The sequence below is a fragment of the Novosphingobium sp. 17-62-19 genome, from assembly GCF_002256775.1.
Taxonomy (GTDB): domain Bacteria; phylum Pseudomonadota; class Alphaproteobacteria; order Sphingomonadales; family Sphingomonadaceae; genus Novosphingobium.
Genome location: NZ_NCII01000007.1, coordinates 1 through 55,910 on the forward strand (window position 1 = coordinate 1; position 55,910 = coordinate 55,910).

The 55,910-nt window shown below is 61.5% G+C and carries 62 protein-coding genes, 1 tRNA gene and 1 pseudogene (1 of these 64 running past the window's edge); 19 read left to right on the top strand and 45 right to left on the bottom strand.

Annotated features, from left to right (window positions below; genetic code table 11):
• Window positions 1-24: 24 nt before the first annotated feature.
• From B7X90_RS01700 to B7X90_RS01710, 3 genes are all read left to right on the top strand, one after another.
• Window positions 25-99 (top strand) — tRNA-Asn (locus B7X90_RS01700).
• 151 nt (window positions 100-250) lie between these two features.
• A complete protein-coding gene (locus B7X90_RS01705) occupies window positions 251-1,510 on the top strand; it encodes an integrase arm-type DNA-binding domain-containing protein (protein ID WP_292621100.1) in 1,260 nt (419 codons plus the stop codon).
• Between the two features lie 19 nt (window positions 1,511-1,529).
• Window positions 1,530-2,351 (top strand): hypothetical protein, encoded by an 822-nt coding sequence (locus B7X90_RS01710; protein WP_292621103.1) that lies wholly within the window; start codon window positions 1,530-1,532, stop codon window positions 2,349-2,351.
• A 214-nt stretch (window positions 2,352-2,565) separates the two neighbouring features.
• Here the strand turns inward: B7X90_RS01710 and B7X90_RS01715 are convergent, their stop codons facing one another.
• The 39 genes from B7X90_RS01715 to B7X90_RS01905 all read right to left on the bottom strand — a co-directional run bounded on the left by B7X90_RS01715 (window position 2,566) and on the right by B7X90_RS01905 (window position 31,149).
• The gene (locus B7X90_RS01715) at window positions 2,566-3,732 is read right to left on the bottom strand and encodes an integrase arm-type DNA-binding domain-containing protein (protein WP_292621105.1); all 1,167 of its coding nucleotides are present in this window, start codon (window positions 3,730-3,732) and stop codon (window positions 2,566-2,568) included.
• A 160-nt stretch (window positions 3,733-3,892) separates the two neighbouring features.
• Window positions 3,893-4,495 carry a hypothetical protein gene (locus B7X90_RS01720; protein WP_292621107.1) on the bottom strand — a complete coding sequence of 201 codons (603 nt, stop codon included), beginning with the start codon at window positions 4,493-4,495 and terminating at the stop codon, window positions 3,893-3,895.
• On the bottom strand, window positions 4,495-5,148 hold the full coding sequence (locus tag B7X90_RS01725; RefSeq protein ID WP_292621109.1) for a glycoside hydrolase family protein: 654 nt from the start codon (window positions 5,146-5,148) through the stop codon (window positions 4,495-4,497). The genes B7X90_RS01720 and B7X90_RS01725 overlap by 1 nt, the downstream gene beginning before the upstream one ends.
• Window positions 5,145-5,339: a hypothetical protein gene (locus B7X90_RS01730; RefSeq protein WP_292621111.1), complete on the bottom strand. Its 195-nt coding sequence runs from the start codon at window positions 5,337-5,339 to the stop codon at window positions 5,145-5,147. The genes B7X90_RS01725 and B7X90_RS01730 overlap by 4 nt, the downstream gene beginning before the upstream one ends.
• A 22-nt stretch (window positions 5,340-5,361) precedes the next feature.
• Entirely contained in the window at window positions 5,362-8,073 is a 2,712-nt protein-coding gene (locus B7X90_RS01735; protein WP_292621112.1) for a hypothetical protein, read from the bottom strand.
• A 1-nt stretch (window position 8,074) separates the two neighbouring features.
• Entirely contained in the window at window positions 8,075-8,485 is a 411-nt protein-coding gene (locus tag B7X90_RS01740) for a hypothetical protein (protein WP_292621114.1), read from the bottom strand.
• Window positions 8,486-8,494: 9 nt separating this feature from the next.
• Window positions 8,495-10,441, bottom strand: coding sequence for a hypothetical protein (locus B7X90_RS01745; protein ID WP_292621115.1), 1,947 nt, complete (start codon window positions 10,439-10,441; stop codon window positions 8,495-8,497).
• A 92-nt stretch (window positions 10,442-10,533) separates the two neighbouring features.
• Entirely contained in the window at window positions 10,534-11,052 is a 519-nt protein-coding gene (locus tag B7X90_RS01750) for a hypothetical protein (protein WP_292621117.1), read from the bottom strand.
• 34 nt (window positions 11,053-11,086) lie between these two features.
• Window positions 11,087-11,692: a hypothetical protein gene (locus B7X90_RS01755; RefSeq protein ID WP_292621118.1), complete on the bottom strand. Its 606-nt coding sequence runs from the start codon at window positions 11,690-11,692 to the stop codon at window positions 11,087-11,089.
• Window positions 11,689-12,294, bottom strand: a complete 606-nt coding sequence (locus tag B7X90_RS01760) for a hypothetical protein (RefSeq protein WP_292621120.1) — start codon at window positions 12,292-12,294, stop codon at window positions 11,689-11,691. Before B7X90_RS01760 ends, B7X90_RS01755 begins: the two co-directional genes overlap by 4 nt.
• Window positions 12,295-12,415: 121 nt before the next feature.
• Window positions 12,416-15,928: a phage tail tape measure protein gene (locus tag B7X90_RS01765; protein ID WP_292621122.1), complete on the bottom strand. Its 3,513-nt coding sequence runs from the start codon at window positions 15,926-15,928 to the stop codon at window positions 12,416-12,418.
• Window positions 15,925-16,176, bottom strand: coding sequence for a hypothetical protein (locus tag B7X90_RS01770; protein ID WP_292621124.1), 252 nt, complete (start codon window positions 16,174-16,176; stop codon window positions 15,925-15,927). Before B7X90_RS01770 ends, B7X90_RS01765 begins: the two co-directional genes overlap by 4 nt.
• 20 nt (window positions 16,177-16,196) lie before the next feature.
• Window positions 16,197-16,616, bottom strand: coding sequence for a hypothetical protein (locus B7X90_RS01775; protein WP_292621125.1), 420 nt, complete (start codon window positions 16,614-16,616; stop codon window positions 16,197-16,199).
• Window position 16,617: 1 nt separating this feature from the next.
• Entirely contained in the window at window positions 16,618-17,046 is a 429-nt protein-coding gene (locus B7X90_RS01780) for a phage tail tube protein (protein ID WP_292621127.1), read from the bottom strand.
• 30 nt (window positions 17,047-17,076) lie between these two features.
• Window positions 17,077-17,301 (bottom strand): hypothetical protein, encoded by a 225-nt coding sequence (locus tag B7X90_RS01785; protein ID WP_292621128.1) that lies wholly within the window; start codon window positions 17,299-17,301, stop codon window positions 17,077-17,079.
• Between the two features lie 13 nt (window positions 17,302-17,314).
• Window positions 17,315-17,713 carry a DUF3168 domain-containing protein gene (locus B7X90_RS01790; protein ID WP_292621130.1) on the bottom strand — a complete coding sequence of 133 codons (399 nt, stop codon included), beginning with the start codon at window positions 17,711-17,713 and terminating at the stop codon, window positions 17,315-17,317.
• A gap of 12 nt (window positions 17,714-17,725) precedes the next feature.
• Complete coding sequence (locus B7X90_RS01795; protein ID WP_292621131.1) at window positions 17,726-18,157, bottom strand: HK97-gp10 family putative phage morphogenesis protein; 432 nt, start codon at window positions 18,155-18,157, stop codon at window positions 17,726-17,728.
• A complete protein-coding gene (locus B7X90_RS01800) occupies window positions 18,154-18,495 on the bottom strand; it encodes a head-tail adaptor protein (protein ID WP_292621132.1) in 342 nt (113 codons plus the stop codon). Before B7X90_RS01800 ends, B7X90_RS01795 begins: the two co-directional genes overlap by 4 nt.
• A complete protein-coding gene (locus B7X90_RS01805; protein WP_292621134.1) occupies window positions 18,492-19,022 on the bottom strand; it encodes a phage head-tail connector protein in 531 nt (176 codons plus the stop codon). The genes B7X90_RS01800 and B7X90_RS01805 overlap by 4 nt, the downstream gene beginning before the upstream one ends.
• Window positions 19,023-19,049: 27 nt before the next feature.
• Entirely contained in the window at window positions 19,050-19,247 is a 198-nt protein-coding gene (locus B7X90_RS01810; RefSeq protein WP_292621136.1) for a hypothetical protein, read from the bottom strand.
• A 97-nt stretch (window positions 19,248-19,344) separates the two neighbouring features.
• Window positions 19,345-20,718: a phage major capsid protein gene (locus tag B7X90_RS01815; protein WP_292621138.1), complete on the bottom strand. Its 1,374-nt coding sequence runs from the start codon at window positions 20,716-20,718 to the stop codon at window positions 19,345-19,347.
• 15 nt (window positions 20,719-20,733) lie between these two features.
• Window positions 20,734-21,663, bottom strand: coding sequence for a head maturation protease, ClpP-related (locus B7X90_RS01820; protein ID WP_292621140.1), 930 nt, complete (start codon window positions 21,661-21,663; stop codon window positions 20,734-20,736).
• Entirely contained in the window at window positions 21,656-22,972 is a 1,317-nt protein-coding gene (locus B7X90_RS01825; protein ID WP_292621143.1) for a phage portal protein, read from the bottom strand. Before B7X90_RS01825 ends, B7X90_RS01820 begins: the two co-directional genes overlap by 8 nt.
• 11 nt (window positions 22,973-22,983) lie before the next feature.
• Entirely contained in the window at window positions 22,984-23,589 is a 606-nt protein-coding gene (locus B7X90_RS01830) for a terminase TerL endonuclease subunit (protein ID WP_292621145.1), read from the bottom strand.
• A complete protein-coding gene (locus B7X90_RS01835) occupies window positions 23,586-23,861 on the bottom strand; it encodes a hypothetical protein (protein WP_292621147.1) in 276 nt (91 codons plus the stop codon). The genes B7X90_RS01830 and B7X90_RS01835 overlap by 4 nt, the downstream gene beginning before the upstream one ends.
• Window positions 23,858-24,085, bottom strand: coding sequence for a hypothetical protein (locus B7X90_RS01840; RefSeq protein ID WP_292621149.1), 228 nt, complete (start codon window positions 24,083-24,085; stop codon window positions 23,858-23,860). Before B7X90_RS01840 ends, B7X90_RS01835 begins: the two co-directional genes overlap by 4 nt.
• Window positions 24,082-24,258, bottom strand: a complete 177-nt coding sequence (locus B7X90_RS01845) for a hypothetical protein (RefSeq protein ID WP_292621151.1) — start codon at window positions 24,256-24,258, stop codon at window positions 24,082-24,084. Before B7X90_RS01845 ends, B7X90_RS01840 begins: the two co-directional genes overlap by 4 nt.
• A gap of 152 nt (window positions 24,259-24,410) precedes the next feature.
• The gene (locus B7X90_RS01850; RefSeq protein WP_292621152.1) at window positions 24,411-24,842 is read right to left on the bottom strand and encodes a hypothetical protein; all 432 of its coding nucleotides are present in this window, start codon (window positions 24,840-24,842) and stop codon (window positions 24,411-24,413) included.
• Window positions 24,842-25,459: a hypothetical protein gene (locus tag B7X90_RS01855; RefSeq protein ID WP_292621153.1), complete on the bottom strand. Its 618-nt coding sequence runs from the start codon at window positions 25,457-25,459 to the stop codon at window positions 24,842-24,844. Before B7X90_RS01855 ends, B7X90_RS01850 begins: the two co-directional genes overlap by 1 nt.
• A gap of 58 nt (window positions 25,460-25,517) precedes the next feature.
• Window positions 25,518-25,988, bottom strand: coding sequence for a hypothetical protein (locus B7X90_RS01860; protein ID WP_292621156.1), 471 nt, complete (start codon window positions 25,986-25,988; stop codon window positions 25,518-25,520).
• Between the two features lie 10 nt (window positions 25,989-25,998).
• On the bottom strand, window positions 25,999-26,292 hold the full coding sequence (locus tag B7X90_RS01865; protein ID WP_292621160.1) for a hypothetical protein: 294 nt from the start codon (window positions 26,290-26,292) through the stop codon (window positions 25,999-26,001).
• Window positions 26,293-26,306: 14 nt separating this feature from the next.
• On the bottom strand, window positions 26,307-26,564 hold the full coding sequence (locus B7X90_RS01870; protein ID WP_292621163.1) for a hypothetical protein: 258 nt from the start codon (window positions 26,562-26,564) through the stop codon (window positions 26,307-26,309).
• Window positions 26,565-26,907: 343 nt separating this feature from the next.
• Window positions 26,908-27,567: a hypothetical protein gene (locus tag B7X90_RS01875; RefSeq protein WP_292621165.1), complete on the bottom strand. Its 660-nt coding sequence runs from the start codon at window positions 27,565-27,567 to the stop codon at window positions 26,908-26,910.
• The gene (locus tag B7X90_RS01880) at window positions 27,452-27,955 is read right to left on the bottom strand and encodes a hypothetical protein (protein ID WP_292621167.1); all 504 of its coding nucleotides are present in this window, start codon (window positions 27,953-27,955) and stop codon (window positions 27,452-27,454) included. Before B7X90_RS01880 ends, B7X90_RS01875 begins: the two co-directional genes overlap by 116 nt.
• Before the next feature lie 88 nt (window positions 27,956-28,043).
• Complete coding sequence (locus B7X90_RS01885; protein ID WP_292621169.1) at window positions 28,044-28,364, bottom strand: hypothetical protein; 321 nt, start codon at window positions 28,362-28,364, stop codon at window positions 28,044-28,046.
• Entirely contained in the window at window positions 28,361-29,755 is a 1,395-nt protein-coding gene (locus B7X90_RS01890; protein ID WP_292621170.1) for an exonuclease domain-containing protein, read from the bottom strand. The genes B7X90_RS01885 and B7X90_RS01890 overlap by 4 nt, the downstream gene beginning before the upstream one ends.
• A gap of 167 nt (window positions 29,756-29,922) precedes the next feature.
• Window positions 29,923-30,411: a hypothetical protein gene (locus B7X90_RS01895; protein WP_292621171.1), complete on the bottom strand. Its 489-nt coding sequence runs from the start codon at window positions 30,409-30,411 to the stop codon at window positions 29,923-29,925.
• A 70-nt stretch (window positions 30,412-30,481) separates the two neighbouring features.
• Complete coding sequence (locus B7X90_RS01900) at window positions 30,482-30,733, bottom strand: hypothetical protein (protein ID WP_292621173.1); 252 nt, start codon at window positions 30,731-30,733, stop codon at window positions 30,482-30,484.
• Entirely contained in the window at window positions 30,733-31,149 is a 417-nt protein-coding gene (locus B7X90_RS01905; protein WP_366409651.1) for a helix-turn-helix domain-containing protein, read from the bottom strand. The genes B7X90_RS01900 and B7X90_RS01905 overlap by 1 nt, the downstream gene beginning before the upstream one ends.
• Before the next feature lie 85 nt (window positions 31,150-31,234).
• Between B7X90_RS01905 and B7X90_RS01910 the strand changes: the two genes are divergently transcribed.
• From B7X90_RS01910 to B7X90_RS01975, 15 genes and pseudogenes are all read left to right on the top strand, one after another.
• Entirely contained in the window at window positions 31,235-31,582 is a 348-nt protein-coding gene (locus B7X90_RS01910; protein WP_292621177.1) for a helix-turn-helix domain-containing protein, read from the top strand.
• Window positions 31,583-31,745: 163 nt separating this feature from the next.
• Entirely contained in the window at window positions 31,746-32,261 is a 516-nt protein-coding gene (locus B7X90_RS01915; RefSeq protein ID WP_292621178.1) for a hypothetical protein, read from the top strand.
• Between the two features lie 138 nt (window positions 32,262-32,399).
• Window positions 32,400-32,633 (top strand): hypothetical protein, encoded by a 234-nt coding sequence (locus B7X90_RS01920; protein ID WP_292621180.1) that lies wholly within the window; start codon window positions 32,400-32,402, stop codon window positions 32,631-32,633.
• Complete coding sequence (locus tag B7X90_RS01925) at window positions 32,626-32,874, top strand: DUF2312 domain-containing protein (RefSeq protein WP_292621183.1); 249 nt, start codon at window positions 32,626-32,628, stop codon at window positions 32,872-32,874. The genes B7X90_RS01920 and B7X90_RS01925 overlap by 8 nt, the downstream gene beginning before the upstream one ends.
• Window positions 32,874-33,356 carry a hypothetical protein gene (locus B7X90_RS01930; protein WP_292621185.1) on the top strand — a complete coding sequence of 161 codons (483 nt, stop codon included), beginning with the start codon at window positions 32,874-32,876 and terminating at the stop codon, window positions 33,354-33,356. Before B7X90_RS01925 ends, B7X90_RS01930 begins: the two co-directional genes overlap by 1 nt.
• The gene (locus B7X90_RS01935; RefSeq protein WP_292621187.1) at window positions 33,356-33,646 is read left to right on the top strand and encodes a hypothetical protein; all 291 of its coding nucleotides are present in this window, start codon (window positions 33,356-33,358) and stop codon (window positions 33,644-33,646) included. The genes B7X90_RS01930 and B7X90_RS01935 overlap by 1 nt, the downstream gene beginning before the upstream one ends.
• Window positions 33,643-33,783: a hypothetical protein gene (locus tag B7X90_RS01940; RefSeq protein ID WP_292621189.1), complete on the top strand. Its 141-nt coding sequence runs from the start codon at window positions 33,643-33,645 to the stop codon at window positions 33,781-33,783. Before B7X90_RS01935 ends, B7X90_RS01940 begins: the two co-directional genes overlap by 4 nt.
• A complete protein-coding gene (locus tag B7X90_RS01945) occupies window positions 33,780-34,181 on the top strand; it encodes a hypothetical protein (RefSeq protein ID WP_292621192.1) in 402 nt (133 codons plus the stop codon). Before B7X90_RS01940 ends, B7X90_RS01945 begins: the two co-directional genes overlap by 4 nt.
• Window positions 34,178-34,627: a hypothetical protein gene (locus tag B7X90_RS01950; RefSeq protein WP_292621194.1), complete on the top strand. Its 450-nt coding sequence runs from the start codon at window positions 34,178-34,180 to the stop codon at window positions 34,625-34,627. Before B7X90_RS01945 ends, B7X90_RS01950 begins: the two co-directional genes overlap by 4 nt.
• Window positions 34,620-34,850, top strand: a pseudogene (locus tag B7X90_RS18320) (DUF5131 family protein); the annotation flags it as partial. The gene B7X90_RS01950 and the pseudogene B7X90_RS18320, both read left to right, overlap by 8 nt.
• A 71-nt stretch (window positions 34,851-34,921) precedes the next feature.
• The gene (locus B7X90_RS01955) at window positions 34,922-35,179 is read left to right on the top strand and encodes a J domain-containing protein (protein ID WP_366409652.1); all 258 of its coding nucleotides are present in this window, start codon (window positions 34,922-34,924) and stop codon (window positions 35,177-35,179) included.
• Window positions 35,180-35,252: 73 nt separating this feature from the next.
• Complete coding sequence (locus B7X90_RS01960; protein ID WP_292621197.1) at window positions 35,253-36,164, top strand: hypothetical protein; 912 nt, start codon at window positions 35,253-35,255, stop codon at window positions 36,162-36,164.
• A complete protein-coding gene (locus tag B7X90_RS01965) occupies window positions 36,161-36,727 on the top strand; it encodes a hypothetical protein (RefSeq protein WP_292621199.1) in 567 nt (188 codons plus the stop codon). The genes B7X90_RS01960 and B7X90_RS01965 overlap by 4 nt, the downstream gene beginning before the upstream one ends.
• Window positions 36,724-37,593: a DUF6551 family protein gene (locus B7X90_RS01970; RefSeq protein ID WP_292621202.1), complete on the top strand. Its 870-nt coding sequence runs from the start codon at window positions 36,724-36,726 to the stop codon at window positions 37,591-37,593. The genes B7X90_RS01965 and B7X90_RS01970 overlap by 4 nt, the downstream gene beginning before the upstream one ends.
• The gene (locus tag B7X90_RS01975) at window positions 37,590-37,817 is read left to right on the top strand and encodes an AlpA family phage regulatory protein (protein ID WP_292621204.1); all 228 of its coding nucleotides are present in this window, start codon (window positions 37,590-37,592) and stop codon (window positions 37,815-37,817) included. Before B7X90_RS01970 ends, B7X90_RS01975 begins: the two co-directional genes overlap by 4 nt.
• A 240-nt stretch (window positions 37,818-38,057) precedes the next feature.
• Here B7X90_RS01975 and B7X90_RS01980 read toward each other — a convergent pair whose 3' ends face one another.
• From B7X90_RS01980 to B7X90_RS02005, 6 genes are all read right to left on the bottom strand, one after another.
• Window positions 38,058-38,381 carry a PilZ domain-containing protein gene (locus tag B7X90_RS01980; RefSeq protein ID WP_292621205.1) on the bottom strand — a complete coding sequence of 108 codons (324 nt, stop codon included), beginning with the start codon at window positions 38,379-38,381 and terminating at the stop codon, window positions 38,058-38,060.
• Window positions 38,382-38,515: 134 nt separating this feature from the next.
• Entirely contained in the window at window positions 38,516-41,617 is a 3,102-nt protein-coding gene (locus B7X90_RS01985) for a CHAT domain-containing protein (RefSeq protein ID WP_292621206.1), read from the bottom strand.
• Window positions 41,614-50,067 carry a hypothetical protein gene (locus B7X90_RS01990; RefSeq protein WP_292621208.1) on the bottom strand — a complete coding sequence of 2,818 codons (8,454 nt, stop codon included), beginning with the start codon at window positions 50,065-50,067 and terminating at the stop codon, window positions 41,614-41,616. The genes B7X90_RS01985 and B7X90_RS01990 overlap by 4 nt, the downstream gene beginning before the upstream one ends.
• Window positions 50,067-51,770 (bottom strand): ShlB/FhaC/HecB family hemolysin secretion/activation protein, encoded by a 1,704-nt coding sequence (locus tag B7X90_RS01995; RefSeq protein ID WP_292621209.1) that lies wholly within the window; start codon window positions 51,768-51,770, stop codon window positions 50,067-50,069. Before B7X90_RS01995 ends, B7X90_RS01990 begins: the two co-directional genes overlap by 1 nt.
• Window positions 51,771-52,092: 322 nt before the next feature.
• Window positions 52,093-54,840 carry a preprotein translocase subunit SecA gene (secA, locus tag B7X90_RS02000; protein WP_292621212.1) on the bottom strand — a complete coding sequence of 916 codons (2,748 nt, stop codon included), beginning with the start codon at window positions 54,838-54,840 and terminating at the stop codon, window positions 52,093-52,095.
• A gap of 105 nt (window positions 54,841-54,945) precedes the next feature.
• Entirely contained in the window at window positions 54,946-55,212 is a 267-nt protein-coding gene (locus tag B7X90_RS02005; protein ID WP_292621216.1) for a hypothetical protein, read from the bottom strand.
• A 108-nt stretch (window positions 55,213-55,320) separates the two neighbouring features.
• On the opposite strand from B7X90_RS02005, the gene argJ reads away from it, so the two are divergent.
• A protein-coding gene (argJ, locus tag B7X90_RS02010) for a bifunctional glutamate N-acetyltransferase/amino-acid acetyltransferase ArgJ (protein ID WP_292621217.1) crosses the window boundary here: on the top strand, window positions 55,321-55,910 show its 5' end (the start). 637 nt of this gene lie beyond the right edge of the window; 590 of the gene's 1,227 nt are visible here — the first part of the coding sequence; the start codon lies at window positions 55,321-55,323; its stop codon lies beyond the right edge, outside the window.

Sequence of the window (55,910 nt, forward strand, 5' to 3'; positions counted from 1 at the left end):
CCTGCCCCGGGCAACCGAGGCTGCTCCCTGATAGCTCAGCGGTAGAGTAGGTGACTGTTAATCACTTGGTCGTAGGTTCGAATCCTACTCAGGGAGCCACTTCATTGTCGCATCAAGGCGCATGAAGACTTAAAACCCTTGAAGTACTGCGGGTTTGACGCGAAACCACATGCATGGTGTCGCATCGAGTCGCATTCAAAAGCCCCGCCATATGGGGCCTTTTCCGGGGCCGCGCCTTCGGAACTTTCTCGTGCTGACCGACACAGCTTGCCGCAAGGCCTTACCCGCCGAGAAAGAGCGAAAGCTCTTCGACGAGCGTGGGCTGTATCTGCGGATCACGCCGGCAGGTTCGAAGTCTTGGTGCATGAAGTATCGGTTCGGCGCCAAGGAGAAGAAGTTGACGCTCGGCAGCTATCCCGAGATCACCTTGGCACGTGCCCGGGAACTGCGGGATCAGGCACGCCGGGAAATTGCGATGGACAAGGATCCATCAATCGAGCGAAAAAAGCGCAAGGCGGTGGCAGCGGTCGAAGCGCTGGATACGTTCGAGAAGGTTGCCAATGCTTGGCACGAGCAGCGTGCGAAGACGCTAAACCAGCGCTATGCATCGCAGATCATCGATCGACTTCGAGAGAATGTCTTCCGTTTGATCGGCTCCATACCGATCCGGCAGATCACCGCGCCAATGGTTCTAAAGGTTATACGCGGCGTGGAAGCACGCGGTGCGCACGAGATGGCACATCGCGTCCGCCTTCATATTTCGGACGTGTTTGTCTGGGCAATATCGTCCGGGATTGCCGAGACCGATCCGGCCGCGCTGATCCGCAAGGCTGTCCAGCCGACAGATCCGAAGTTGCGCCCCGCACTGCTGAAGCCAGCCGAAGTGCGCACAATCCTGCCGGCAACCGAATCGACGGGCGAGCCTTATTGGGCGACGCTGTTGTCATCCCGGCTTCTGGCGTTGACAGCGGCGCGGCCCGGGGTTGTCAGATTGGCCGAGAGAGCGGAGTTCGAGGATCTGGACGGCGACGCACCGATCTGGCGTATACCAGCCGTCAAGATGAAGCTTACGCGCAAGAAAAAGCGCGATTCGACCTACGAATTTCTCGTGCCGCTGTCGCCCGAGGCGGTGGAAGCCGCAAAGGCCGCGATGCAGGCCAGCCCCAGCCCTACCCTATTGTTCCCGGGCGTGGGCGACAGGCGAAAACCGATCAGCGATTCAACGCTGAGCAAGCATTACCGCGAAGCGAATTTACGGGGGCGCCATGTGCCACATGGCTGGCGCGCGTCCTTCAGCACGATCATGAACGAACGTGCCGCAATCGCCGGACGGACTGGCGATCGCGAGATCATCGATCTGATGCTGGCGCATATGCAGGAAGGAGTGGAGCCGATCTACAATCGCGCGGCATACATGCCGCGGCGTCGAGAGATCGCGCAGGAATGGGCGGCGTTCCTTATGGAAGGCTTGCCGCCAGCCTCCAGTCTGGCGCCCAAGATCGGCGACTGACCGCCACGGGAGGCCGCGCATGACGGCCCGCACTGGCACAACCCGGCGCATTGGCGAAATCGCGCTTCCGGGCATCGGCGGTGGCCACCTGCCACCCCCGGTCAAGCCGGAGAAGATTTTCCGCAGCGGCCAGCCGGTCTGGCGAAACAGCTACTACGAAGGTCAGCTTGAGGACCGGTTGTGGAAACCTATTGGCGTAGGCGCAAAGCGGGGCACCAAACGCAACGCTGCCCGCTATCTCGCGAGCGCGCTGCAGATGGCCAAACGGGTCGAGCTGCGCACGCGGCGCGCGCTTCAGGGTGCGAAGAAAGGCGTCCGCAATGGCGCAATCGGCGCAATCGGAATCGCCGTCCTCGAAGTGCTGTATGAGATGGTCGACTATGCGACCGGAAGGCTAGAGCCTTCCATCGGCACTATCGCCGAAAAGGTCGGCCACAGCTACTCAGCTGTGCATGAAGCGCTGGTGCGATTGCGACGGCAAGGCTTCCTCCACTGGATCAGGCGCAGTCGGCCGACCGAGAACAAGGGCGAAGCTGGGCCACAGGTCGAGCAGATCCCCAACGCCTATGTCCTCACCTTGCCCGAGGAACTGGAGACCATCGCCCGCCGCCTCATCGATGACGGACCTGTGCCAGATGACGAAGCATGGCGACGCAAGCAGGACAAAGCCGACTGGAAGGCGATGGTCGACAAGCTGAGCGCAACCGACCTTATTGCCGAGCATTGGGCCGGAGACCGGCTGCAGGGCGAAACCTTCGCGAGAATCGCGGCGCTCATCGATGCGCGCGATGGGCAGAAGCGCGAATCCGGCAGGACGAGAGAAACCGGGGGATCATTCTGATCCTTACAATGAATGGCGACATATCCATGTCGCCATGCGTAGTTTGATCCCCCACGCGCCACCTGTCAGGTCCAGTCAGAACGCAAACGAACCGCCGGAGGCACCGGCGAACGGAGCCGCATACGCGTCTCCGGGGCTTCCCAGAGGTAAGGGCAAAACCCGTGCCACTTTGCCGCGCCGTGGCCGGTGCCAAACAGGGCAGCGCTTTGAGCGCTTATCCGCAGAGCAAAGCACCCCACTCCTCCAGCAGCGCATGACGCTGATCGAGCATTTCGGCCCGGTTATACGCCGCCTCCACTTTGTCCTTCGGCGTATGCGCCAGGGCGAGATCGATCGCGGACCGGTCCCCCGGACGTCGTTCATTCATGATGGTAGAGAATGAGGCCCGCCAGCCGTGGGGCACGTGCCGGCCGCGAAACCCGGCTTCGGCATAAAGATCGAGGATAGCCCGCTCGCCGATGGGCGAGTTTTGCGCCCTGCCCCGAAAAACCAGTCCATTACGAGAGCCGGACAATTCGGCCGCGCGGCCCAGCACTGCCACGGCCGCTTGCGAAAGCGGCACCAGGTGCGCGAACCGCGCCTCTTCCTTCTTCGCCTTGGCCAGCTTCATCCGCGCGGGCGGCACCCGCCACACCGTTACGCCCGCGTGCTGCTCGATCTCATCCCAAACCATCCCGCGCACCGCATCCAGCCGCACAGCGGTGAGCGCGAGGAATCGCGATGCCAGCCGCACCATTTCGCTGGCACCGGCAAAAAGGTCGCACGCCATCAGCAGCGCGCGGCAATCCTCGATCGATGTCAGCGCCGGGTGTGGCCTGGACAGGCGTGGCGGCAGCAAAGCCTGACCGATATCGCGTGCCGGGTTGTCGTCCTTGCGGAGCCCTTCTGCAATCGCATAGCCAAACACCGCAGCGCAGCGCTGGCGCAACCGGCGGGCGGTCTGGCCATTGCCCCGCGCCTCCACCGCGCGAATTGCCGATAACACGTCGGGCGCGCCGATCTCTGCCACCGGCTCGCCGCCGATCGCCGGGAACACATCGCGCTCCAGACTGGCCAGCACGTCGGCCGCGTGAACGGTCGACCAGTGCGGCGCATGAAGCGCGTGCCAGTCCCGCGCACATTGCTCAAATGTTTTGCTGGTCAATGCGTCACTGAACGGCAGGCCGACCCGCGCCAGATCTGCACGGCGCCTCGCCTCCTCGATGCCGACGTCAGGATAGGTCCCGATTGTGACCAGGCGTTCGCGGCCACCGGCGCGTGACCGTAGCAACCAGGTGCGCCGCCCGTTTGGCACGATCAGCAGATGAAGCCCCTGCCCGTCCCACAACTTGTAGGGACGCGCGCGCAGGCGTGCCCGCCGCAGATCGGCGTCACTCAACATGGAAATCTCCAACTTGCGCAAAATCGCAAACTGACCCGAAATGCATGTCTTGGCGCAGTCAAGAAGACGCCATGACGTCATTCGCGGCGGATACACCATCCGCCGCGCTGGAATTTCAGGCCCGGTTTCCGGGGCTTTCAGGGGCGCTGCGCGCCCTGCGTTATCCCCCTGTTATCCCCCCAAGCTCTTCGCTGGGTGGCCCCGGCACCGCCACGCCGCGTCGGATCAATTCCTGCCCCGCGCGGGCACACATTGCGGCTTGTCCGGCGGCAGCAATGATTTTGGTCCAGTCGCTTCGCCTGACCAGAACGCTGTCGGCATCGGAAACCAGTCCGGCAGGTCCGGCATCTTCCACATCGCTTGCGGTAGCACGATCGGTTCCGGGCAGATCGGCAACGCTGCCCGCACATTGAGCGGCGCTTCGGCCCGGTCGCACCCGGTCAGCAGCAGCGCGCTGTACAGCATCATAATAAGCAGGGGCAGTCGCATCGGAGATCTCCGCAATGTTTGCGCTGGTCAGCGCCGGTTGCTGGTTGACAGCGGCCTGCGCGGCAGTGGCAGACGCCTGCGCCGCGCGAATGTTCGCCTTGGTTGTGCGATGGCTGCTCGCCTCGGCCTCGCGGAGCTGGGTCACGCGATCCAGATTGGAAAGCAGCCCACCCCCGATGATCGGCGCACCGAAGATCCACAGCGCCAGCGCGGCAGCAGCGGCCAGCGCAGCGGTGGCCACCGCGCGCCACAGGTTTGCTCTGATCCAGTTCATCACGCGTCCTTCAGGCATTGTGCGCGCTCGCGCTGGCGGCGCGCGGTCAGGCCGGTGATGGGGCACAGCCATTTGCCATCGCGCTTGCGGGTGCAGGCCTTGCCGGGCTGCGGGCGGGCGAAGGTGCCCTTGTTCCACGGCAAAAAGGCATCGCAGGCGGCGCGCACGCGGCCTGCGTTCATGTGTCGCGCCGCGGTTGATCCACACCACCGCGGCGGACCGATATTGTACGCCAATGAAATCGACATTCCCCGCGCATTGTCCCGGCCGGGAATCGAGAGCGACAGGCCCGGTGTGCATTTCATCACTTCCACCGCATGGCGCACCAGCTCGGCCTCCAGCATCGCGGCGCACTGCGCTTCGGTGAAGCGGTCCTTCATCGTCACGCGCCGCCCATTCACGCTGGTCAGCCCGTCGCAGGCGGTCGCCACCCCTACCGCGTCCAGATAGGCCCGCAGGTATTGCTTGCCGGATACGTGCCGCACCTTGGCGGTGCCATCCGGCGCGATCTGCACGTCCACCTTCCGCCCGCTCTCCTCCAGCGGCACCTCGCGCAGCAGCAGCAGCGCAGTGGCCAGGCCAACCACGCTCGCCAGCGTGCCCTTCACCAGCACCGAAACCGGCTCAAGGCGTTCAGACGCCTGCGTATTCATGGCGCTTCCCCTGCCTGACCGGCTTTGAACCGGTCCCACAGCCTGATGGTCCACCATAGCAACGTCAGCAGCCCCACCAGCACCGCGATGATCGGCGTCAGGATCTCCGACCAGTGTGATATGATGACGAGCGTCGACGCCGCCGACGCAGAAACATCGCCACCCGTCTTGAGGGTTTCGTGATGATTCATGATCATGTCCTTGCTTTTACAGTCATGCCGAGGCCTGAACCCAAGCCACCCCTGCCGCGCGCGCCGCAGTCAGTGACGAAGTGCTTTCATCAATCACCGCCCCACGCCGGATAGACCCTTGATGCGATCCGGTGATGCGACCGAAGAACAGCGCTGGATATGCTGATACGTTCTGCCCGGTGGCGACGATTGTGTGCTCAAGTCCGTCATTCAGAGCCTCGTACAATCCATCGCGGGTGGTCACCGCCACTCCATCCACCGTCACAGTGCCGGGCAGCGCGTTGGTGCCGGTATCCGTGTACTGCAACATCACATTCGTTGCGCTCGCGGTGCCATCCGAAAGCATCCGCTTGTTGTTTGCGGCAATATCCTTCTTCGCGGTCATGATCACCGAAACCGTCGTCGGTGCAGCGGTCTGCCACGTGTATCCAGCGCATTGGTCCACACCGTCCATGACCGCACCGAGAGTAGAACTGGTGGTCGGGTGGTATGTCGTCGCGGTCTGAATGGCAGGGTTGTTGTTGCCGCTATAATCCTCGCATCGATACACAGTGCCGGTCACCGAACCGGTGGTGAAATCGAAGATCGCGTTGTTTTCCACACCCTCCAGCGCGGCGATCAATGCAGCCAGTTCAGCCGATGGAGTACCGATCGGGCCGAACGGTTCGGAGTAGCCGATCACCACCCCATCACCATCGGTGCCGGTGTTTTCGAACAGGAACTTCTTGCCCAAGTCAGCGCTGGTCAGGTCATAACTGCCACCCAAAGTCGCCACTTGCACGCCATCCCGCAGCAACCGGCTATCAGTGATCGTCCCGCCTGAAAGCGTGCCATTGTTCACAGTGATCGTGCCACCCACAAACAGACTGCCCGAAATGCTTGGCGCAGTCAGGAACTCCGGTCCGGGTTCAGGCACAGCAGGCGGCGAAACATGCGCTGCGTCGGTGGTGTATTTGCGCAGGGTCAGCCACTTGATCTTGACTGCCAGCGCGCCGGTCGTCGCAGTATCCATCGCGTCCGAGAAGAAAATCGGGCAGCGCACCGACATAGCGATTGTCCCAGTCGCACTGGCTGCAATAGCCGGGGTGATTTCGAACGGAACGCCATGCGAGATAATCGCGTCGCCGTCCTTCGGGAAGTAGTTCGGGTTCTGCGATCCGAACGCACCATATTCGCCCGAAGAAATATCCTGTCCGTAATCGTCAACCAACCCCGGCTCGTTGAAAAAAAGATGCGGGAAAACGCCGAACACGTCTTGCGTGGTTCGCCCTGGAATTTCGAATGCTGCATCGACCACGTAAACATCACCCACGACAGGCGTGATCGCAATATCCGGCCCACGCAGTTCGACTTTGCGAACCGTGGTGGCGGATGATCCACCCGTGCGCGTGATCGTGACGATCTGTTCGCCGCCATCGAACGAAGCGACAACACCGATTGACCCGGTGGTGACGTTATGACCCAGAGCCCAACCCTCCGCCACAACGCCGGTCGGGACGGGAGAGGACGAACTGATATAGCCCAGCGTGCCGCTGCCATCGCCAACAGACACAGTGGGATTATCATTCACAAATGACGCGTCATTTGTGCCATCCGGTACGAGAACGCGCGATGGCATGTCGCCGAAGATCGCGACTGTATCAGGGTGGACCGAGAGAAGTTCACCCATGAACCGCCCACCGGGTGGCCCTTGGTGCAGGAACCCGGCCTTGTCCTCACTGTCACGCAGCGGCCCGACAACCGCTTCAATATCCGTGCGAACCACTTCGTCCGCGACAGGCCCGTCCAGCATCGCCGGGTCTGCCAGCATCGCCGGGTAAACAGAGGCAGGTTGCAGGTTTGAGTAGGTGGCAAGTTCGACATGCTTTTTAAACCACAGATAGACCGCACGGTTGGTTGATCTTCGCCCTGAGTTTTCGGTCGGAAATTCACACAGGCACACGACCACAGGCCAGCCGAGTCCGTTCGCTACTGGGTCGCCCATCAGCCTGATAAACTTGTCCAGATTGCCGAAAGTGGTGCCTTGCGCCGCCAACCCGTCGCCAGACGGTGCGCGGTCGCCCACGCGGGCAAGGGTAGCCGGGTCTGCATCTGGATCACCGAGCGGGATCGGCAGCAACCCGCCAACTCTCGTGAAGTCGACGGCGTCGTTCGTTGAAACCACCAAATTGATATAATGAGGTCGCCGCGCAAGCATGACCGCCATCGCATGATCATTGCAGGTTTCAGATGTCTTTGACCCGCCGAGCGTCCACTGACCAATCACGTCCATCGGCCAATTCAAACCATGAAGCATCCACATTGGGATGCTGGACAGGCGCAGGGCCATCGGCACACCTGTAGTCATACCCGCTGTAGCGCCGACGGTTTGAGGCGCGACCCCCCCCGCCTGACGGCTGTCCCCAGCAAGCAACGCGCGCGGGCCTGCCGGAACAGGCAGCGGGATCAGCCCCAGCCACTTCTTGAACACCTGCAATGTGGTGCGGTATCCAACCCCGCCCGACACCACGATCAGCTCCATCTGCGATGAAAGCTCGGTGATGAATGGCAGGCTCGACGTGGTGCCAAGCAGGCCGGGCAGGGTGATGCCTGCCACCAGGCCATCCACTTCATCGCGCACGTCCTCGATACCGCTCAGCGCGGCCTGTGCCGCCGCCGCCGCGCGCCGGGCCGCGCCGGTATTTTCGCCCACCTGCAAAGTGATCGGCCTGTTGCCGAACGTCAGCGCAACCATGTCAGACCTTTCCAGTCAGGGGAAATGCCGCGCCGAACAGCAGCTCTTGCGAAGCTGGGGCGAGCGTCATGTAAAAAGCGATAGGCAGGTACTCCACGCCATCACCGTCAGTGTCAGATGGCAGAATGCCCGTGCTGTTGCTGCCGCTGCCGCTGGCAAGGCTCACGTCAAACGTGGTCACATCATCGCCCGCTTCATAGCTGCCGCTGCCCACCGTCACCACGGCCAGCACGCTGGCTGCATCGGGCGCAGCGCGGATCGATCCTTCAATCGTGGCGTCGGACCAGTCGCCCGAAATCTCGATCACGTCTTCCCACGCCAGACCGCGCGTGGCGATTTTCAGTGCAACAGACGCACCACCTTTGCCCCCGGCCTGCAAAGTTTGCAGCCAGGTGTCGAATGTCGTCGCCATCGATGTCCCCTATGGTACCTGATAATTCCAGTCGCCGCCGCCCCAGCCCGGAGGCCCGCCGCCGCCGCCGCTGCTGCCGGTCCCACCGGTCACATCGGTGGTCACCGTGCCCAGATAATGCCGGGCAGGGTTGTCGTTGCTGTTCACCGCCACCGCATCCACCAGTGTCGCCTTGAACGCGGGCGTGGTGTCGGTCAGCGTGTCGTCGTCGTAATAGATGTGGTACTTGGTCGAAGGCGTCAGCGCGGTGGTGCCGTCGTCCTCGGTGGTCAGCACCGCGCCGGTCACCACCGTCACCCTGATGCCGGTGTAGGTTCGGCTGAAATTGTTGATCGTGATTTCATCGTCTGTGGCCTGCAACAGCGGCACCATCGGATCGGCCAGCGTGTAGTAACTGTTGGCAATCGCCTGCTGCACATAGGCAGGCGGCAGGATCGCCGCCGCTGCCATCTCGTCGCGCTCCTGCGGCGTCAGCCCGATGCTGGGCGTTGGCGGAGCCACACCCGTTTGCCCAAGGCAGAAGGGATGCTTTGCCGCCGTTTCGGTTTCCAGCGCCAGCTTGGTGCCGAACGTGGACGGATCGATCGTGCGGTTCCACACGATGCAGTCCTGCTCTTCCAGCCCCATGTCGGGCAGATCGAAAGTCCAGCATTCGCCGGGCCGGATAAATTCATATCCCGGAAGCAGCGGCAGTTCAGGGACTGACAATTCGCGCGCGGCATAGATCCGGTACATCGCCAGTTGTGACGCCTGGTTCACGTCCTTCACCAGATTGAACGGGAATTCCTCGGTCTTCTTTTCGCCGTCTTCGACCACCAGCGTGGTGGCGATCACTTCCTCGGCCGCCACCTGCTCAAAATTGCTGCCCGGATCGGTAAACTTGGGCACGATGGCGTTGATGCGCGCGGCATTGCCCTTCATCGCCGTGATGCGTCGCGTGCCTTCGGCCAGCGCCTTTTCCGTGATCGTGCCTAGGCTGATGCGCGGCGCCCAGTAATGGAACGAAAGCTGCGCGCCCGGAATGGGCTGACCACCACCGGCAATGCAAATGTCCACCAGGTTGGCCCACCGCTGGTTGGCATCGCCGGGTTCGAACACCCTGCCAAAGATCGTCCAGCCATTGTCTTCGCAAACGTTGGCCCAATCGGCCACCGCCACCCAGTCAACCGCTTCATCGGCCAGCGCCATACCCATCACTGGCTCGTCGTTCTGGTAGTACCCGTAAGCGTATGTTCCCGCGAAGAGCGCGGGGTTATCAGTCCATTCCCATGTATCGGGATCGTTCACCCGGTGCGCGCCACTGCCCCCGCTACGCGTGCTGTCCAGCCTTGGGTCATAGGCGGGCGCCCATTTGCCATAGGCCCCGAAGATCGGAAGCCCATTGGCAAAGCGCTTTGCATCCTTGTCGAACTTGGCGTTCCACCCGATGGCGGCAAAGCCCGATAGCTTGGAACTGCTGCCCCACGATGGCGCGCCGGACCAATGCGGCGTCAGCGCCGCGCTTTCCGGGGAGGCCCCCAGTTGCGTGTCGGTATAGAGAAAGTCGGTGTAATACGAAGATACCGGCGCAAATTCGATATATGGCGTGATCGATTCATTCGGCCCGCAGCCGTTATAAACATGCACCTGCCACAGATACGGATTCGGCACTTTCGAAACCGTCCCGCCATAGGCCGCATCATAGCGCACGACGCCGCCCACATACCCCTCACCCATAACCAGCGGCCGCGGCGGATCGACCGCCACCACCACCTGCGAAACCGAACCCCGCGCCGGTGGAGCCTTCTGCAGCACGCCCGCGCCCAGAAATGAGACGCTGGCCGCCAACCCGGCAAACGCCGCCACACTGGTCGCCGTCGCCGCCGAAAGCCCCAACGCTCCAAACGGCTGCAATCCAGGCACAGCTAGGGCGACAACGGAAGCAATCGTCCCGATGACCTTCAGCGCCTTGGACACAACCCTGCACACCCTTATCGTCAGCCCGGACTTGATCCGGGCCTAGGCTTCTCTACTTCCGCTCATCCTGAGCCTGTCGAAGGATCGAAGGACTAGACCTTCCAGCAACCCGTCAGCACATCGCGGTCAAAATCGATCACAACCGCCTGCTCGGCATCCTCATGCCATCCCAGCAGCTTGAAAGGCGGCACGCACACGAACACCGCCCCGATGCCATCTAGCCCCGGCCCCGCCGCCAGATCGCCCAGGCGCATCTGCAACGGCGCAATCCGCGGCAACATGCTGTCCAGCATGTCCTCCACCCCCGCCCAGCCATTGCGCGAAAGCGCCCGCTTCGCCCCGATCGCAGACCGAAACCCCGGCATCACCGGCGGCCTGTGCCCCATCGCCAACAAATGAAACCGCGCCATGTGAACGCAGGTATGCCCAGCCTTCCACGCAAACGCCCGCCCGATATAAGCATCCCGCGTCTTCGCCGTAGCCATCTGCCGCCGCACCTGATCAGGCACCGGCTTCGCTGGATCAAACCAGCGGTCCCCTTCCTGATACCGACTTTCTCTTTCGTCAGACCGGACATGATCCGGGCCAAGGCTTCCTTCTTCCCCGCTCATTTCGAAATCCGCTCATCCTGAGCTTGTCGAAGGATCACCGCTCCACCCCAACAAACCCGCCGCGCCCAAACATCCCAACCGCACCGTTATAAACAGACCCCGTCGCCGCCGGCGCTTCCACACCCCATGCGCGCGGGATCGTCAGCCCGGTGGCTTCATCATGCCCCGTCTCGCCCGCCCACACGCTCTTGTGAAAGGTAGGCGAACACCCATTCCCCCGCCGCGCGGCAAACAACCGCTCGGCGCTGGAAACGATGCTGCTTTCCAGCTCCCGCGTGGTGCCGCTGAACTGCAGCTCCACCTGATCCAGTTGCCCATCGAACATCAGTTGCGGCGTGCCCGCCACCGCGCAGGTCGCAGGCGTCCAGTCCGCAATCCAGAACCGCAGCCGCGCCGTCTGGAACCCCGGCTGATTCAGGTCAGACGGCGCCGCGCTGGCCTCCGGGCTGAACGTGATCGAAAAGGCCGGCACTTCATTGCCCACTCCCTCGGTTAATGCCTCGGCCCCGGTCACACACCCGAACACCGCATCGCGGCCCCTGAAGGTTTCCGATCCCCAGACTATCACCCCGCCATCGCACAGCCGCACCGTCCGCGTCGGCAGCTCCAGCTTGATCAGGTTGCACTTGTGCCAGATCACGGGGCACCCACCGCTTCCATTTCCTCGATGCGGAAGCCCAGCCCCGTCACGTACTTCTCCGGCGGGATCTGCCAGTTGACCTCGGTGGTGATCAGCCCCTCGATCAAAGGCCGCGCAAGCAGCACCACGTCGTTATCGGCCAGCAGCGTGCGCAACGGAAAGTTGACCGCAAGATTCGCCTTCCCGTCAGCCCCAACCCGAACGGGCGCAGCTATCTTGTGCAGACAATGGTTTCCCTCGGCATCGATGACGGTTGCCCAATACCCTTGCCGGATCATCGCCCCTGGGGTCAGGCCCTTCACCGGCAGCGTTGTGCCTGCCGCCCCGCTGCCATCCACCGCGCCTGCGCCCCCGGCCTGCAAGTTGCCGCCCAGCGGCATGGCCATGCGCAATCCTTCGCTCTTGGCCGAAACCAGCAGCGATTGCAGCTCCATCGCGCTTTCATATTCCATCGTCGGAAATTCAATCGTGATGGCAAAGCGTCCGCCCGGCGTCACTACCCGCCCGGCCAGATTGCCCCGCGCAGTGCGAACATCAAAACCGCTGGCCAGCGCCTCAAAACCCACCAGGCGCGGCGAATATCTGTCGGGCAGAATGATCACTGCACTGCCCCCCGCTCATCCTGAGGCTGTCGAAGGACGTCAGCCCGGACTTGATCCGGGGCGTCACACACCCCGTCGCCCCGGGCTTGACCCGGGGTTAGGCTTCCTTCTTCGAAAAGCATCACCCGAACCCGATCCGTCGCGCGTTGCTCTTTCCGATCCGTCCGATGGCCGTCTGCGCCCCGCCCTCAACAATCGACGGAGCCGCCGCAGCAACCCCCTGCATCACATGCACGTCGAAGTATTTCGATGGCAGAACTTTCACCTGCATGGCGTCGCCGCCTCCACGCGCCCCGCCGTCTGCCCCCGGCCTTGTGATGTCCACCATCTCACCCGCAGTTGCGCGGAATGAAATCAGGTTCCGATCAATCCCGGATCGACCGGCCACCTTGAATGAACCGCCGGTCGCAAATCCCGGCACCATACCGGTTCTATCCGTGGCAAGGCTGGCGTTTGTGCTGGCCATGATGCTGCTGGCACTACCGAAGCCGGGCTTGCCAAAAACCCCGCCAAGAATTGAAGAAATCGCCCCGCCGATCCCACCACCACCGCCGCCAGAACTGCCAGCTTTGGAAAACAGTCCTGCGATAAGATCGGCCAGACTGTTCAGGGCTTCTTCCATCCCCTTGGCCACGCGGTCTCTCCACCAGTTCTTGAACCAGCCCTTGAGGTCGCCATCCAGCGCGGCGCGCATGCCGTCCTTGAACGTATCGCGGAACACCCCGGTCTGGCGCGCCTTGTCCATCTCGTCCCACTCAAGCGTCGCCTGCTCTTGCGCCGCAACCGGGTCCATATCGCGTTCAAGTTCACGCTGTCGGTTGCGGATCTCGATTTCGCGCTGCAACTGCCTGATGCGCTCTTCGCTATCGCCGCGTGCCTGTGCCAGGCGCAACTGACGGTCCTGCTCATCCTCCGCCAGCAGCTGCCTGCGCAATGCCGCGCGGGCCTGATCGGTTTCAAGTTGCTGACGCAGCGCACGCCCGGTGGCTTCTTCCAAAGACAATCCGTCGCGCTGAAACGCCGCGATGCGGTCCTTCAGCTCCTGCTGGCGCTGAAGCGTCTCTTCCAGCGTGCGGTTGCCCGCAATCCGCGCAAGATCGATCTTGTGCGCGGCCTCATCGCGTTCCAGATCTTTGGAAAGCCCATCACGGCGCGCAGCCTCCAGCAGAACCATGTCCTGCTTTGCCGCAGTCGTGGCCGATTCCAGCGAAAGGCCAGTGCGCTGATAGGCTTCGATCTGCTTGGCAAGGTCCAGCCGGTTACGGATCGCCCGTTCGGCCTCGATGTCACCACGCAGACGCGCCGCTTCCAGTTCAAGGTCATCCTTGATCTGCTGGCGGTTTTCCCGCTGGTCATCGGCGGATGCGCCGCCGCCACGCCCCTTGCTGCCACCTCCACCGGATGCCTTCGGCTCACCGGCAAAGTCCACCGGACGCTTGGGTTTTGGCGTCGATGGCGCATCTTCCTGCTTCGGCTTCTCAGGCGCACCCGGCGTCGTGTCGCCGCCACTCTCGCCAAGGCCAAGCCGCTTCTTCAAAGCCGCATATTTGTCGCCGATCCATTTGGCAATTTTGCCAATCCACGTCATCAGCCCGCCGAATTTGTCGACCAGCCACCCCTTCACGCCGGTGTAAACGGATTTGGCAGCGGCCACCACATTCGGGAAAGCATCCGCCACGTAGTTGACGCCGGACTGAACGATCCCGGAAAACCAGCCCATTATGGCTTGGAACTTGTCGACCAGCCATTCTTTGGCCAGCCAATATACCAGCGAAAGTTCAGCGCGGATTTCTGGCACAAAGGCGGCAATTATGCCGACCAGCGTGTCGAATACATCGCCAACAATGCCTGCCGCTGCTTCCCAGGCACCTGCAAAATCACCGCGCAAAAGCGCGCTGATCACGTCCACTACGCCAATAACGACATCGACTACGCCGGAGATGACCGTGACAATTGCCGCAAGCGTCCGCTCGATCACTTCGCCCGCCAGCATGATCGCACCGACCAGCACGGTCCCGATCACATCTTTTACCGACCAGAACAGATCTATCAGGCTCTGGATGCCAGACCCGATTGGACCGCCAGACAGCTTTTCAAAGAGCGTGCCCAGCTTGGTGAAAATCGCCTGAAGCGGTGGTCCCAGCGTCTCGACCAGACCGTTCCAAACCGCAGTCAGTGCAAAGATGATCTCATCCTTGAACAGCAGGAATGCGCTGATCGCCCAGCCTACCGGTCCCATCAGGCCAAGCAGCCGCGATCCCACCATCGTCAGCACGCGCGCCAAGCCAACTTCTCCCAGCATCGTGATAAGCGTCGAAACCGGTGCAATTATCAGCCCCAGCGCGCGTCCGATCAGTCCGAATTTCGATGCGGCAAAGTTTGCCAGCAGGATCGCCCCAAGTTGACCAACAACAAGCAAAAGCGGCCCGATGGCCGCAGCCAGGGCCGAAAACACCGCACCCACCTTCAAGACCGCAGGCGGTGCCTTGGCGATGGCTTCGAGCATCCCGGCAAAGCCGTTTTTGATCGAGGTAACAATGTCGAGAAGACCGGTATCGATCCCCAGCGCAGTTTTCACGCTTTCCCACGCGACATCGATCCGCTTTCCCGCAGCTTCAGAACCTTCCATCCGCTTCTGGATTTTCGCCGCAACATCGCCCCCGGCAATGGCGGCTTGCAGCTTTTCAAATCCCTCGCGCCCCTGTTCCATCAAGCCAATGGCAGTGCGCGAGGCGTCCGATCCGAAGATTGTTTTCAGGGCTTCAGTTTTCGATTCATCCGTCAGCCCGCCCAGCGCTTCGCGCAGGATCTGCGATTGCTCTGCCAGCGGCTTCATCTCGCCAGTGCGCACATCGAAAAACGAAATGCCAAGCTGCTCCATCGCCCGCTTGGCTTCCTTACTGTTGCCGACGAGGCTCTGGATATAGGTCTTGAATGATGTGCCCGCGTCCGAACCGCTGGAAAATTGTCCGCTGGTGGCAGAGATCGCCGTGGCAAAATCGGTGAAGTTCACGCCGGCCGACGCGGCCACTGCGCCGCCTTGCCCCACTGCCAAACGGAAATCGTCAAAACCGAACTTCGAACTGTCCAGCGCGCCCACAACGTTGCTAACGACGCCGGGAAGGCCCGCCGCAGCCACATTGAACTGCGACATCACATCGGTGACAAGCGCTGAAGATGCGCTGGCGTCCACCATGCCCGCTGCGGACAGATCGAGCGAGGCCTTGAGCGCACCGCCGAGAATATCGGCAGTTGAAACACCCGCCAGCCCCAGTGACTCGATTGCGCCGGCAGCTTCGGTTGCGCCTTTGCCAACCTGCGGTCCCAAGGTCCGCGCCTGATCGGACAACTGTTTCAGCTCTTCGCCGGTCACATTGCCCAGCGCGGCCTCTACACGCTTCATCTGCCCTTCAAACGATCCGGCAGTCTTGTCTACCGCACGGACCATTGCAGCAAAAGGCACCGTGATTCCGAGCGTTACGCCTGCCCCAATGCCTTTGATGCGATTTTCAAACTGGTGAAACTTGTCGATCAGCTGGCCAAGGACGCCTTCAACGCCCTTGGCCGCAGAATCGAATTCCGAAGTATCGGCACCAAAGACGACGCGCGCCGCTCCGACGACTGCCATGTTCATGCAGCGTCTCCTTCAGTTCGGATTTCACCAAATGCCGCAGCCCACGAAGCCGCCGATGCATACATGGCCTGCCAGCTGACCGGCTTTGATCGCTTCGGCTGCGCCGACAGCATATCTTTGAGGCGTGGCATCTTCTTGATCCGGCCCAGTGCAGCAGCGGTCCATGCGGCCTGCATCACCAGATCCTGACGGTTGCGTGCCGCCTGCGCCTTGCCTTCAAACACGCGGGCGATCTCACGCGGTGTCAAGGTCCAGTACTGGACCGGGTCTAGGCCAGCTTCGCACCAGCTCGTCTGGAGCGCGGCCCAGTCCCAGGGACGCCCTTCGTCTTGGGCGTCCCCAGCATGGGGTCCGCAGTGCCGTTATTGGCGGCCTCCGGGAAAGCCTGTTCCACCGCGCGCATGATCAGTTCCAGCGATGGTTCCAAGCCGCCCACTGCTTCCATGATGGCCCCGGCCTCGTGGTCGGTCATCTCAGGTTGGCAATCGGTAAGGCCGATGCGGAACAGCTTGCGGATCGTGCGCAGCGAAGGCGATTTGCTCAGCACTGTCTCCAGCTCGCTGATGTCCTTCAGATCGAATTCTTCCTCCACAGCGCACAGCGCGTTCGTGGTGAAGGCAAAAATCCAGCGATCATTGCCGATTTCGAAGCCCAGCTGCCCGCGCTGGAGATTGGCGCCAGCGGTCATATCAGGCCGCCGGCGTCAGCACGGGCTTGCCCGAAACCTTGAAGGTCGCAGAACCCGTCATCTTGTCTTCCATCGGCGTGGCGTGGGCGTGAGCCGTGGCAAAGCCCTTGAAATCCAGCTTCGCACCGTTGGGAAAGACGATGCGCCATTCATCGACTGTTTTCGTCGCCAGATGCGCGGCTATCACCGCATCGTCCAGCAGGCCCGGCACAAGATTGTACGAAAGAGTCGCTTCGCCGCCATCGGAAAGGCCCGGCTTGAATTCACGATAGCCGTCAGGGCTGCCGTGGTGCGTGAAATCCACGCTGTCGCGCGAAAGTTCGGGTGGCGAAAGCTCGGTGACTTCGGCAAACTCGGTATAGACGCTGGCGACGACTTTACCGAAAGTGGTGGCGAAACCGATGTCGGTCGCCGCATTGGTAGCTGCCATGTTTTCCTCCTCGATGGCGATTTCGCCGAGTTACTTTTTGCTGGTGGTGCTGCCGGTGGTGCTGCCGGTGGTGCTGCCGGTGGTGCTGGTGGCGGCGGTGGCGGGTTCGGCCTGCACCGCTTCGGCCAGTCCGAGTGCGATCAGTTCCGCGCCGCGTTCGTCGGACACGGTCATTTCCGTCCCGGCCTTTACCTGCGCGGCAGCATCATCCTTCGCCTGCTTGTCGATAAATGCAGTGGTGTTCACGATCTTCATGATGGCCTCCCCTTCAGCCGTTGGCGTGCCAGACCATCACGTCGAGCGCGGTCCGGTGAAGAACACCGACACTGTCGGTCTCCTGATCGGCGCGACGGCCGACAATGAAAGTACGAAGCTGAATCCCGCCCGATGTCGTTCGCAACCCACTGAGCACACCGTCATCACCGCCGATCAGATCAGCGATATCGCGCGCAACCTTGTAGGTCCGGCCCCAGCATTCCACGTAGATGCGTGATCGCGTCCAGCCCGATGGCCCGGAAAGCTTCATGCCGGTCACGCTGGAAGTGCGCGAAAGCACGATGGCAGGCAGTGCATCGCCCTGCGGACGAACACCCCAATCGATCCTACTCCCCACAAGCGCGGCAATGCCTGACGCCTCCAGCAACAGGCTGCGGATAGGTTCTTCCACGCTCAGCCCTCTTTACGCGCGTTTCGTCAGGCGCGTGAATTCGGCACGGATATGGTCAATGGCCACTTCCCCTGCCTCCTCACCCATCGTGTCGAACGCCGGGGCCATGAACGGCTGCGCGCCAAATCGAAATGTGCCGCGCTCGATCATGTGGCCGTAAAATCCATCATGCGGTTCACCACCACCCGTTCGCGGCCCGATGAACACATTGAAGTGACCTTTTCCGGACTGCCCGCCAGCGCTATTCTGCTCGTTAATGCTCACGCCAATGCTGTCGCGCAGATTGCCGGAAACCACCTTAACCAGTCGCTTTGCCTCTTCCGCGATCACCTCGCCACCGGCAGTCAGCGCCTCAATCACCACGTCCTTGCGCGTCAGCTTCGCCAGATTGCGCAAATTCTGTTCAAGATCGGGTGAAACCGAAAACCTGACAGAAGGCCTCATTGCGCCACGTCCGGCTGCGAACCGCAGGTGATCTCGATGGCATCACGACGCCGCGCACCCAGCCTCTTCGTGCCGATCACATAGTAAGATGCGCCTTCGCACTTCAGCAGATCCTTGCCGGTAATCGTCCGCGTCAGGCTGTCACTCAACACGGTAAAGCGCGTGGCCAGCTCCTGCCCATGCTGCTCGGCGCGCAATCGTTCGCCATCGCTGATGTCCACCATCTTGGCCCAGCGCTTGCCGATCTCCACCGGCGCACCTTCCACACTGGCAGTGCCATCGTCGATCAACGGCTTGCGCCAGACCGAAATCCGGCGATTGAGTTCACCTTTGGTCACAGCGTGTGACGCTTGTAGCGCTGGCACAACCGGCGTGCTGCTTCTTCTGCCTTGGCCAGAATGTCACCGCCTTCGCGGTCGGCATCATAGGCCCCGATCAACACCAGCATCGCCCGGCACAACCCGCGCGGCACATCGTCCGGGGCTTCGTATCCCGCACGGATCGTCACGGTGAAGGCCTGCTGGCTATCAATGAACGGCCAGAACACACCGCTAGCCGGCAGGACGCGCGCAGGGCGCGTGGTCATGTCCAGCACCGCGTCCAGCGTAGTCGGCACACCACCGCCGGGTGTGTAATCAACCACCGGTTCTGACGTGTCGAGAATCGGCCACGCCCGCAGCGCAACCGGGCTAAATCCACGGAAGTGCTCAACAACGTCACGCGCTTCAAGGATATGACCGGTGTATCGCTCAACCCAGTCGGCAGCGTCGCGGATGAAGTCCACGATTTCCGCGTCCTGGTTGGTCTCGTCCAGCTCGATCTTCAACTGGCGCTTGGCCTCTTCGATCGAAACGGGGAGCGCCATGATCAAACCCTCGCCTGCAACAGCAGCTTAAGTGCGCTGCTCGGCAAGGTTCTGCGCAACTGCATCCTGCCCGCTCATGGTCGGATCGTTGAAATCGATCCGGTTCTGTTTGGAAGTCGTGCCGGCGCGCAGATCATTGTCCACTGCGGGGTGAGCCTGCTCGCCATCCGTCTCGACTGGCGCTTTGGCAGCCGTGGCGGCTTTGGAATTTTGCGGGGTGGCCATCTGGCTTCTCCATCTTAAAAATGAAATCAACGGGGCTTGGCAAAATCCGGGCTGGCGTGAACCAGCCCGGTCTCTGCTCGATCAACCGATTGTCGGATCAGACCGAGATCTTGATCGCCTTCATCGAGTCGGGGTTCTGCACGCCGCCGCCAGTGCGCTTGGTCACGTAGAAGCAGATGTACGGCTTGTTGGTATAGGGATCGCGCAGGATGCGCACGCCGATGCGGTCAACGATCAGATACGTCTCGCGCATGTCGCCAAACAGCGCAGCGATGTTGCCTGCGCCGACATTTGGCATGTCGGGAACGTCCACAACCGGTCGGCCGATCAGCGTCGAGGGTTGACCCGCGACATAGGTGGGCTGCCAGATGTAGTTGCCCTGCCCATCCTTCAGCTTCCGAATCGCACCCAGCGAAGAGCGATTGAGGAAGAACTTGGCGTTCGGCTCGTACATCGCTGGCAGTTCATAGACCGCAGTGACCAGACCGTCGGTGGTGAACAGGGTCGCATGACCGCTGTTGGTCACCTTGATGTCACCCCAAGGGTGGCGCGCGGCCTGTGCGGCATCGGTTACATAGGTCAGGATACCAAACGGCTTGTTCGTCCCATCGCCGGAAAGGTGGGCGATGCCCTCCTGGCGGGCGAATTCGGTCTCGATCTCGCCGGTCAGCCAGCTGTCGATGTTGATTTCGCTGTCGTCGAGAAGCTGCTGCGAAGCGGCGGCATTGGCATAGATTTCGCCAAGGCCGAACGCCAGCGAGGTGAACTGCGGCGTGGACGTTGCCGGGCGCGCAGCCGTTTCACCCAGCCAGCCCGAGCCGACCGCACGATCCGTGAACAGCTTGGTGAACCCCGCAGTGCTGATCGACTGCACCGTGGCTTCCTGCCGGATCGGCGAGATCAGCTTGAGCCGACCGGTGATGGTGCGATCCCATTCGATCGGCGTGGTATAGCCGCCATCAGTATTGCTGCCCTCGCTCATCGCAGCGCGCGGAGTGCCAGGGCGATGCGCCGCCTTCAGCTTTTCTTCCTCATTGCGCCCGCCTTCGCGAACGAACGATGCAAAGGTGGTAGAGTATTCCGGGTCCGCAAGAGCAGGAGCCGCGCCATTGCCGCCAAGATTGGCAGCCGCCAGCTTCGCCGTGTGTTCATTGAGCGACGCTTCAATCGTGCTCAACGTGTCGTTGATCTTGCCCAGCTTGTCGTTGACGACAGTGTCGTCCGCCTTTGCGCCAAGATTGGCCTCCATCGTGGCCTTGAATTCGTTGTGCGCGCTCTGCAGCTGCGCGATCATCGCCTTCGGGTCGCCGGTCACGTCTGCACGCACGGTCGCACCAACAATCGCGCGGGGCATCGCCGGAATGGTTGGGGCCTTGAACACGTCCAGCTTGCTGGAATCGTCCATTGCACGGGTCGGAACGGCGCACAGCGCGGCCACCGCCGAAAGGGCGGCTCGGAAAATCTGCTTCATGATTACCTCTTGGGTTTAGCTGCGAAAGTCGTCGAGCAATGCCTGCATGGCACTGATCAGTTCGGGGTCGCCGCCAGCGCCAGGCGTGTTGGCAGGGTCGAGGGTAGCGCCCGGCGTACCCTTGATTTTGTTGATCCGTGCGCGGGCTTCGCTGCGCGTTGCGCCACCGGCCACGAGTGCCAGCTCCATTGCACGGACTTCGTTGACCGATGCGTCGGCAGCCTTGGCCTTTTCATCGACCTTGGTCTGATCGGCTGCCAGCAGTGCATCAGCAAAGCCGCGCTCAATCGCAATGGACCCGGACATATAGGTCTCGTCGTCCATCCACTTTGCGCATTCGGCAGATGTCTTGCCGCTACGCTGGGCGTAAACGTCGGCCATTGCCTGATCGAACGGAGCAAGGAATTCGGAAACTTCCGCCATGTCGTGGCGGTTACCCACCGCAACGACCCAGCAGTTGTGAATCATCACGAACGATGCCGCGCCGATCTGAACGGTATCGCCCGCCATCGCGATCACCGAGGCTGCAGAAGCCGCCATGCCCATGACCTTGACGGTGATATCCTGGGGATGTTCGCGCAGAACGTTGTAGATCGCCAGCCCTTCGAACATATCACCGCCCGGGCTGTTGATCTGAACCTCAACCGGACGGTCACCGATGGCGCGAAGTTGGGCAGCAATCTTCTTGGCGGTCACCCCGCCGCCGGTCCACCAGTCTTCGCCGATAATGTCGAACATGGTGATCACGTTGTCGCCCGGTTCCAGCGCAGCCGGTCGAACGCCCGCAGCATCTGCGTTCCACCGGTCTAGCACCGGCGCGGGCGTAAAAGCTGAAACGCCGCGACCCGCAGGCACCGGCAACGCGCCCGGTCGCTGGCGCGCATTCACGCCCACGACGCCATGCGGCAGGCGGCGGCAAATGTCCTGGCACAAACGATCACTCATCGACGGTTTCCTTGGTTTTTGCAGCCGCTTTCGATGGCTGCGGCAGCTTGTCGCCACCTTCGATAGCGTTGAGATCAAACGCGCTGCGCACCTCGTCCGGCGTGCGATATGCGCTGTTGGGGCCAAGCGCCTTGGCAAAGAAGTCAGCCTGATCTTTCAGCGATCCGCGCAGCAAAGCGCCCTCGTTGAATTTGACGTAAAGCTCGTCTGCATCCTGCTCAGCTGCGCTCAGGCAACTGCGCTCGATGGCTTGCTCCCACGAAATGAACCACGGCATCAGGCAGTACGTGACAAAATATAGGCCAAGCTGTTCAATACCGCTGCCCCAACTCGTCTCGTCAAACATCAGCAGCGGTCGCGGCACGCCAGTAAAGCGTGATACTTCTTCAGCCTGCCGCCTGCGCATTTCATCATACTGCGCGTCTTTGGCTGTGGTGAAGGGTTTGGCCTTCAGGCCTTCCTCAAGGATCAGCCATTCCCCAGCCGCTTCTCCGTCCGCCTGCCGTTCGCGCATACTCTGGCGCAGGTTCTTAATGGCCTCTTCGCCCAGCTCCTTCTCGCTCTCCAGCGCGCCACCGGCCATTACGCCGCCCTTCAGCACCTTGCCTGCGGCCTTTTCGGCCTGCGCTGCGATGCCAATGGCATTGACCGCCATGTCGACAAGATCGACGCCGCGAAGCCCGTCTTTCGAGATCGGATGGCGGAAATGGAACACGTCTGCCGCTGGCAGTATCACAGTGCCACCGCTGGGGCGGCGATATTCAAAGGTCAGCTGCCAATCGTCTGACAGCTTCGGCGTCACCGATTTGCGCTTCAGCGGCACGATCTGGGCGATCTGGTTGGGCTTGCCGCGCACGATCCCGCGAATGATCAACCCGTATGCATTGCCGTCCAGCAGCGCGAGCAGCTGCATGTAGGACTTGAACTCAAACGCCGTCTGGTAACTGTTCGGGCGCTTCAGCAGCACACGGTAAAGCGGATGATCCTTGGCCTTGCCGATCGTCTGCTTGCCATCTGCTGCGATCGTGCGCCGCATCAGGTGCGTGGGCAGCATTCCCATTGACGATGCGATCAGGTTGGCCGCACGAAAGAACGTGCTGTTCCGCAACGCCATCGTCTCGTTGACCGGCAATCCTGCTGCCGAAATGCGCCCATCGCGCAGGAACTCGGCAAGAACGGGACTGTCAAAATCCATCGCGGTCAAAGCATTGACCGGCCCACTGCGTGCGACGGTTCGTGATTCTTCGCGCTCCGGCTCTGCACTGGCCACACGGTCAACTCGCCCAAGAAGGCGATCGATGAAGTTCATGCGATCTCCCTCTAAACCCGGATCACGCCACGGCGCGCATAGACAGACTTCTTCGGCGGCTGTTCGTTCATCGCCGCCGCCCCCACCGCCATCGCAATCGTCACCAGCCCATCGATCCGCCCGCGTGACCGCTTCTTGTCGAACGCACGGTTGGCCTGCCCGTCTTCGATCAGGGCGGCGTTGGCCGCGCAGCTGTAGGTCACCGGTGACGCATCAATGATGATCGTCTCCGAAAGGATCGCATCCTCAAGCTTGGTGATCGATTTCGGCATACACAGCTGCTTGTCTTCGAACATCACCCGCGTGCCCTGCGCGTGCGCAACCAGCTTCAAACCCTTGCCTTCAGGCTTACCCGGGCCTTCATAGCGCCAGACCGGAAACCCGATTTCTTCGCACGCCTCTTCGAATGACAGCATGAAGGCCACGTCGAACGCGAGAAAGGCCACGTCGTGCTCGGCGCAAATGTCGCGCACCTGGACAGCCACAAACGTCATGTCGATCACGGCGCCGGGAAGCACGGTCAGATAGCCCTCGCTCACCCATTCGCTATACGGCGCGTTGTCCTGCTTCTCGCGGTCGTCCAGCCCTTCCTTGGTCGTCCAGTACCAGGTCTTCACCTGGTGTCGCACGGGTTGGTCTGCCGCCAGCGTGATCCAGTCACCGTGGCCTCAACCACCAGCGCACCACGCACCGGCATCACCTCAAGGTCGGCCGAGCTAAGCCGTGCCACCTGCTCTTCAGTCGAGAGCTTCAGGCAGATCGCATGACGCTCACCGCTGAACGTGATCGATCGCCAGGGCGAAACGCTATGCTGCCAGATCTCCGCACCGTCGCCTGCCAACCTGATCAACCACCGCCGCATGGCAGTATCGGCAGCAATACCCGTCATTTCGTCATGCCGAGCGAACCCGGCGTTGCACGATAATCGAGCAATTCAGGATCGATGCCGCCCGCCCGCAACTGAGCCATAGCCCAGCGCCCGCGCTCGATCTCCAATACCGCCTGCCGCAGCCAGCGCCGCCGCACCCTGCACTTATCATCACCATCGCCGCGCTCGGCCATTGCCCGCGCCTGGTCGAGGTCGATGCCCTCCACATCAAAGCCTATGCTCACTGCACGCCACCCCGCAGCACACCGCTGCCGCGCATCGCCTGAAGCAATGTCTGCCGTATCCGCTGCACCCGCTGCTCCAGCGCGTTGAACTGCTGCGCATCGCGAATGCCCAGCGCTACAATCGCATTCACTTCGTCCAGCTCGTCCGATGCACTGCGCAAAAGCGTGCTCATCTCCGGCTTCACCCGAAGACGCATCGTCTCGCGCATCGCACCCTCCAGACGAAAGAAAGCCCGCTCGCCCCATCAAGGGCGGCGGGCAAAACTGTGGCGGGGTCGATTTAGACCGAAACGTGGCCACTTCGGCAGGGTCTATTTTGTGACGCTCAGGCAAACCCCTCAAGCGCATCAGCCGCGCGTTCCATCCACATCGCGATGTTGTCGGGTCTGCGGTCGATCCACTGGAACGCACAAAGCACGCTGTCACCCACCTGATAATCGCCTTCGCTCTGGTGCTCGAACGCCTGCCAGGCATCCTCTGTCAACACCAGACACAGGAATCGAGGTGACATGGTGTGGACCAGATACTCACCACCATCCGATCCATCGCCGCAGATCCATTCTGCGGGCACCCGCACCGGCACCCCATCGCCCAGCAGACCCAGCAGCGCGGCAGCCACATTGTCGGTCGGCCCATCCTTCACCGCGCGGCGGATGGTCCGCTGATCCACGTCAAGCGCCCGCGATAGGGTCGACTGCCAACCAATGACAGAACCATGCCATGCCACCGCGTTCGAGATGAATTCTTCGCGGGTCATTACAAATCAACCTTCTTGAAAAGCCCTGAAACATCCAGCGCCGCGCGCACTATTCGGGATACAGAAACGCCAGCATCCTGTGCCGCAGCACTAAGCGCTGCGGCTTCATCTTCAGTAATAGTGGCCGAAATCGTTTTATGCGGGGCAGTAGTGTCTAATTTCAGCTTCTGCGCCTGAAGCACAATTTTGTCTGCCACCTTTCGGGGCGAACGCTGCGTGATGCTAAGCGCCCTGCGTTTCTGTTCGGCGGGCGGCAATATCCGTTCGTTGATAACCTGCAGGGCCTCGGTCGATCGCAGATCGCGCAGGGCCTTGCGGTGCTCAACCCACGCGCCGTTCACATGCTCGATCACAGTCACCACGTCGTCCACCAGAAGGTTCTCCTGCTCGGCCAGCGGCAAGGTGGCCAGGCGGCGCAGAAGAGTGGTGTAACCAGCATATTTTACCACCAGTTCAGCTTTCAGATCGCCTCGTGCAATCAGCGGCATGAAGGACCAAAGGCCGGATTTAAGATCTGACAGATCTTCGCCGCGGCGCTCAAGCTCGCGCCAGATCGCCGCAAGATGCTGCATGTGGGCTGCTGTGATCGAAAGCGATTTGGCCAGTTCGGCCCGCAATTCTTCAATTGTCATGTTGCCCAGCGCAACGCTGCCGGGGCGCGCCGCCGGAGACAGGTCATTTGTCATCATCATCTCCGTTGATCACACTGGCCTCTGCGCCAAACCGGCGCAGGGCAAGGTTCCTGCGATATTCAATATTGGTGCGGCGGATCATGTCGGCCTTGGCCGGATCACGCTGACGCGCAGCCATATAGGCCGCCATGTACTGCCGCCGCGAATGAAGATTTTCCGGAATGGCCAACCATTCAGCCAGCTTTTTTTTGTTGTATTCGGCGCGCCGCTTCTTTCGCGCGCGCTGGGCGCTCGGATCAACGTCAACTGGATCAATCATGCGCCCGCCACGTGGCCGGGTCTCCACTTCTGCCGCTTCCAGAACTTTACGCACCATGCGGATTGAAACGTCAAAATCCAATGCACATTCGGCCAAGGTCCCACCATCTGAATAGCGTTGCACAATGCAGATGTTGCGCGCGGCGATCGCCGGGTCGGGCTTACGACCCGCACCCGGCTTCCTCTTGCGCTTCATGGCGAGATGATCAGACATACCGCGCCAGACGCGCCTGTGCGTCGGCAGCCTTCAGGTTGAAAATCTCTACACTGCGTCCGGCTGCGGTCAGCACCATCACGTCATATCCGTCAAAGCCAAGAAGCAGCTGCCGCACTGGTGCGCTGCGGCGTTCAGTATCGCGGGCAGACCATGCAATGTTGGTCACGCCGCGCTGCGCCAGCCATGCGGCCCGCGGACAACCTTCGGGCCGCTGCGCCATAGCGCGATGATACTCTTGCATCTTGTCTTGCTGGGCGGCGATCAGTGTCTGAATATCGAACATGGTAATCACCCCTCTCACAGACCGGCGCGGCGAGCCGCAACCTTAAGCGCTTCAATAGCGTTCGAAGCGCCGATCTTGGTCAGCTGGCCGGCAGCGATCTGTGCCAGCTTTTCAGCAGCCTGCGCCTGTGCATCGCGGGCATTGACCTGCGGGTTATATTTGAACCCAACGGCAGCTTTGGCTTTAGTGGGCAGCTTGGACACATCAACCGCAAGGATGCGGGCTGCCAGGCTGTTGATGAATGCGATCTGCGGTTCGGTTGCTACGTTCATGATAACCGGGCCTCCTTGCCCTTGTTCTGGCCGGGATCAATTCCCTTGCCTGATGAATGTCCTATATAGGACATTGCGATTCGCCGCAAGCACAAAAATGCACCCAACCAATCACCGCCCAACAAATCGTCGTAGGCGCGGACCTGATCGTGACACGCAAAAATCGTCAGCCCTGACTTGATCCGGGCCGGGGCTGCCTTCTTTCTCCACTCACCCCGTTCCGCTCATCCTGAGCCTGTCGAAGGATCGAAGGATCGAACGCTTACAGCAACCCCGGCCCCAAATGCCTGAGAGGCAAGCGGGAACGCTTACAGCAACCCCGCCCCACTGGAAGCGGGAACGCTTACAGCAACCCAGATTGCGCCGCCATCAACGTCGCCTCATCCACCTCCCGCACCGCATCCCACAGGTGCGCAGGCCACGCATCCAGCGCATCGGACAGGATCTTGCGCACCCGCCGCACATGCATCCGATGCGCCCGCGTCACCACGGTCACGCCCACGTCCTCCACGATCAGCTGCAGCACCGCCGCCACCGGCGCACCCGCCAATAGGTCAGGCAAAGCCGCCCGCCACCGGCCATAGGCCACCTCGCGCCGCACCTGCCCCAGCGCCTCGAAAAAGCCGCCATCGCCGCACATGGACTGGTCCACCCGCGTCTCCAGGCTCACCGTGCGCACCGTCACGTCACTGCCGATCCGCTCGACGACTGCGGCAATTTCCAATGCCGCGCCCAGCTGCTCGATGCTGATGGCGCCTGATGCGTAAAGCCGCGCCAATGCCCCTTGGCGCTTGCCGCGCACATGCTCGCGGGTTTCGGGCGTTGCGGCACAGGTGGCGGGATAGCGTCCGATCAGATCGCGCCGCTCAATCCGCAGCGCGCGTTCTTCAGCCGCTCGGGCTGGATGGCGCCGTGCCCATGCCCTGTGCTGCGCCAGCTCGACGGGCGATTTCGCCTCCGCCTCGCCCTTTACCCGCTTCTTCGCCCCGGCCTGCTTCTTCACCACGCAAAGGTTCCTTCTGTTGCAAAGGAACATAGTCCAGCACCGGCTCGTCGATCAGGGCCAAATCTGTGACGCTTTCGGCGCGCGGCGGATTGACCTGAAACCCATGCGCCGCCAGCAGCTTGACCGCACCTTGCAGTTCATCCGGCAGCGCCAACCCACGCGGCCCGGCACATCGCAAAAGCAACCCGTCATTGGCCAAACTGCGCACCGCCTTGCGCACCCGCGTGCGATTGGTGTTCAGCCCCGCCGCAATCTCGCCATAACTGGGCGATGCCCCCCAGGTGCGCAGGTAATCCCGCACAAAGCGCAGCACCAGCAGGCGCAGGCTGGCCATGCTCGGCGTCAGCCGCAGGTCCGGCGCATCAATGTCGTTCAGATTACTCACGCCCTGCATGAACGGAACATAGTAGGAATCGAATGTTGTGCCATCAATTTGTCTCGCAACAGACGCCCACTGCGTGACTCACATCGAGTCAGAGCAACGGAACTTGCTTAGGCGGCGAAAGATGCTCGATCACCTCCAAGATGAGATATTCTGTTCGCAGACCACTTGGTATCAGCCACTGATCCATTCGAACACGGCAGACAAGGTAATCCTCCTTGGCAAAGGATAGATCGGAGGCATCAACCGCTGCCCAAAATTCAGCATCGACGATCTCTGCCTGTATAGTTTGGGCACCGTTTGAAAGCCGCCATTTCCGACCGCGCTCAAAGAACAGCCGCGATAACAGCAATGCCGCCAGCAGGATGACCAGCGCAACGATAACACCGATGATGCCGGACCAGTTGCTCACTGCGTCGCCGCCATCGCCATAAAATCGTCAACATCCACAATTCGGATGGAATGGCCCTGATCGAACATCTTTTCGGCTTTCAGGTGCTTGTTGCTCTTGGCCTGCCATCCCGGCAGCGCGTTGCGGGTGCCGACAACAACCATCGTGGTGCGCTTGTTAACGCCGTCCTCAACATCGGCACCTGCAGCTGCTGCCATCGCCGCCACGGCCTCTTTGCCCGCTGCAAAGTCGTTGGTGAAAACCACCGTTTCGCCCAGCAGAGCGCCCGCGCCGGATCCTGCCCGGCGCAGCTTCCCCGGCCAACGCCCGGATTTACTCGCTTCTGCGCCGCCCCCCGCACCAACTGCCACCGCCGCTATCGGCGTGCCTGCAATGGAATGCAGGAACAGCAGCCCACAGGCCCGCGCATCTTCCAGCGCATCGTGCGCGGCATAGGTAATGTTCAGCGCCTTCGCCAGATTGGGCAGGGTATAGCTTTTCAGGCCCGGCCATGCGCCGCGCGCCATGTCGCGGCTGTCGATCCACTGGCAGTCCGGTTCGGCCACGCCATGCACGCCACAGGCCATTGCTATGGCCGAAGGGTCAAAGCCGGAATGGCTCACCACGATCTCGCCCTTGGTCCACCGGCACAGCCATTCGTGGTGCTCGGCAAAGCATGGCGCGTCGGCCACGTGATCGGGCCGGATGCTGTGAACGCGCATCTGCCACTCGCCAAATTCCTCGCGTGGGTTCACCAGCACCTTTTCCGCTGCCACTTCCCGCCCGTTTTCAAACAGCACCACGCCGATCTGACAGATGCTGTGGTAACGCGGGTTGGCGGTTTCCACGTCCAGCGCCACAAACCGGGGCGGCGCATCGATGCCAGAGAAATCAGGCACAATCGCCGGGCCATCTGCGCCCGCCTTGGCCTTGGCAGGGGCTTTCCTCGGGCGTTTGGGCGTCTCGGCCTGCGCCGCTGGCACAATCGCGGCAGGCTCTTCCACCGCCACTGGCTCCACCACCGGCCCCACCACCGGCCCCACCACCGGAACGACTACCTCAGGCTCCGGTGCTGGCTCAATCGCCTCAACAATCGGCGCTGGCTTGGCTCGTTTCGTGTATTTTCGGGGTGTTTTGGCCGGTTCAGGCTCCGATATGGCATCTTCTGCCAGTATGGCAGCCGGGGCGACAACCAGCGGTTCACTGGCAATTTCGGCCACTTTGGGCACTGGCGGCGCGGCTTTGGCCTTCCTTTGGGCCTTTGGGACGGCGGCGGGTTCCGCAGCGGCCACTTCCACAACGGGTGATGCCGCAGGCGCTGGTTCAGAAGAGCGCGGTTCTGAAGGGGGCAGTTCCTTGAACTCCCACCCCGTCAGCCAGGTAATAGCGCCCTTCACAAAGCCTTCGATCATCGCTGCCCCCAGCTCTGCAAATCCTTGATTCTGAGGCTATCTTGCTCCGGTCAAATCAGTCGGTGCGCAGGATCACATTCCCGGCGCCCATTTCAATTTGGCTTTGCCCGCTACGATATCAGCAATGGCTGAACTATATCGTTCAATTGCGGGAAATCTGGCCGCTTCTATGGGATGAAACGGGCAGTAATACCCACAATTACTGCCACAAAACCCACAAACGCTGTGAGCAGCGTGAAGGTTTCCCAGCGCGTCGGCAGATGTTTGCTGCGCTCCTCGATGGCCAACAGCGTGCCTTTGATCTCACCAAAAGATTGGGCATTCTCAAGCCGCATCTCGGCAAACGACGTTGCCGTCTCAGACCGCATCTCGGCAAACGACTTTGCCGTCTCAGACCGCATCTCGGCAAACGACGTTGCTGTCTCAGACCGCATCTCGGCAAACGACTTTGCCGTCTCAAACCGCATATCGCCAAGCGACTTTGCCGTCTCAAACCGCATATCGCCAAGTGACTTTGCCGTCTCATAGCGTATGTCGCCAAGCGACTTTGTAGTCTCAAGCCGGAAAGCATTTAGATTGTCTTCGATCTTCGTTATCCGCGTTTCCAAAGCCGATCCTCCGCTACCACCACCGCCGTTGCTGGCGGCTTTGCGCAAAACTTCTTCGTACTCCGCGTTCATGGACGCGATAGGCTGGTCTGTCGACCGAACGATTTTCAGTCGATCCTCATTCCCCATCGATTTGCTCCTGCGTCACGATTTTATTTCTAACGGAGTTAGCTTGTGAAAGAACAGCTTGGGAGGTCTCAAGCAAAGCCATGAAGCTGTCGTAGGTGATCGGCTCACTCGCCCGCAATTTGGCAATCATTTTCACGATCTTGAGATTGACATCGGATTGGGCCACAATCAGCTGCAGAAAATCTGCAGCTAATCCACTGACTTGTGGCGGATACTTTTCGTTCGTTTCGTCCCTGCTCATCACTGCCCCCTGTAGCTCACACGCGGTGCATGAAGTGTCTCGGTAGAGGCCACGTACTTCTTCACCGTTGGTGGCGGTTCGGGATTGCCGATGGTCGCCAGTGTCCGGGCAAGCTGGATCAATGCGGCGCGATCTTTCGGCGCAATCTGGCGCAGACAATCCACAACGGCCCGCTCTTCGGCTGACAAATCTGGCTCGTCGGGCAGTGTCGAATCGGGATCATCTGTTTCGCCAGCGAGGTATGCAGGCGTTGTTCCCAGTTCCCGAGCTACCTTATGAAGGTGGGCAGAACCGGTCTTATTGTCGTGTATCAATTTGAAAATGGTGGGTTGCTTCACCCCCACGCGCCGCGCCAATTCGGCCTGTGTAAGGCCTCTGTCCCTCATCAAGGCAGCAACGCGAGTCCCGATTATCATAGCTGGCTTGTAATACCCAAGCGTATTGAGCGCTCTAACCGTATAGGTATTGACTCAAGAATACCCACAGGTATTAGTGTGCCCCATGACAGAGGCTCGCTCCCCCGACTCGGCATTGAAGGTTGCGGTGAACCTGATGGGTTCACAGGATCGCATGGCGCGCCTGTGTGGGGTGAAGCAGCCTTCTGTTTGGCGTTGGCTGCATCGGCAGCGTCGCCTTCCTGCAGAACACGTCCTGAAGGTTGAGCAGGCAACAGGCGTTTCCCGCCACGATCTGCGCCCGGACATCTACCCCATCGAAACCGATACAGCGCCGCCGCAGTCCACAGCCATTTTGGCCAGTGCGGCTGGTGCTGGCCCGGCAGGGATGCCCTCCAAGGTTCATGCCGGGCACCCACCCATTTCCACATCCATGTCAGGAGGAGCCGCATGATCATCATGGGTTCCGTCCGTAATGGAACAATCAGCCCCCATGTGCTTGAAAAAGCACGGCGTTTTATCGCAACCCCCGCTCATGCTGAGCCTGTCGAAGCATCCCCCAGCCCAAACGACCTCCCAACACCCGGGAACACGGCTGGCCACTGTGAGGGCGGCGCATGACCAAGCGCCGCCCTCCCCTTTCCATCGATGCCGCGCTGGCCCGCATTGCCGGGCAGCTTGAATGCGGCTGGGATGATATCGCGTCGGTCACGGGCCGCTCCACCACGCTTGTCCGCGCCTGGGGCGATCCTGACCGGCGTGAGAAGATCCCGGTCGATGATGCGATCATGCTCGATCTCGCCTATCGCGCCGCCGGTGGCGATGGTGCGCCCATTTTCGAAATGTTTGCACACCAGCTGCAGATCGAAGGCGGCACGTGGTTTGCCGATGAAGTGGCCCTTGGCCGCTATGCCGCCGAAGTCATTCTTGAATGCGGGCAGGCAGGCTCTGCCGTGGTCCTCTCGGCCCAACCCGGCGCCACCCCCGCCCAGCGCCGCGAAGCGCTGCGCGAGGTTGAAGAAGCCATCGGCGTCCTCACCCGCGCCCGCCTGATGCTAGGCCTCCCCGCCCCCTTCCCCGATTCCGGTGAAGCTGGGCACCGGTCAACCGCGCCGCCTCTCCAGCGGAAATAGCATCGATCCGCTTACCCCGGCCCGCTCATCCTGAGCCTGTCGAAGGATCGAACCACAAACAAACACCGAAACAAACAACCGCTCTGGTCGCCAATCGCGCTTCCGGTGGCGGTTTCCTGCTGCCGGAATCAATTCGCCATGTCAGACTACGAACGCTCCACATTGCAACGCGCGCTTCTGCCTGATTACGATGCGCCACTGCCGCTTGCCGAAGCACTTCAGGCTGAAGCCGAACCCCACACCCCCGCACCACTCCCGTGGAATGCCGAACGCGCCCACGCCCGCATCCGCTTCCTCGCAGGCGCCCTCGGCCTCAGCTGCGTCGCCCTGATCCTCGCCCTCCTGATCACCGGGGCACCGGCACATGGCTGACGCCGGACACAACAGCAGCAATGAGGATCTTCGCCTCGGCATCGAACGCATCGAGCGGCTTGAGGAAGAGAAGAAGGGGATCGGTGACGACATCAAGGATGTCTATTCCGAATACAAAGCCAAGGGCTTCGACGCCAAGATCATGCGCGAAATCATCCGGCTTCGCAAAATGAAGCCCGACGATCGCCGCGAAATGGAAGCGGTCCTCGAAACCTACAAAAACGCGCTGGGGATCGACTGATGGCACCCCAGCCCGCTCACCCCTCCCCTAATCGTCAGCCCGTGCTTGACACGGGCCAAGGCTTCCTTCGCCGCGCCATCAACCGCGTCCTCGGCCGGACACCCAGCGCGCCACCAAAGTCCACTCACCCTGAGCCTGTCGAAGGCCCGCGCCCCGAAGACAAATCGTGGCAGGCAGGCGACATCGCCGAATGCATCGTGACCAACGATTGGATCGTGATGCGTCGCTCTGGCGTTGTTGCCGCCCCCGGACCCGCAAAAGGCGATGTTCACATCGTCAACCGGGTGATGATGTCCAGCCATCCGATGCGTGGAGAAATCGTCTTTCTGGCACTACGTGGCCTGCCCGGATGGTGGGAAGCCGCCTGTTTCCGCAAAATCCAACCCGTCGCCGACAAGGCCGAAGCCGCAGACAGCACCTTCCTGAAAGACCTCCACCACCGCCTGGCGCGCCAGCCGGTGCGCGAACGGGAGGACGCATGATGTTCCGTTTGTCCGCTCATCCTGAGCCTGTCGAAGGACGAACCCCCACACCTAATCCGCGCCGTGCCCTGGTTTCCTCGGCTCGGATCGAAGGCCCGGCACCCACACGTTCAAAGCGCCTCCCAGCAAAGGCGCAAGTGCGCCGGGCCTTCGCCTCAACTCTGTTGAACCGCCTCACCCCCGCAGGCCGCGATTTTCTCGCTACCCTGATCGTCGTGCCCGCCGCCTTCGCCACCTGCGTCACAGCGCTGATGATCTTGGCCGAACTGGTGAAGGCCACGTCGGCATGATGAACACCGTCCGCCGCGCCGCAGAGGCCATCGTCGGCATCTTCGCCGCTGCGGTGGTCGGTGCGCTCTTCCTCTCTGCTCTGTTCGCGATCCTAACTTTCGCCACCGGCTTCCTCACATTCGCGAGGCATCTATGACCGCTGCACCAACACCCGCTCACCCTGAGCCTGTCGAAGGGCTGTCCCCAACCGCAGTTTCAGAAGAAACCCTGCCACCGGGGTTGTACGCTGTCGTCGAACAACTGGGCCACGCCACGCTCATTGGCCGCGTTGAACAGGTCGAACGCTTCGGCGTGCAATTCCTCCAGATCGAACCGCTGTTCAAAGACTGGATGCTCCCCCCGATCCTGCTCGGCGGCGCATCGCTCTACCGCTTCACCCCCTGCACCCCCGCCACCGCGTGGAACATGCGCGCCAAGTACTGCCACGAACTCCCGCCCAGCGTATGCGCCCTCGTGCCGCAAGATCCAGAACTGGCATTCCAGCCGCCTGCCTTTCTGGGCTTTGATTCCGACGATGATGGGGCAACCCTATGACTTCTCCCTCCCCCGTCACCCCGGGCTTGACCCGGGGTCCAGCTTCTTCGCGTGAAGAAGCAAAGCTCACCCGCACCACAGTCCTCGCCCGGCTCGCTCTGGCCGATGCGCTCGATCATCTCGAAATCATGCAGGCCCGCGGCCTTGAGGTCACCGAGCAGGTCGATCAGATGGTCAAACACCATGGCGCATCGGTTCGTTTCGTGAACGGCACCAACGTGTTCCGCTGCGCCGGCGTAACCGGCACCAGCACCGCAGACAAAGGCGCGCTGATGCTTGCCAGCTGGTCCCGCATCGCCGATCGCAACCTCGGCACCAGCTGGCCGAAAGGCGGACCGCGCCCGAACACCCCCAAGCCTGACCCGCTCACCCTGAGCCTGTCGAAGGGCGTCAGCCCGGCCAATGGGTTCCAGCCGTCCGCCGCAGAAAGCACGGCCAATGGGTGACGCAACCAAAATCGAATGGTGCCACGCCACCATCAACGCGATCAGCGGCTGCACCGTCCTCTCCCCCGGCTGCACCAATTGCTACGCCATGCGCGCCGGCAACACCCCTCGCCCCCACCACCCGTCAAAGGGTCTGACAAAGCGCGCATCGAACGGCCAGCACGTCTGGACCGGCTCGGTCCGCCTCAACGAAGAGTGGCTGAAGAAGCCGCTGAAATGGGCCAAACCCCGCCGCATTTTCTGGAACGCCCACGGCGATCCCTTCCACGCTTCGGTGAAGCCCGCCGCACCGAAATGCGCCACGGCGGGCTGTACGTCGTCCGCCAGACCTTCAAGGGCTTCACCGCGCTTCCGGCCCCCGATGCGACCTCACCCACCAACTGGTGGACCGTGCTGGGCATCCCCCGCACCGCCAGCCGCGCCGAAATCGAAGCCGCCTACCGCGACAAGATCCGCACCGCCCACCCCGACACCGGGGGCACGACCGAAGCGGCCAGCGCCATCAACCGCGCCCGCGACGAAGCCTTCAAGGAAAGGACGTACAATGTCTGATCCCGCGCCCACCTCTCCCTTTCGTCACCCCGGACTTGATCCGGGGTCCAGCTGTTCTTCCTCAATCCGGGGCATGATCTTCAGCACCCCGATGGTGATGGCGCTTCTCGCGGGCCGCAAAACCCAAACCCGCCGCCTCCTGCCCGAAGGACGCCAGCCGCGCCTGAAAGTGGGAGACCGCGTCTACGTCCGCGAAACCTTCCGCATAGCGCCCAACGCGGCGGAAGGCTGGCCGCACGAAGCAGAACCCTGCCCCGGCTGGATCGATTACGCCGCGGGCGGCAGCCACTACTGCTTCGCGCCAGACTACTTCGCCGTGCTCGAGGCCTTCGGCAAGATCCCCGTCGACTGGGACAACCTGCCCCAGCGCTGGCGCCCCTCGCGCATCGCCCCCCGCTGGACCTCGCGCATGTACCTCACGATCACCGATGTCCGCGTTCAGCAGCTGCTCTATATCAATGAGCACGATTGCATTGCCGAAGGGCTCGAGGAAGACTTCGACGACGGCACGGATTCGCATGGTCGATCGGTAACCCGTTCATCGTATCACGCCGCTGATTATCTGCCTTGGCTCGCCAGTCCGCGCGAAGCCTACGCCGATCTGTGGGACCAGCTGAACACCAAACCCGGCACCCGATGGGACGATAACCCGCGCGTGGTGGCATACACCTTCACCGTCACCCGCCGAAACATCGATGTCCTGCCGATGGCCCCTGGCTATTTCGCCGAAACCTCCCCCGCTCACCCCTCTTCCGCTCACCCTGAGCCTGTCGAAGGGGTCGAAGGGCGTCAGCCCGGGCTTGATCCCCAAGGCCGCGAGGCCGTCCCCCATCGTCAGCCCGGGCTTGACCCGGGCCGGGGCTTTTCTTCCTCCGAAGCCCCGATCACCCCTCGCGCCCTGATCGAAGGCCACGTGCCTCCGCACATCGCCGCCCATCTGATCCGCGCGAGTGATCTCCCCCAGCCGGTCAGGAAGCGGGCATGACTGACCAGCCGATCACCGTCGTCTCGCCCACGATCGCGCAGCTCCACGCCGGAAAGGTCACCCGCCTGCGCCGCCCGCAGGGCCGCTTGTCCACGCTGAAACCCGGCGATCGCCTGTGGCTGCGCGAACAGTTCTTCCTCGCCAGTGCGTTTGAACAGATCTCGCCCACGCAGGCGCTCGACCGCGGCGCAACCCCCGTCTTCGGCGCCGATCACGCCGATCTGCCCGATTACGCTACCGCAGATCTCGGCCGAAGACGCTTCGCGCGCGAAATGCCCAAACGCTGGCATCGCGCCCACCTCGTGGTCACACACGTCGCGCTCGAACGCCTGCAACAGATCTCGACCGAGGAGATCGCCGCCGAAGGCTTCGCAAGCGCAGAACAGTTCGCCGCGTCCTGGAATGAAAATCTGTCGCTCGCCAAGAACTCTGCTGGCGGCGGCATCACCGCATTCCGTCGGCTCGAATGGAAGGCAGATCCAGCCGTCATCGCCTTCACGTTCGCCTTCGTCCCCCACCCCCTCCCTGAATTCAGCACGTCGGAAAGGAGCCTCGCGTCATGAATGTGCGCAATTCCTCTCGCACCGGAACAACGTCAAACGCCCGGCTGAAGCTCAACCCGATCCGTGGTCGGCGTCCCACGCTGATGAACTGCATGATAGGCGAGCTGAAGGTGGATGAGACCTATCAGCGTTCGATTAACAACGGGTCCAGCCGCTCGCTGATCGTCAAGATCGCAAAGGAATGGGACTGGTCCCTGTTTCAACTCCTGATCGTTTCGCGGCGCATCGATGGCGCGCTCTATGTAGTCGACGGCCAGCACCGCCTGTCGGCTGCCCGCATTCGACGCGATCTCTACGATCTTCCTTGCTCGATTTATGATTTCGGAAGCGTTGCCGAAGAAGCGCGTGCCTTCGGGAAGCTCAATCAGCAGCGCCGCCCACTTGGCGCTCTCGATCTTTTCCGCGCAGCTGTCTCCAGCGGTCTTGACGACGACGCGTTGGCCATCGCGCATTTGCTCCAAAGGGCCGGTCTGTCGGTTGCTCCGCACTCAAACTTCACTGCGTGGAAGCCGGGAATGCTGTCGAACATTTCCTACATCAAAAAGGCGTACAAGACACATGGCGGGGGGATTGTCGGCCGCGCCTTGCGCCTGATCGGCCGGGCATATGATGGCGAAGTGCTTCGCTATGCGGGCACGATTTTTCCCGGCATCGTCGGCACAATCGCAGAACTCAAACTGACCACGAAAGATGACGACCTGCTTGAGGTGGTCATCAGCGGCCTCAGCCAGGCCGAATGGGCAGAAGAGATCGCCCACGTCGTCGCAACCAACGCCATCCACCGCAACCGTGCTGCCGTGCGCGCGGTGACAGACTGCTACGCTGAATCTGCGGCCGACCACGACGATGGAGCACAAGCCGCATGACGCAGGCGAGCATCACCCAACCATCAGCCGGACCAGGGCGACTTCTCAAGATGAAGGACGTCGCGCACGAACTCTCGCTGCATCGCGCGACGGTTTACCGGCTGATCGCCGCTGGCGAATTTCCTGAAGGCAAACCGCTCACGCGCGGCCGCGCCCGTGTGGTCTGGACGGAGCGCGAAGTCGAAGCCTGGAAGATCGAGCGCCTGCAGAACGGCCCCGGCTGACCTAGCCCGCCGCGCCCGCGCGCAAAACAAGGGGGCTTAGCGCGCCCAAAGAGGGGCCTCATGGGGGCCTAAAGACAACGAAGAACAGAAGATCGCAAGGAAAAGCATATGCTTACACGATCCGTCAATATCCTACTCAGGGAGCCATTTTCCACCATTCTTCAGGTGGTTGGCCGCAAACAGCGAATTCCAGACAAACAAGCCAAAGCCGACTATGCAGGGTTCTCCCTGCTGGATCGGTCAATGTACGCTGGCAATGCTGCCACCCAGAAATGCGTCCAGCACAGCTGGATGAAACGGTTCAGAAAAGCGGACGTGCGTGACGAAGCCTTCGCTCGCCTCAACGGTGGCCGAACGCGCTTCGAGGCCGGGCAGCGTGATCCAAACCAGCGATCCGGCACGCGGGCATTCCAGGCATTCAATTGAGGCTGCAAAGCGCGAGAGCTTGCGCACGTTAACCTTGGCGCGCAGAATACCTCGCCGATACTTGGCGACAACCGGGGCCCGCTGCGCCTGCGGATTCCAAGGTTTTGCAACCTGCGCTTCGCTGTGATCCAGCCACATTGCCACTCTCCCGGTGCAAACTCTGCACACAAGGGAAGGACGGCACATTAACCAGACAATTCAGGCTGCGGCGGTCTGCACCATAGTCCTGTGCAATCTTACGTAGCCGGGTGAAAGTCCCGGTTACCCACACCTCATCTGGCAACTGCCTGTGCTGGTTGAGGAGCCAGCGCGGTCAGCAACGGCTTGGCGCCATCGCCTACGATCACGAAGGCCGCCCAGTAAAACGGATGCGACGTGTTCGGATCGTCCATCAATTTTTCCTGCGCGCCCTCAAGGCCGTTTGCGAGGCCCTGGCCGGGCTTTGATTCGATCACACCGCTGATCAACCGCTTGGTCGCATCGAAATCATCCGGCACAGGCCAGTGGCTGGCAATGACTGAACGCGCCCCTGCGCCCACAAACGCCCGGACGAGGCCATCAAGCGCATAGTTCCCGCCGCTGGTCACGCCCGCTTCACGACTGGCCGCCACCGAAGCAACGCCAGCCGTATCGCAGGCGGAGAGGATCACGAGGTCTGCGTTGAGCTTGAGGTCGAAGATCTCCTTGAAGCTCAACAGACCATCGGAATCCGCCCCGCCGAAGCTGGTCACCAGTGCTGGCCGAGCGGGGCAGCCCGCCCGTGGCGCAGTGACAAGGCCGTGCGTTGCGAAGTGCAGGACGCGATACTGGTCCAGGTCTGCCTCAGCCAGCAGCGCCGTGTCATTGAACGCCACATCGGTCCGCACCGCACTCCCGCCGCGATTGAGCTTGCCTTGTGCGTAATGCAGTTCGTCAGCCGAAATCGGGTTCATCCACGTGGCCAGCGGCCAGTCGCATTCATCGGCGACGGCAGTTACCGGGCGCGCGGCAGGCTTGGCATTGTGACCAAGGCCCAGATAGTTGCGCGGAGCGGAAGACGCGGCGAGCTTGCGGATATCGAGGAAAGCGCGCGGGCTAACTGCGATGGACACTTCGCGCCCTCGCCCTAGCCATGCGATGCCCGTGAAATCGAACGGGTCACCGTCCGGGCTTTCCATCCGTTCGTTGTAATCGGCAACGCCCTTGGCATCGGTCACCAACACGGTCGGTGGCAATTGCAGCATTGCACCATCGGGTTCGAAAATAAGGTGCCGCGTCTGCGCCAGCATATCCTCAACCGGGCCGAACAACGTTTTGTACAGCGTGTGCGCCTTTTCCACATCGAACGGATAATTGACCTGTCGGCCGTTCTCCACCTTGACGATGGTATCGCGCAGCGCCTGCACTTCCCCCGACAGCGTATTGGGACTTGCGGTAATCGGCACAACGCGCGCATCTTGCACGGTGGCGAACAAGCCATACGTTCTGTCCCCCACGTTCATCAGCTTGAAATACCCTTCGCCCGGACGGAGCGTGGCTTGCAGTTCGGCAAGTTCCACACTCTTGGGCGAAAGCACATTGTAACGAGGGAAGGCGGCCAGCTTGCTGGTCAATTCAGTCTGTTCGCGCTGAAGATAAACCAGATTGTCCTGCGCCGATTTCAGTGCTGCTTCCTGCGGCGCATCTGGTGCGGCGACGGCACTCAACTGCGCAACGGTAGCCTCGGTCCGCGCGATGTCGCGGCTGCGCGCCACCGACAGGCGGAACAGCGCCGCAGCCTCGTCATTTCCTTCAGACATCTGCCGCGCAAATACGGCCTGCGTTTGCGCCACACCTGGGCGCTGCAACACTTGCGACGCCGTAAACACCGCGCCTGCGCTTTCGAGTCCGCCCCGCTTCGCCAACAGGCCAAAGTACGGCCCGAGCAGATCGCGCAACGTCGACCCGGCATCCGGGATAGTGAGGCTGTCTGCCACGATGCGGCCATAAAGCGCTCCAGCTTCAGCCTCGTTGCCAGACCGCGTCAGCCATGCCGCCTTGCGCGCTTCTGCTGCAAGCAATGCAGGTGATTGCGGGAAAGCATTCTGCAATACGCCCAGCGCCCGGTCATAGCTCGCTCCTGCCGCGTCGCCGCGTCCTTGCGCCTCGGCCAGCAGTGCCAGTTCCATTTCGATTTCCGAGCGGAGCCACGCAGTTGACACAACCCGGCCCTCGCGCACTTTTGCCAGCCTTGCGGTTGCCTCTTCAAAACCCGCCTGCGCTTCAGCAAAGCGACCTTGCATCCGGGCAGCCGTCGCGCCCAGCGCAACGGCCTGCGCATCAAGGATTTCACCGCGCTCAAGGTCAGTCAGGCCCGGATCAACCGCGCCTAATCGCTTCAACCCTGAGCTTTCGCGATTGATCTGCTCAGCGAGTGGACGTGTGATCAGGCCAGCGGAAAGGCTCTCACGGTCAAAGATTGCGCCTACGGCGCTGACCGGTTTTGCCAGTTCCTGCAATGCCGCATCAGGTTTGCGCTGATTGAGTTGGTTGATCGCGCGATAATTGCGCAGCAATCGTTCGCCCAGGCCATCGCCGCGCGCAATCGCGGTCCCTGCCTGTGTGAGCAGGCGATCCGATCCGACGAAGTTGCCAAGGTTGGATTGCTGCAAACCTTGATTGGCCATCGCCTCGGCCAGTCCCACGCCGCCTGAACTGCGGCCTCGGCTCGCCAACGCTTCGAAAAACTCCGAGGATTCAGCAAAGCGCCCGCTGTTGTTGCGCAAATAGCCTTCATCACGCGCACCAAGCCGGTCAAGCTGTCCCGCCTGCACCCGCGCAAACGCTGCCGTATCGGAAACTTCGGTGGTGGCCACACGAATGTCGCCCGGAACTGGCGCATCGGTAACCACACTTGCCAGCGCAAGGCGCAAAGCCGGATCATATCCGGCGAGGCCTTCGACCAGATACGTTACCCCCGCCCGCTTGACCAAGTAGCGCTTGTAGCTGACGTTTGCGCTTTCATCGCGACAGTTGACAGCATCGACCGCGCCAATCCGTTCAATGGTCGTCGAACCGGCCACGCCACAGGTCAGCGCAACGCCCCCTAATCCACTCGGCTCACTACCCAGCGAGATATCGCGTCGAACCGCAATTAGCGTCCCGACCGCGCCCGCTGCATCCCGGCAACTCAGGCGGTAGCTTCGGTCGAACATGCCGACAAGGCGCGCGTCGAGCGGGGCATTTTGCGCGGTACAAGTCACGCCTGCGCTGCCAACACGGAACGAGTTTCTGACTGATAGCGGTTGCTTTGATGCATCCGCTGCCATGGCGGGGGCATAGCCCAACATCAGCGCAAGGGCTGACAGCGCAGAGCCGCACAGGCTGCGGCGATAGAGTGCGATGAGCGCGCTCACTGGGCGTCTCCTGTCTGGCTTGGGCTGGTTGATGTCGAACCGATCAATGCGGGGTTACCGCCACCAGTCACTGGCTCTTCGATATCACTCTGGTTATCGAGCGGGCTGTCGTTGATGATGCTCATCGGCGGCACGATCGGGCTGGTCGGGCCAGCCTCCTCCACAAGCAACTGCACCTGCCCATCGCCCTCATCCGGCTCACCTGCCTCATCCGCAGGTTCCTCGGCGAAGCTGGGTGTGCTGCCGATCGGATCATTGGCAACGATCTCAAACTGTGCAGAAATCGCACCGATCACGTCCGGCTCACCTTCCTCCACCACAGCGGGCGCAACGCACTCTGCCACGGAGAAAAGGCAACCGTTGATCTGGCTATCGGCGCTGAATGGCGCAAGGTCATCCGCCGCTGCCACAACCAAAGCATGTGCATCCACACCGCCGACAATGCCCGTCGGTGTCTGAAACGCGCCGTTGACCACGACCGAAACCGACGCAGCCTGCGCATTGGCCGGAGCGGTAATATCGGTGAAGTCGATGTCGGCAAAGAACCCTGCCGGGTTCAGCGCAGTGCCGGTGTTCTGGATATACAGTGTGCCGGTAGGATAGAAGTCCAGGCCCAGTGCTCGCAGCACACCTTCAGGCCGCGGCACCGCAGCCGGTGCATTCAGATCGAGGATTCGCCCCGCGTAGAGCGGATCAGCAGCCAATCTGTCGAGAACGGTTGCCGAAGCCACGTGAATGTTTGCTGCATTGAATTCGGCAATGCCGCCCAGCGTGGTGCCAGTTGAGGCTAGGCTGATCGATCCTGTCACGGCGTCCAGCTCAAACCGACCGGTGCTGAATTCCAGCACGTTGCCAGAGCCGAAGCCCGTGCCGTTGATCGCGCCTGTAACTCGGATCGCGCCACCCAACGCCTGCGTTGAGGCATTGCCCGTGGCAAAGATCACACGTCCGGTAGACCCCACGACCGTGCCACCGCCAATGGTGCTGCCAACTGCCAGGTTCAAACTGCCAATCTGCATGTCCACCGCATTGGCCGAATTATCGACTGCGGCTATGGTCAGTTGCCCGGTAGAAATCAGCCCGATTTCGGCGTTGCTCAGGGCAAAGCCTGATCCAGTCAGCCCGTCCCCAATCAGCGCAGGCGATGACGAAATGGAGGCGATGCCCACTGTGCCGTCCTGCGTGGTGCGTATGCCAGAAAGCGCACCCTGTGCCGAACCCGAACCGTTGTCGACAATCGCGATATCGCCACCGAAGATCTGCACAACTGGCGAGAACCAGCGCTGTGCCACGGTTACCGCTGCATTCGAGGTCACGTCGATCCGAGTAAATCCGGTCAGCGCCGCACCGTTCATTGCCCCGATTGAGGAGCTGAGAATACGCCCTGCAATCGCCGAGTTTTGGATGGAAACGGCACCGCCCGCTGCCACCGGCGTCGATGCAAGCAGCCCGCTGTACCCAACTGCCCCAGGAACCGCCGCTACCGGTAGCATCGATGCGTTGGCGATGTACAACTGCCCGGTTGCCCCTGTGATCTGGCCCTGCGCGTTGCCGACCACCCCGGCCCTCGCCGTGCCAATCACCACATTCCCGCCGGACAACAGCGCGAGGTTACGCCCCGCAACTATGCCCGCATTCAGTCCGCCCGCGCCGCTTGCCAACACATCGAAGCGGGCATTGATCGCCGAGGCAGCCACACTGCCGGATCGAGCGAACAACTCGATATTTCCGCCGGTACTTGCCAGCGCGCCGAAGCTGCCGTTTCCGATGCTGGTCACGCCAATATTGCCGCTCGCGTCGACGCCCGCTGTCGTCGCTGTAGTTCCCGCCGCAATCCGTAGCGATCCCACGGTCGATCCGTCGGAAAGCGCCACCGCTCCACCTGTCGCTACCGGTGCCGCAGAAAATATCTGCGTCTTGTCGATGGTATCACCAATTGGCGCCATCGAGGCGTTGGCGATCAGCGCACGATTGCTCACCACCAAACTGTTGGCTACCACGTTGCCACCGCCAAGCAGCAACGCGTCAACCGCTTGGACTGAACCGGCAGCAAGGTTGCCCGATGCAATCGCCACGGCATCCGCGCCTGATGTCAGGTTGCCCGCCTGAAGATTGCCGCCCGCCGTCAACGTCATGCCCGAAGCCCCGGCAGTCACGTCGCCCACAATCAATCCAGCGCCGGATTCCAGAGCCACACCGCTGCCCGTAACCGTGGCAAGTTGCAGGCCGTTACTTGCCTTCACAGCAACGCCGAGCGCCGCACTGACATCACCGCCTGCGATCATGCCGCCAGATGACGTCAATTCGACCCCACCGGCACTGCTCTGCAACATTCCAACCACCGCGTTGCCGCCGCTCGAAATGTCGATATCGCCAGTGGTGGAAATATCGGCGAGGTTCGTCGTCGTCCCGGCTGCAATCACCAGTGATGCTGCCGTAGAAGGATCATTGATACTGACCGACCCCAAAGTCGCAACTGGGGTGGCTGCAAGTATTTCATCCTTGCCCGGCCGTTCGCCGCCCGGACCTGGAAATGCCAATGAACTGTCGGCAACAAGCAGTTGGTTCACCAGTTCAACTCCGCCGAGAGCCGTACTGCCATGCCCGAGAATCAGCGCGTCATAGCTTGTGATGACGCCGGTCCCGATATCGCCGTTGGCAATGACCAGCACATCGCCCGACGATGTCAGGTTGCCAGTGCTGACATTGCCGCCCGCGTCAAAAACGATGCTGTTCGTATCGCTGGCGCTAGGTGTACCGGTTCCCGCATTCACAGCGCTGGTGGTGATCGCGCCGGATGTGCCTATCGAAACTGGACCGCCTGCTGCAATCAGCCCGGTTTCAACATCTGCCCCACCAAACAGTTCCACAAACCCTTGCGATGAAAGATCACCGAGTGTGATGGAAGCGCCGGCTTGCGCCGTAATATTGCCAAAGCTGTCCACGTCATTGAACTGAATCCGTCCAGCAGCAAATAGCGAGACGTTCATGTCGGATTGCAAATTGGCATGACCGACCAGATCCAGCCCCGACATAAGGTTTAGCGACGAAACGCCAGTCAGCGTTCCGGCAACCACTGGTGCCGCGCTACCAAGAACCCAGTTCGCCGCCGTGATCGCAACGTTGTCAGCCACAGCTGTTGAACTGTCGAGTGTAAGCGAGAACTCGCCCGGCGTCGAAATGCTCAAATTGCCGGAGAGATTGATCGATCCGCCCTGCATCGTGAACAGATCGGGCGTGGCTGCCGTGTCAACACCGTTTGCCAGCGCCACCATCGCAAGATCAGTGCCAGTGTAATCGCCATTGGCGATCTGCACCCTGATCGCGCTTTGCGCCATAGATGTCGTGCCGTTGACAGTACCGCTGCCACCGGTCGCCGCTGCGGTGAACGATAGCCCCGCAGCATTCAGGCTGCCACGCTGGCCAACCTGGTTGAAACGGTTGGTCACAAGCAGTTTTACCCCGGAAATGAATTCCTCACCGGCCACGTTGCTGATCACGGCACTGCCGCCATCACCCTGCATGTTGGTAAACCCGCCGGTTCCGCCTGTCGCATTCGCCTCGAAGGTAGAGGGATTGTCGATGGTGACCAGTCCGCCCCGGGCGAGCAACGTAACGCCGCCACCCACAGCCATGCCACCCGTTCCGCCTACGATTTCGGCCGATCCGCCTTCGCCGCCGTTGGCTGAAGCTGTTGCCGTCACCGTGCCAAAACGCGCCGAACCGCTGTTAACCGCGCCGGTATCGATCCCGCTGGCAAGGCCAAGTTGCACTGAACCACCCGTGGCAAGACCGCCGGTCCCGCCAACATCGAACACCGCAGTGCCACCCGTCCCGCCTGTCGCATTCGCCGAAAGGTTAAGGGCCTCAATATCGATCTGACCGTTGCCTGCGCTGCCGAAGACAGAAACCTCGCCACCTTCGGCGATACCGCCAACCGCTCCAACCGCGTTGGGATCGAAGATATTGCCACCGCCACCGCCAAGCGCTGTTGCCTGTGCCAAAAGGCTGTCAGCAGTCAGCAGTGCGCCGCCTTCGATGGCGTTATGCGCGAATATCTCGATCGCACCGCCTTTGCCCATGCCGCCTGCGCCGCCGTTGATCCCCTCACCGCCAGTGGCATTGACAGTTGCAATCACTTGCGCCAGGTCAAGCGTGCCTTGCCGCGCGACAATTGCCGTCAATCCGCCCGTTGCATTGCCCGCGATAAATCCTGCACCACCGATCGCGCCGCTGCTGGCGCTAACACTCCCTGCCACCGCAATTCGGCCGCCGTTACCCAGCAAAGTGGGCGTGCCCACCGTGAGCAAAGCATTGCCGCCAAGGCCCGTGCCCCCTGCGCCGGTGACGCCATCAGTTCCCCCATTGCCGCCGCTGCCGTTGGCCCGAAGATCAGCGTCCCCTACGATGTCGATATTGCCACCATCGCTGTAAAGCCGCGCGGTTCCGGCAGCGCCGTTGCCACCAACGCCGCCCGGCCCCGAACTGAATCCACCACTTGCATTGGCGACGATGCTGACTTGTCCCGAAATGGCTGCGCTGCTTGTGCCTGACGCGGTGAACTGCGCATTTCCTCCCAGAGCACTTCCGCCAAACAGGCCGGGAACTTCATCGGAGAATGAATCGCCGCCTTCGGCAAAGGCGCTCAAGCTGACATCCCCCGCCGTGAGCGTCATGCCGGAGCCGAGCCTGAGAAACACATTGCCACCCACGCCCACTGCGCCATCCGCAGTGCTGCTGTTCCCACCTGTTCCAAAGGCCGAAAGTTCAAGGGTTGATGCCGTAATCTGATTGCCCGTGGTCAGACCGTCAGACCCGACGTTGATTGTGCCGCCAGTGCCTGAACCCGATGTTACAACGCAAGCCGTGAAGCAGGGGCCGGTGCTCCCCCCGGTTGCATCAGCGCGAACCACCAACTCGCCCCCAACCGCAAGCGTACTGCCGCCAGCATCAAACAGCATCGCCACCGCGCCGCCAGTGGCATTGCCACCGCTGCCGCCACGACCTGGAGGAATTCCCGCGCCTCCAGTCCCGCCTTGCCCGCCAGTTGCCGCGGCATTGACAAGTGCATCGCCCAGAATGAAGCCACCGGTATCAGACCCTGTGCCCAGCACTGAACCGAAGTTGATTGCTCCCCCTGCTGCAGCCCCGCCAGAGCCACCATGTTCCCCCGGCCCCGAAGACGACGCGCCATTGCCGCCTAGGCCGCCAACGCCAGCTGCCTGCGCAGTCAACTCCAGTGCTTCAATGGTTCCGCCGTCGGGGGCAGTGGTCAACGATAGTGTTCCGCCAAACCCCGCTCCGCCATCGCCCGCCTGGCCCCCACCAGAGCTGGCCTCGCTGGTGCCAGCACCACCGCGCCCAGTCACGCTCAGGTTCAATATGGGGGCCGTAATGCTGCTCGGCCCAAAGTCGCTTCCTGCCGCCAACAGAGTGATTTCGCCACCAATGCCAACGCCGCCATTTCCGCCTATGGGGCCGCCAGCGCCAGCCTGCCCTTCGGAGAACACCTGCAATTCGCTTCCTGCGCTGATCGTCGAAGCGGTCGCCGTGATCTCAATGCTGCCACCCGAACCAGCGCCACCATTTCGGCCTGCTCCGCCATAGCCGGTAGCCTCGATGGTTGCGGTGCCCACCTCCGAAAGCGTTGCCGTGCTTTGGTTCGACTCAAGAGTTATCGTTCCGCCAGTGCCACTTCCTCCGGTTGCCCCAAACACGGAAAATCCACCACTGCCCGCCGCACCAATATAGCTGACGCCCGCCACAGTCAGCATATTGCCGTTTTGCAGGATCGACGTGCTGCCGCCCTGACCAGCGCCACCTTGAGCGGTGCCGACATTGCCAAACCCGGTAGAATCCAGCGTCAGATTGCCTGCGATGTCGAGCGCGCCTCCACCAAGATTCAGAACAGCGTTTCCGCCCGTCCCGCTGCCGCCGACAACATCTGGACCGCTGGTGCCTGCTCCGCCCACACCTTGCGCAACCGCGGTAGCAGCTTGCATCAGGGTGATCTGCCCGCTCGTGCTGATCACGATTTGCGCAGTACCGCCCTGCCCCGCACCGCCCGCAGCATTGCCGATCTGATTGCCGCCCCGGCCTTGGGCGATGACTGTTGTTTCGCCTTCAATCGAAACCAGCCCGCCGAACGCCGCAATTTCAGCAAGGCCACCTGTGCCTATTCCACCTGCCTGCGTATCAATGCCAAGCCCGCCCGATCCTTGCGAGGCAATCGACGCAGAACCGTCAATCGTCAGCGCCCCGGCTGATCGCGCCTCGATCGTTACGCTGCCACCGGTGCCAGTCCGGGTTCCGGCATATCCATCCCCGCCTGTTGCGTCGACCGTGACTTCAAGGGAGCCACCAATGCCGATAAACTTCTCATCGCGGGCGCTGACAAGCACTGAACCACCGGTCGCCGTGCCCCCGCCGCTCCCCACGGCAGTGCCACTCCCGCCAAAGGCATCGGCCTGCAGCGTCAGATCGCCTGCGATACCAACGCCGCCAATGCCCGTTCCACTGGCAGTCATAGAGATCAGCCCGCCCGTTGCATTGCCCGCAACGGTGCCAAAATTGCTACCGCCGAAAGCCGATGCCGTGGCAGTTGCATCCAGCAAAGTCATGCTGCCGCCATTGACCGCACTGAACGCAACACTACCGCCAGTCGCGCTACCGCTGGCATTGATCTGCCCTGCACCGCTGGACGCATCGGCACTTAACGTCGTCAGCCCGCCGACCAGGATCGCGTTTCCAGTCCCCAATGCCTGCAAGGCAACCGTGCCGCCCACGGCGCTGCCGCCATCAATGGTGCAACTGACACAACCAGTACCAAATGCCCCAGACCCGTCTGCGCTGATCATCAAATCTGCGCCAAGATCAATCAGCGAACCGGTTGTGCCACTAGAAATGAGTGTTACCGAACCACCAAAGCCCGATCCGCCGCCAATCCCTGCTTCAGAGGGTTCGCCACCGATTCCGCCAGCATCAATCACCAGACCCGTCTCGAACGAGATTTCACCGCCGTTCAGTGCTTCTAGCAGCACCGTTCCGCCCGTTCCGCTGCCACTGGTTGTGCCAACGAGCATCGAAGGCGCGCCGACTCCAACCGCACTAAGCTCAACATCGCCGCCCAGAACAACGGCACCGCCGTCATGCGCCCTCAGCGCCACCCCGCCGGCTTGTGCGTTTGGATTGGCGTTCGTGCCATCCACGCTGGCCGAAAACAGCAATGAACCACCGAAGCTTGCGATGCTGCCTGCATTTGCAGTGATGCTCGAATTGACACCTGTCGCGTAAAGCGTGGCATTCCCGGCAAAGTCCAGGCCAGCAGCCGAATTTGCTTCAAGATTGATCGTATCGGTCGCCCTTGCCAGCACCGCAGAGGTAAATGTGCCATCCCCACCGACGATCGATGCCGTCCCGCTGCCGCCTCCGGCTGAAGGCGCCGCACTCGGCAAATTGCCGCCAACCACGTCATGACCGGCCGACAGGATAATGGTGTTGCCGATTTCATCGACCGCCCCGGCAATATCGAAACCCAAGGAACTTCCGGCACCAATGGCCATGGTAATCGCATCGTTCTTCGGCACCGCCACCATATAGACGCGGTGGAAGAAGTTTCCGGCCGTTACAGCCGCAGGGCCGGTTATCGTGCCATTGTTCGCCGCTACGGCACCCGTGGCGCTGGTCCCGGAATTCACCTCGATGTCGAAAAGACCATTGGGTGCAAACGTGATCGTAGCCGCATCGGCCGCAACCAACGCCGCCGAACCATTGACGTCGATCGTGCCGTTGTTGACCACCGATGGCGCAACCAGAGCGATATACGATCCATCGACTGTCGCGTTCAGTTGCGCGCCTGCTGAAACCACAACCTGCGAACCCGGCACTGTTACAGGCTGAAACACATAGGAGCCGCTCGTATCGAAGGCACCGGAAGCAGCATCATAGGCAAGATCAGAGGTGGTCAGCGCCAGATTGCCAACATCGAACACACTCGTGCCGCCAATCAGAATGCCGCCGGGGCTGTAGAAAAACACCGTTCCACCCGCAACCGAAGGCGCGGAAACCTGCTGCAACTGCGATATGACCGTACCGTTGAACTGCACCGGGCGCGTTGACCCTGAAGGCACAATCCGGTTGAGCACTGCAAAATCAGAATTGTTGAAATCGTTCTGGAAAGTCGCAGTCGTCCCCACCGATTGGAAATCAATAGGTCCACCAGTCGATGCGGTATCATTTGGCGTCCAGTTGATCACCGCGCTGGGCGATGAAACCGTAATGTCTGTGGTGCCAATTGATTCAAATATGGAGGCGGCTCCTCCCACTACGTTGCCGGTTGCGTTGAACGACTGCGCCTTCAACGATGTCCCTGTTGCCGCAAGCGCCGTGGCCAGTGCCAGCCCCGATGCCGAAAGCATCTGCTTCATGGTTGCCGATGGGATCGTACGCATCAGAAGCTCCTCCACGGCAACAGCCGCGTGGTCAAAGTCACAAGAAATCGCGGTTTGGACCGCACGGTCTGCACGCCCACACGCTCAAGCGGCACCGCCATTGTCGCCTCAAGCCGAAAGCGTGAGCCGATTTCGGAGCGGATGCCACCGCCCGCCGAAGTAAGCCTTTCGGACCCTGCAATGCCCTTGTTCCACACCCAAGCGGCGTCGAAATAGACGAAGGGCTGCACGCGCCACGTACGGTCACTGTCAACCGCCAGCCTTGGCCCGCGCAGTTCTGCCGTGCTGCCAATCGCACTATCGCCAATCAACTGCCCCGGATCATAACCCCGTCCGATGGTGAAGTTCCCCGCCGAAAATTCTTCAAAGCTGAACAGCGGCTTGAACGCATATTGGCCGCGTGGTGCGAGCAAAAACGAAACCTTGCTCCCCAGCGCCCGCTCATATTCGCCCTGCCACCGCACCACTGTCGCACTGGCGGAACCGTCAAACCGGCTCGTTGGCACAATAGCGCCACAACCCGCACCGGCGCACGCTTTGGTTGCATCAAGAATGGAAAGCCCCTGCCGCAGTTCCAGCGACGAGGCGAGCCGCCAACGTGGTTGCACCCGCGCCGTGTCAATCGCGTCAAGATCGAGCCTGCTCCAGCCCACACGGATCTTGTCGCGCGTCAGCGGCCCGATAAAATCGACGTTCTGGTTAACGAGGTCCATGCCGCCGCTCAGCCAGATGTTGCGCGCCAGCGAGCGCTGCACCGGATAGCGTGCATAAACACTTGCATAGAGCGTGCGCGCATCGAGCGAAACTCCCGCAGGCAGCCCCGCCACGTCGGGCTTGGTCCAGGCATAAGTAAACTGCCCGCCCACGATCAGCCCTTCAGAACCGGGCCGGAATTCGTGCGAGCCCTGCAGGATGTGCTGTTCGGTGAAATCGGACGTAGCGTAGTAGGACAGCGAAGTTACGTCGCCCATGCCGGTCAGCCCGAACACTTGCGCACGCACCTGCCCGCCAAACCGCCCCGTCGCCTCGGCAGCAAGGTTCTGCACAGTCATGTCCACCGCATAACCTTCGCGCAGCACGGCCACTTCGGCCACCAGATCGCCCGGTGCCGTTCCGGCAGGCTTCAGCGTCAGTTGCACGTTGTAGCCCGGCAAATCACGCGCCAGCAGCAGATAGCGTTCCGCGCGGCGCTGGTTGAACACCTCGCCTCCGGTTAGCTTACCCAGGTATTGCTGCAGCTTGGCCTCTGCGCCGCGCGTTTCGCCGCGCGCCCGTACCGCCGATATCCGCGCATAGATCACCTCCATGCGGACCTTACCGTCTTCGATCTTCTGGGTCGGCACCTGCACCGCCGCCAGATATCCCTTGTTGCGCAACATCGTACCCGCAGCGTCACGGATCTCGCACAAAGTGGCGATGGGCTGCGGCGTGCCGGTGAGCGACTTCCATGTGTCGTTCAATTCGGCCGGGTCAATCTCCTTCAACCCGCCGAATTCCACTTCGGTGATATTGACCTTGATGTCGGCATATTTTGGATCATCGAGTGGACACGCCGAACGTTCAATCCCGCCTTTGATCGAAAGCCGCGATGGCGCTTGTGGTGATTGTGTGGTGGTGCCGCGAAGGTCATCACGCGTCGGCGGGCTGACCGCCTGACCGGAAGGAATCCCTTGGGCCGAAACCACTGCGGGGATAGCGGCCATTGCAACTGCTGCAAAACCGCGCGCGACCGCGCTATGGCAAGGCCGCAGACCTGCCCGCACGTTTCTCCCCGAAAATCCAAACTTCATTGCGCACGCGCCCCCTCAAGGCTTTGAACTGGCGCGACCCATTTATCTTTTTGTTATCTTGCTGTCAGTCTAGCAACAAAAACCCACCCTGCAATCGGCGGCAGAAACATTCTGACAAACAAGCCGTGGATCAATTTCGCGCACGCATCAAGCGCTTCCGCGAGATTACACCCACATTGCAAGGCCCCCGATCGTGTTGACCGGGAGCCTTGCCGATGCGCTCAAATCCTGAATATTACGAAGCGATACCGTGGCAATGCTTGTACTTCTTGCCCGATCCACACGGGCAAGGCGCGTTGCGGCTGATGCCCGATCCGGCGTACGGATCATCGCCAAGCCCCTGCGCCACTGCACCCGCCAGTAGCGTCCCGCCTGCCTGTGGCGGCAGCGCACCGAACATCGATGGCGAGGGCGTTGGCGCAATCGCATCGTTCTCACCGGTAAACGGATCGATATGGCTAGTGAGGAAATCAGGCAATTCTGGCAGTTCGAAATCGTCCATGGGACGCAGACGGATCTCGCTGGTCATCAGGATGCGCGTCACGTCCTCACGGATGGCTTCGAGCATCTTTTCAAACAGGCCGAACGCTTCCTGCTTGTATTCGTTGATCGGCGTCTTCTGCGCATAGGCGCGCAGGAACACGACCTGACGCAGCGCGTCTAGCGTGGCGAGGTGTTCTTTCCAGTGGTTGTCGAGCCGCTCCAGCAGGATCGACTTTTCCAGTCCGCGCCAAGCCGAAACATCAACCTCGGTCATTTTCGCGGCCATCTTTTCATCAGCAAGCGCCTGGATGCGCTCCTCGATCATGTCCGGCTCGATGGCTTCTTCCTGCATCCAGTCTTCGATGGGCACTTCCATGCCCAACACTTCTGCAACGCGGGCTTTCAAGGCCGCCACATCCCACTGTTCAGGGTAGGAACCCGGAGGGCAGGCATCGCCGACGATGCCGTTCACGGTGTCATGACGCATGTCAGCCACCACATCGTCCACCGCCTCGGCGTCCATGATGTCAGCGCGCTGTTCGTAGATGACCTTGCGCTGGTCGTTCATCACGTCATCGTATTCAACAACTTGCTTGCGGATGTCGTAGTTGCGCGCCTCAACCTTCTTCTGCGCCGTCTCGATGGCCTTTGACAGCCACTTGGAACCAATCGCCTCGCCATCGGCAAGGTTGTTGTTCATCATCTTGGAAAACAGCGTGTCGGGTCCGAAGATGCGCAGCAGGTCATCCTCAAGGCACAGATAGAATTTGCTCATGCCCGGATCGCCCTGACGGCCCGAACGCCCGCGCAGCTGGTTATCGATGCGGCGGCTTTCGTGGCGCTCGGTGCCGATCACGCAAAGCCCACCGGCGGCAAGAACCTTGGCCTTTTCTTCAGCAACTTCGGCCTTGATCCGCGCAATTCCGGCATCACGTTCCGGCCCGGCGGGCACATCGCGCAGCTCGTCCTCGGTCAGGAACTCCACGTTGCCGCCCAGCTGAATGTCGGTGCCGCGCCCGGCCATGTTGGTGGCGATGGTCACCGCGCCCAAACGCCCTGCCTGCGCCACGATATGGGCTTCCATCTCATGGAAGCGGGCATTCAGCACGTTATGCTTGACGCCTTCCTTCTGGAGGAAGTCCGAAAGCAGCTCCGACTTTTCGATGGAAACCGTGCCCACCAGCACCGGCTGCCCGTTTTCATACTTCGCGCGGATCAGCTTGGCGATGGCGGCAAACTTGTCCATCGTGTTCTTGTAGAACTCGTCCTCCTCATCCACGCGCTGCACCGGCACATTGGTCGGAATCGACACGACGTTCATCTTGTAGATGTCGAAGAATTCCGGCGCTTCGGTTGCCGCCGTGCCGGTCATGCCCGAAATCTTGGGATACATGCGGAAGTAGTTCTGGAACGTGATCGAAGCCATCGTCTGGTTTTCAGGCTCGATCTGCACCCCTTCCTTGGCCTCAACCGCCTGATGCAAGCCGTTGGACCAGCGCCGCCCGTCCATCATGCGTCCGGTGAACTCGTCGATGATGACGATCTTGTCGTCCTTGACGATATAGTCGATGTCACGCTTGAACATGACATTGGCCTTCAGCGCCTGATCGAGATGATGGACAACCATCGTGTTCTCGACGTCGTACAGGTTCGACCCTTCCAGCAGCCCCGCCGTTTCGAGCGCGCGTTCGACCCACTCAACGCCGTCTTCTGTCAGCGTGATGTTCTTGGTCTTCTCGTCCGCGTCGTAATGCGAAGGGTCGATCGTCTTCACGATGGCGTCGACCGAAACGTAAAGCTCGCTCTTGTCGTCGGTCGGGCCGGATATGATCAACGGCGTGCGCGCCTCATCGATCAGGATCGAGTCAACTTCGTCGACAATCGCGAAGTTGAACGGCCGATGGACCATATTCTCGCGCGTGTGCTTCATATTGTCGCGCAGATAGTCGAAGCCCAACTCGTTGTTGGTCGCATACGTGATGTCGGAGTTATAGGCCTCGCGGCGTTCGCCTTCGCCGATATTCGGCACGATCACGCCCACGGTCAAGCCCAGGAACTTGTAAAGCACGCCCATCGTCTCGGCGTCGCGTCGTGCCAGATAGTCGTTCACGGTCACCACGTGGACGCCCTTGCGCTCCAACGCGTTCAGGTAAACCGCCAGCGTTGCCACCAGCGTCTTGCCTTCACCCGTGCGCATTTCGGCAATCTCGCCGCGATGCAGCACGATGCCGCCGATCATCTGCACATCGAAATGCCGCAGCCCCAGCGTGCGGACCGATGCTTCGCGTACCGTGGCAAAAGCTTCGGGCAGAATATCGTCAAGCGCAGTCCCATCGGCCAGCATCTGCCGAAACTTCGGCGTCTGAGCGGCCAGTTCCTCATCCGAAAGCCCCTGCAAGTGCGGCTCGAAAGCGGCGATCTGGCGGACAATCTTGTCGAGCGACTTGACGTAACGGTCGTTGGATGAGCCGAAAAGGGCCTTGGCGATGGAGCCGAGCATAGACGGGATTTTCCTGTAGAATCTGATGTGTAGGGAAAGAGACGCGCAAAACGCACCTCGACAGGCCATGGCCTTGCCGGAAAAGGGATATGCGGATGCGCAGCGCTACTGGCGCGCGCGGTCGCTCAGGTAAATGCCGCAATACCGGATCAGTGCCGGGGCGGGAAGCCACACCGTCTTGCGGCGGGCGTTGGTGCGCTTCTGTGGAACAGCGCCACCACGGCAGACGCAGCGCTTTTGCAGGCGCTCTGCCATTTCGACGCTGCCTGTTGCCACGCCAGCCTCGGCCACTTCCGCGCGAGAGACGGCCATGGCCACCTCCGGCAACGAAAGGCCTGTAATCATGGCCAGCAGAGCAAGCAGAATGCGCATTACCGGCTCAGATAGGCATTGCGCGCGCATTCGTCCATCACGAAAACGCAACCGCTGGTCGTCAGGGAGCAGTTGAACCCCGCCCCCTCGCACGCTACGCGCATCCTTATGTCAGACGCCATCTCCCCACTCGCCACGCCCTTCCCCGCTCTGCCCGCCATCGCAGGCGTCACCCCGCGCGTCGCCCGCGCCGGGTACAAGGACTGGGGCCGCTGTGACCTGACTTATGTCGAACTGGCCGAAGGCACGACGGTCGCAGGCGTCTTCACCCGCAACGTCTGCTGCTCGTCAGAAGTCGAACTTGGCCGTCAGAACATCGCCCAAGGGCAGGCCCGCGCGCTGGTGGTCAACGCAGGCAATTCCAACGCCTTCACCGGCTATCGCGGGCGTGAGGCAGTGGAGCAGATCATGGATCAGGTCGCCACTCACCTCGGCTGCGCGAAGGAGGCCGTGTTCGTATCCTCCACCGGCGTTATCGGCGTGCCCCTGCCCAAGGACAAGGCCCGCGCAGGTATCGAAGCCGCACTGCTTGCCGCACCCTGTACATGGGAAGACGCCTCCCGCACCATCGGCACGACCGACACTTTCACCAAGGGCGCAACCGCCAGCGCCATGATCGGCGACACGCGCGTGACACTCAGCGCCATCATCAAGGGCAGCGGCATGATCGCGCCTGATATGGCGACGATGCTGGGCTA

Excerpts from the sequence above, each read along its gene's own strand:
- B7X90_RS01710 (WP_292621103.1), top strand. The coding sequence starts at position 1,530 with ATGACGGCCCGCACTGGCACAACCCGGCGCATTGGCGAAATCGCGCTT.
- B7X90_RS01715 (WP_292621105.1), bottom strand. The coding sequence starts at position 3,732 with ATGTTGAGTGACGCCGATCTGCGGCGGGCACGCCTGCGCGCGCGTCCC.
- B7X90_RS01720 (WP_292621107.1), bottom strand. The coding sequence starts at position 4,495 with ATGAACTGGATCAGAGCAAACCTGTGGCGCGCGGTGGCCACCGCTGCG.
- B7X90_RS01725 (WP_292621109.1), bottom strand. The coding sequence starts at position 5,148 with ATGAATACGCAGGCGTCTGAACGCCTTGAGCCGGTTTCGGTGCTGGTG.
- B7X90_RS01730 (WP_292621111.1), bottom strand. The coding sequence starts at position 5,339 with ATGAATCATCACGAAACCCTCAAGACGGGTGGCGATGTTTCTGCGTCG.
- B7X90_RS01735 (WP_292621112.1), bottom strand. The coding sequence starts at position 8,073 with ATGGTTGCGCTGACGTTCGGCAACAGGCCGATCACTTTGCAGGTGGGC.
- B7X90_RS01740 (WP_292621114.1), bottom strand. The coding sequence starts at position 8,485 with ATGGCGACGACATTCGACACCTGGCTGCAAACTTTGCAGGCCGGGGGC.
- B7X90_RS01750 (WP_292621117.1), bottom strand. The coding sequence starts at position 11,052 with ATGAGCGGGGAAGAAGGAAGCCTTGGCCCGGATCATGTCCGGTCTGAC.
- B7X90_RS01765 (WP_292621122.1), bottom strand. The coding sequence starts at position 15,928 with ATGAACATGGCAGTCGTCGGAGCGGCGCGCGTCGTCTTTGGTGCCGAT.
- B7X90_RS01775 (WP_292621125.1), bottom strand. The coding sequence starts at position 16,616 with ATGACCGCTGGCGCCAATCTCCAGCGCGGGCAGCTGGGCTTCGAAATC.
- B7X90_RS01780 (WP_292621127.1), bottom strand. The coding sequence starts at position 17,046 with ATGGCAGCTACCAATGCGGCGACCGACATCGGTTTCGCCACCACTTTC.
- B7X90_RS01785 (WP_292621128.1), bottom strand. The coding sequence starts at position 17,301 with ATGAAGATCGTGAACACCACTGCATTTATCGACAAGCAGGCGAAGGAT.
- B7X90_RS01795 (WP_292621131.1), bottom strand. The coding sequence starts at position 18,157 with ATGAGGCCTTCTGTCAGGTTTTCGGTTTCACCCGATCTTGAACAGAAT.
- B7X90_RS01805 (WP_292621134.1), bottom strand. The coding sequence starts at position 19,022 with ATGGCGCTCCCCGTTTCGATCGAAGAGGCCAAGCGCCAGTTGAAGATC.
- B7X90_RS01810 (WP_292621136.1), bottom strand. The coding sequence starts at position 19,247 with ATGGCCACCCCGCAAAATTCCAAAGCCGCCACGGCTGCCAAAGCGCCA.
- B7X90_RS01815 (WP_292621138.1), bottom strand. The coding sequence starts at position 20,718 with ATGAAGCAGATTTTCCGAGCCGCCCTTTCGGCGGTGGCCGCGCTGTGC.
- B7X90_RS01820 (WP_292621140.1), bottom strand. The coding sequence starts at position 21,663 with ATGAGTGATCGTTTGTGCCAGGACATTTGCCGCCGCCTGCCGCATGGC.
- B7X90_RS01825 (WP_292621143.1), bottom strand. The coding sequence starts at position 22,972 with ATGAACTTCATCGATCGCCTTCTTGGGCGAGTTGACCGTGTGGCCAGT.
- B7X90_RS01835 (WP_292621147.1), bottom strand. The coding sequence starts at position 23,861 with ATGACGGGTATTGCTGCCGATACTGCCATGCGGCGGTGGTTGATCAGG.
- B7X90_RS01845 (WP_292621151.1), bottom strand. The coding sequence starts at position 24,258 with ATGAGCACGCTTTTGCGCAGTGCATCGGACGAGCTGGACGAAGTGAAT.
- B7X90_RS01850 (WP_292621152.1), bottom strand. The coding sequence starts at position 24,842 with ATGACCCGCGAAGAATTCATCTCGAACGCGGTGGCATGGCATGGTTCT.
- B7X90_RS01860 (WP_292621156.1), bottom strand. The coding sequence starts at position 25,988 with ATGAAGCGCAAGAGGAAGCCGGGTGCGGGTCGTAAGCCCGACCCGGCG.
- B7X90_RS01865 (WP_292621160.1), bottom strand. The coding sequence starts at position 26,292 with ATGTTCGATATTCAGACACTGATCGCCGCCCAGCAAGACAAGATGCAA.
- B7X90_RS01870 (WP_292621163.1), bottom strand. The coding sequence starts at position 26,564 with ATGAACGTAGCAACCGAACCGCAGATCGCATTCATCAACAGCCTGGCA.
- B7X90_RS01890 (WP_292621170.1), bottom strand. The coding sequence starts at position 29,755 with ATGATCGAAGGCTTTGTGAAGGGCGCTATTACCTGGCTGACGGGGTGG.
- B7X90_RS01900 (WP_292621173.1), bottom strand. The coding sequence starts at position 30,733 with ATGAGCAGGGACGAAACGAACGAAAAGTATCCGCCACAAGTCAGTGGA.
- B7X90_RS01905 (WP_366409651.1), bottom strand. The coding sequence starts at position 31,149 with ATGATAATCGGGACTCGCGTTGCTGCCTTGATGAGGGACAGAGGCCTT.
- B7X90_RS01910 (WP_292621177.1), top strand. The coding sequence starts at position 31,235 with ATGACAGAGGCTCGCTCCCCCGACTCGGCATTGAAGGTTGCGGTGAAC.
- B7X90_RS01915 (WP_292621178.1), top strand. The coding sequence starts at position 31,746 with ATGACCAAGCGCCGCCCTCCCCTTTCCATCGATGCCGCGCTGGCCCGC.
- B7X90_RS01920 (WP_292621180.1), top strand. The coding sequence starts at position 32,400 with ATGTCAGACTACGAACGCTCCACATTGCAACGCGCGCTTCTGCCTGAT.
- B7X90_RS01925 (WP_292621183.1), top strand. The coding sequence starts at position 32,626 with ATGGCTGACGCCGGACACAACAGCAGCAATGAGGATCTTCGCCTCGGC.
- B7X90_RS01930 (WP_292621185.1), top strand. The coding sequence starts at position 32,874 with ATGGCACCCCAGCCCGCTCACCCCTCCCCTAATCGTCAGCCCGTGCTT.
- B7X90_RS01935 (WP_292621187.1), top strand. The coding sequence starts at position 33,356 with ATGTTCCGTTTGTCCGCTCATCCTGAGCCTGTCGAAGGACGAACCCCC.
- B7X90_RS01940 (WP_292621189.1), top strand. The coding sequence starts at position 33,643 with ATGATGAACACCGTCCGCCGCGCCGCAGAGGCCATCGTCGGCATCTTC.
- B7X90_RS01945 (WP_292621192.1), top strand. The coding sequence starts at position 33,780 with ATGACCGCTGCACCAACACCCGCTCACCCTGAGCCTGTCGAAGGGCTG.
- B7X90_RS01950 (WP_292621194.1), top strand. The coding sequence starts at position 34,178 with ATGACTTCTCCCTCCCCCGTCACCCCGGGCTTGACCCGGGGTCCAGCT.
- B7X90_RS01955 (WP_366409652.1), top strand. The coding sequence starts at position 34,922 with ATGCGCCACGGCGGGCTGTACGTCGTCCGCCAGACCTTCAAGGGCTTC.
- B7X90_RS01960 (WP_292621197.1), top strand. The coding sequence starts at position 35,253 with ATGATCTTCAGCACCCCGATGGTGATGGCGCTTCTCGCGGGCCGCAAA.
- B7X90_RS01965 (WP_292621199.1), top strand. The coding sequence starts at position 36,161 with ATGACTGACCAGCCGATCACCGTCGTCTCGCCCACGATCGCGCAGCTC.
- B7X90_RS01970 (WP_292621202.1), top strand. The coding sequence starts at position 36,724 with ATGAATGTGCGCAATTCCTCTCGCACCGGAACAACGTCAAACGCCCGG.
- B7X90_RS01975 (WP_292621204.1), top strand. The coding sequence starts at position 37,590 with ATGACGCAGGCGAGCATCACCCAACCATCAGCCGGACCAGGGCGACTT.
- B7X90_RS01980 (WP_292621205.1), bottom strand. The coding sequence starts at position 38,381 with ATGTGGCTGGATCACAGCGAAGCGCAGGTTGCAAAACCTTGGAATCCG.
- B7X90_RS01990 (WP_292621208.1), bottom strand. The coding sequence starts at position 50,067 with ATGCGTACGATCCCATCGGCAACCATGAAGCAGATGCTTTCGGCATCG.
- B7X90_RS01995 (WP_292621209.1), bottom strand. The coding sequence starts at position 51,770 with ATGGCCGCTATCCCCGCAGTGGTTTCGGCCCAAGGGATTCCTTCCGGT.
- secA (WP_292621212.1), bottom strand. The coding sequence starts at position 54,840 with ATGCTCGGCTCCATCGCCAAGGCCCTTTTCGGCTCATCCAACGACCGT.
- B7X90_RS02005 (WP_292621216.1), bottom strand. The coding sequence starts at position 55,212 with ATGCGCATTCTGCTTGCTCTGCTGGCCATGATTACAGGCCTTTCGTTG.